The organism is Allomuricauda sp. d1 (assembly GCF_039592695.1).
Classification (GTDB): Bacteria; Bacteroidota; Bacteroidia; order Flavobacteriales; family Flavobacteriaceae; genus Flagellimonas_A.
Window position 1 is genome coordinate 979,808 of record NZ_JBBUTK010000002.1, and the last position, 56,086, is coordinate 1,035,893.

Here is a 56,086-nt window from a genome sequence, read left to right on the forward strand (position 1 = left end):
AAAGAGATTGCCTACACACAGCACAAAAGCTTGATTCCGTTGGGTGAGGCAAAAAAACCGTTACTGCACTACCTCATAAAAAACGCGAAAGACGCTGGGTACAATGATTGTTACATCATCACCAACACGGAAAACCAAGCTTTTAAAGATTTGGTCGGCGATAGCGATAGCGAGTATGAAGGCGTCAAGGTACATTTTGCGGTACAGCACGTGCCCAAAGGGCGCGAGAAACCCATGGGAACGGCCGATGCATTGCTGCAGTGCATGCAGCAACATCCTACATTGAAAAAAGAACGTTTTACCGTCTGTAACGGCGATAATCTTTATTCTGCTGGGGCCTTGGCAGATTTGCGAAAAGCGCGTGAGATTCCCCATGCGATCATCAGTTACAGTGGCTCGGGCCTCGGTTTTTCCAATGAGCGCCTGGCCGCTTTTGCCGTCATGGATATTTCTTCGGAGGGGTGTCTCAAAACGATTATCGAAAAACCAGGCTTGGAACAGATGGAGGCCTATCGCGATGCTTCGGGCGAACTACGAATCAGTATGAACATCTTTAATTTTACGGGGGCTTTGGTATTATCCTATCTTGAGAATTGCCCCATCAATCCGAAAAGGGATGAAAAAGAGTTGCCTGAAGCGGTACGAAATATCGTAGAGGATGACCCCAAAAGCACGATTTGCCTTCCACGGTCCGAGCGCATACCCGATCTGACGAACGCCGACGACATAAAAAACTTCAATTTGTATCTTTAAGGCCGTGGAGACTTATGCCAACGCCTTGTTGTACGCCATTCCCTTTTTTGTGGGATTGGTCTTGATTGAAATTCTGTACGGACATTTTGTAAAAGACCAAAAGCACAATGTGATGGATACCGTGAGCAGCCTGAGTTCAGGCCTCACCAACATCATCAAAGATTCGCTGGGTCTGGTCTTGGTACTTGTCAGCTATCCCTTTTTGGTAGAAAACCTGGCCCTTTTTGAAATAAAGGCAACATGGTTGGTATGGGTCATCGCTTTTATTGCAATCGATTTTGCCGGCTATTGGAACCATCGCCTGAGCCACCATGTCAATATTTTTTGGAACCAACACGTCATTCACCACAGTAGCGAAGAGTTTAACCTGGCCTGTGCATTGCGGCAGTCCATCTCAAATGTGGTGGGTTATTTCGCCTTGATGCTGATTCCAGCGGCAATTTTGGGTGTGCCCAACGAGATAATCGCCATTTTGGCACCTATCCACCTGTTCGCGCAGTTTTGGTACCATACCCAACATATCGGTAAAATGGGCTGGTTAGAATATGTGATTGTCACCCCATCGCAACACCGGGTGCACCATGCCATCAATCCAGAGTATATCGACAAAAATCTGGGGCAGATACTTTGTGTTTGGGATCGAATGTTCGGTACGTTTCAAGAAGAGCTTGACGAGGTACCGCCCCAATATGGAGTTTTGAAACCTGCCGCCACATGGAACCCCATTCTCATCAACTTTCAGCATGTATGGCGATTGATGGTAGATGCCTGGCGCACGAACAATTGGTGGGATAAGCTGCGTATCTGGTTCATGCCCACAGGTTGGCGCCCAAGCGATGTTGCCGAGAAATATCCCATCAAAAAAATTGAGAACGTCTACAACTTTAAAAAATATATGCCTGCTGCTTCAAACGCTTTGAAGGGCTATGCCATTTTTCAGCTGCTCTTCAATACCTTTTTGATGCTCTTCATGTTTTACAACTATTCTGAAATTGGGTTCAATGGTTTGTTATTGTTTGGGGCTTTTGTGTTCATGGGTATTTTTGGATATACCACATTAATGGACAAAAAAAGTTATGCTCTTTGGATTGAAATCCTAAGAGGCATAGCCGGGTTGTCATTGATTTTTGTGACAAAGGATTGGTTTGGGATCAATGCACATTTGTTCTGGGGCAGCTCTCTTGTGGCACTTTATTTTGTAATCACCATTTTCGGTAGTGTATACTTCACCTTTTTTGAAAATCAGAAATCATCGACTACAAATCTAGTCACCTGAGTTTTTGATTTCTTTTTCTACCAAGTCAATGTAATTCTTCATCGCTGTTTTGATATTCACATTTTTGGCCTGTATCAAAGCATTGGCCTTAAAGGCATTAATGAGCGGAGTGCGGCTGTTGGGGTGATCATAATTTTTGTTGGCAATCTTGAAATAGGCATAGAGTTTCAAGAGCAAGTCGGCGGGTAGTGGCTCACTGTAATTGTTTACATAATCTACTGCCTTTTTAAACCTTACTTTTAGTTTTTCATCAGCCATCGGTTTGCTTTAAAGCTGCTATTACGGTTTTGGCGCCTGTAACCTTTTGGTTCATTTTTACGCCAATGGCACAATCCAGCGGAAGAAAAAGATCTACCCGAGAACCGAACTTGATAAAGCCGGCATCGGTACCTTGGGTTACCTGCTCGCCCTCTTCTGCATAATTTACAATCCTACGTGCGACGGCACCAGCTATCTGTCGGTACATGACCTCACCAAATTTCGGGGTGTGGATCACCACGGTGGTCCGTTCATTTTTTGTGCTTGACTTTGGGTGCCATGCCACCAAATACTTTCCTGGGTGGTATTTTGAATAGGTTACCGTACCGCTTACCGCATAGCGGGTGACATGTACATTGAGTGGCGACATGAAAATGGATACCTGCTTTCTTTTATCCTTGAAATATTCTGGTTCTTCCACTTCGTCAATGATGACCACCTTGCCATCTACAGGCGCCAAGACTTCATCAAAATTGGGTGTGACCAACCGTCTTGGGTTTCTGAAAAATTGTAGAATGAGTATAAAAATTATTATTGCGCCAAGTTGTACGCCCCAACGTATCCAATTGTTGTCCAGAAAAAAGTGGGATAACAATACGGTGGCAACCACTAGAAAAAAAGCGGTCAATATAATTTTTTGTCCTTCTTTATGAAACATAAGAGAATAGTATCAATGTTAAATATGCAAACGGTGCGGCAAATATGAGACTATCAAGCCTATCGAGCATACCACCATGGCCCGGTAAAATCGCACCACTATCTTTTACACCTGCAGATCGTTTGAATTTTGACTCCAACAAATCCCCAAGACCACCGGTGACCACAATGACTATGGCAAGCACCATCCACTCTGATATGCTGAGCCTACTTTCATGCTTTGCTAAAAAAAAAGCCGCTACCAATGCAAAAATAAAACCTCCTATAAAACCTTCAAGTGTTTTCTTTGGAGAAACTGAAGGAAAAATTTTTGTTCTGCCCAGGCTTTTGCCCACCAAATAAGCAAATGAGTCGTTGACCCACACCAATATAAAAATGCCCAAAATCAAATGTTGTGCAAATTCATTGTCTTTGTATGGAATCATGGTCAAAAAAATACATCCCCCGCCGATATAAAAAAGGGCAATGATAAATTTTTGGATGTCATTGAACATTCTTTGCTTTTTTGAGAACAGAAAAAAAAGTAAGGCAATATCAACCGTAATGGTCAAAAACATCAATATGGTGATCAGCACATCATCCTGAACCAAATAAATATAGGCCCACCACAGTGCCAGATATGCGATAAAAATATAATATCCCTTGATTTTGGCAAGTCTTTTAAACTCATAGAGACAGGCAAGCCCGAAGACCATAAAAAGAAAGTCAAATGCATCTGAGCTCAAAAAAACGGCTGACAATAGTAAGATGATGTAAATGGCCCCGGTAATGGCCCTACGAAAAAGTTCTCTCATTGAACTTATTTATATCTTTTGATTGTTGCGAAAAATAGGGATTTTTTGCTCAGTGAAAGACTTTTTAGAATTGCATAGTGAGCTTCGAATGAAAAGTTCATGTATCAATAGTCTTCCATCAGCAGCAGATAGACATTTTTAGATGCACTGCCGTAGGATAGAAAATCGTCTTTGTTTTCAGTGGTTGGCTGAAAGTGTTTTAATGTGGTAATGTTGTCGGGAATGTTCTTGCCGTATTTCTCTTTAATGGTCTTTAAGGCCTCACTGATGGATTCTACCAATTGACTGGTCGTGGCAAAAATGATGAGGTTTGACGGTAGCTCGTCAAGTTTTTTTCCTTTGATTTGGTTAGAGCAGACAAGCACCGAACCGTTGTGGGCAATGAGATGTTCACAGGTCGTGAAAAAAATCTCACTTTCATTACGGTTGTCTGTAAACCCAATGTTTTCGGTGACAAAGCGTTCTTTTAGTCTCGGATCCAGTGTGTAGAAAAGGCGTTGTTGCCAATCATTTTCTGAAATGATGCTCTTTAATGCTTCAGAGACTTCGGTGAAATTTTCACAGTAGATGAACTTACCCCCATTTTTTTTAAAGTAGATGGTGAATTTTTCATCCACGGGAATTTTCAGGTCGGGTGCATGCTCTCCACGGGTCTCCAAAGTTTCCTTCGGAACTTTTTTACCGCCCCCGAAAAGTTTGTCAAATACCCCCATTAAGTTTCTGATTTTTCCTCTGCTTCTTTTTCTGCTTCAGTTTGTTTTCCTGTCGGATGTTCACCATTTACAGAGGGCGCCGGAATCTCTTCTTTTTCAAAAGGTCGTTTACCAAATATTTTTTCTAGATCGTCTTTAAAAATCACTTCTTTGTCAAGTAACCTGTCGGCAAGTTCAGTAAGCTTGTCTTTGTTCTTTTCGAGTAATTTGATGGCACGTTGGTACTGCTCTTCAATCATTTTTGAGATTTCCTCATCGATCTTTTGAGCCGTCTCTTCACTGTATGGCTTCGTAAAACCATATTCGTTTTGGCCTGAAGAATCGTAGTAGGTAATATTGCCCAGTTCATCATTCAGTCCATAAATGGTAACCATGGCACGGGCCTGTTTGGTCACTTTTTCCAAATCGCTGAGCGCACCGGTCGAGATTTTATTGAAAATTACCTTTTCGGCAGCCCGCCCACCCATGGTGGCGCACATTTCATCGAGCATTTGTTCTGGCCTGACAATCAATCGTTCTTCTGGAAGGTACCAAGCTGCACCCAGAGACTGGCCGCGTGGCACGATGGTCACTTTGACCAATGGTGCGGCATGTTCGAGCATCCAACTAACGGTGGCATGGCCCGCTTCATGATAGGCAATGGTTTTTTTCTCTTCTGGGGTGATGATCTTATTTTTCTTTTCAAGTCCGCCCACGATACGATCCACGGCATCTAAAAAGTCTTGTTTGGTGACCGCTTTCTTCTCTTTTCTTGCGGCAATCAGTGCAGCTTCGTTACATACGTTGGCAATATCTGCACCTGAAAACCCAGGAGTCTGTTTCGCAAGAAAATCGAGATCAAGTGTTTCAGCGGTCTTGATTGGCCTAAGGTGGACTTCAAAAATTTCTTTTCGTTCACGCAAATCGGGTAGGTCAACGTAAATCTGACGGTCAAAACGACCGGCACGCATCAACGCTTTATCCAGAACATCGGCACGGTTGGTTGCTGCCAATACGATTACATTGGTATTGGTGCCAAAACCATCCATTTCGGTCAATAACTGGTTCAGTGTGTTTTCACGCTCGTCGTTGGATCCTGTGAAATTATTTTTACCACGGGCGCGGCCAATGGCATCAATCTCATCGATAAAAATGATGGCCGGTGACTTGTCTTTAGCCTGTTTGAAGAGGTCGCGTACCCTAGAAGCACCAACGCCCACAAACATTTCCACAAAATCAGAACCTGACAGGGAGAAGAAAGGTACTTTGGCTTCTCCTGCTACGGCTTTGGCCAATAATGTTTTACCGGTTCCCGGAGGGCCGACCAATAAAGCTCCTTTCGGAATCTTTCCGCCCAGCGATGTATATTTATCGGGATTCTTTAAAAACTCCACAATTTCTTGTACCTCTTCCTTGGCACCTTCGAGTCCGGCAACATCCTTGAAAGAAGTTCTGGTATCGGTCTTTTCATCGAAAAGTTTCGCCTTTGACTTGCCGATGTTGAAAATCTGTCCCCCGGCGCCACCTCCGGCACCGCCTGACATCCTCCGCATCAGATAAATCCAAATACCGATTATCAATACAAACGGAATGATGGATACCAAAAGGTCGAGCAGATAATTGTTTTCGGTATCAAACTCTACAATGGTGTCGAGGCTGTTCTCGGTCTTGATTTCATTGATTTCGTTCTGAAATATCTGAAGGTCACCAAAATCAAGCACATACTGCGGTACGACCCCCGTAGAGGGAATCAAAGGTTTTTCGGCAACTGCTTTGTGTACATCTTTTTGAAGTGCTGCATCAGTAAGAAATACCTTGGCCTGGCCACGATTCTTAATGACTACGATTTTTTCAATATCCCCATTTCTAAGAAACTCTTGAAGCTCAGAGGTAGTGGTTGTTTCGGTACTTGAAAAGGCACCACTACCGAGAAATTGAAATCCGATAATAAGCGCAATAATGATACCGTACACCCACCAAGAACTGAAGCGGGGTTTTTTAGGGGTATTCTGATTGTTTTCTTTCGACATTTTTTTATTCGTTATAACTGCTCTCTACCATGGTCACCTTTGCATCGCCCCAGAGGCCTTCAATATCATAGAATTCCCTAATGTGCTTTTGAAAAACATGAACTACCACATTGACATAATCCATCAGTACCCATTCTGCATTGTCAGAACCCTCAACGTGCCAAGGTTTGTCTTTACTTGCTTTGCTGACTGTTTTTTGGATGGAGGACACTATCGCATTCACATGCGTGTTTGAAGTACCATTGCAGATTACGAAATAGTCACATACAGTATTTTCAATTTCCCTGAGGTCGAGTAGGTTGATGTCAAGTCCCTTAACTTCTTCTATTCCATTTATTATCAAGGCAATCAGCTCATCTGCATTCGCTTTCGATTTCTGCATTCAAAAGTTTTAGTTTCTACAAATTTAGGCTTTTTTTGTTTTTTTGGCCTTAGGTTTTAACATAACGTTCAACGCGCATTTTCATTGGAAGAACAATTCAACATAATCAAACTTGATGCCATTGGCTCGACCAATGACTACCTAAAAGATCTGTCAGGTAAAAACTCGCTCGATGACCTTACCGTAGTGGTAACTGGGCATCAATCAACGGGAAGGGGCCTGAGGGGCGCCATTTGGCAATCAGAGAAGGGTAAAAACCTTACTTTCAGTATCTTAAAATACTTTGATGCATTTACAATCGAGCATGCATTCGACTTGAACATGGTCGTGTCATTGGCCCTGCGGGATGTACTGCTGCGACATAATGTGCCAAATGTGTCTGTCAAATGGCCAAACGACATTCTGTCAGGCAATTCTAAAATTTGTGGTATCCTGATTGAAAATGTTTTGACCGTGAAAGCGATCCAACGCTCGATTATCGGTATTGGTCTTAATGTAAACCAGACAAAATTCACGAATCTTGAAAGAGCAGCATCACTTAAGACTGTAAGTGGAAAAACGTTTGATTTGGATGGATTGCTACTGGAAATCCTATTTAAAATCAAAGAAAACTTAGAAAATTATGAGCATGTGCCCCGCAATGAGCTATTCAAGAAGTATGAGGAAGCGCTATTCAGAAAAGAAAAAGTTTCGACTTTCAAGACTGAAAACAACATAAGTTTTAATGGCATTATCAAAGGTGTGACCAAAGAGGGCAGATTGAAGGTTCAAAGAGAAGACGATTCGATGACCGAATTTGGTTTCAAGGAAGTGATCTTGCTCTACTGAGGTATTTTGCCCATATTTTCAGAAAGGGTGCCCATAAAGTTTGTGATGGGCCCTTTGATCATCATGGCCATCATGGCATTGAACTCTCCTTCGAAATTTAAACCAACCTCACTCTCATGTTCATTCAAGGCGTTGATGACCGCCGTCAAGGTGAAGGGCAGCTTTTCACTGGCAGCGCCCAGCACAACGGTTTTGTACGGCTCTTGCTCTTTAAGTCTCAGAACAATCTCTGGCATTCCTTTGAGGGCAAATTTGAATGTTTTCTCATCCAACACCTCAAATTTTTCAATGTTGTCGGGCATCAAAAGTTCATAATTTTCGACCTTGTTCAAAAATTCAAAAACAGTTTTGTCGTTTCTTGCCAGTTTTCTATTGGGTGTTTCTATGTGCATGATAAATTTAGGGTTTCCATTGTGCAGGGTCAGTTCGCCACTGCAGTAGGGTATTGAGTTGTTCTTCTTTTATAAAGTGTTTTTCTGAAGCTAATCCGATCAAATGTTCATAATCTGAGAGCGTATTCAACGTGACATTGGCATCTTCAAAATTTTCTTCTGCTGTGGAAAAACCATACGTGAAAATGGCAATCATACCTTTGATGGTAGCCCCTGCGTTTTCTAGAGCTACGACGGCGTTGAGACTGCTTTTTCCGGTACTGATAAGGTCTTCAATAACGACCACATTCTGCCCAGCCTCTAGATGCCCCTCTATCTGATTTTGCCTGCCATGTGACTTTGGTTCAGGTCGAACATACACAAAGGGCAGCCCCATGGCTTCGGCAACCAAAATACCGATACCGATGGCACCGGTTGCCACACCTGCGATCACATCGGGTTTACCGTAGAGCAAATCAACATGTTTCGCCATTTCATCCCGAACATAATTACGGATTTTGGGGTAGGACAAAATGACTCTGTTATCACAATAAATCGGGGATTTCCATCCAGAGGCCCAAGTGAAGGGATTTTCTGGTCTCAACTTAATTGCATTAATTTGCAACAGAAGTTCTGCCGTTTTTTTGGCACTTTGCTCTTCTAAAACCATTGCGCAAATGTATGAAGTTTTTGTCAATGCATCTCCCCTGATTTTGACTACCCAACGACCTGAAAATGCCAACGGTAACCTCTTCGAAATGGAGGATGAAGCCATATTTGAGGCTATCGAAAAGTTGTCGAAAAAGAAGCTCAAAAAAGCCTATATCTACGACCCCGATGATACCATTCTAAAAAAGTTCAGTGCCAAGATTCCGATTGTGACGGCTGCAGGCGGACTCGTCAAGAACAAAAAGGGAAAAATACTCTTCATCTATCGCAATGATAAATGGGATTTGCCCAAGGGAAAGATTGACAAAGGGGAAACCATTGAGAACTGTGCCCTGCGGGAAGTTGAGGAAGAAACAGGCGTAAAAGGCCTTGTCGTCGATGACTACCTCAAGACTACGTATCATATTTTCAAGAGGAATGGTCAATTTCAGCTGAAACAGGTTTATTGGTTCACAATGCACACCAAGTATGACGGCAAGCTGAAGCCCCAAAAGAATGAGGGTATCACCAAAGTACGGTGGAAAGGCCCCAAGAAAACCAAAAAAGCCCTGAAAAAAGCATACCACAACATCAAATTGCTTTTTGAGGATTAAGACTCAATCTTTCGCAACGATGCCTGCCGCTTCAGTGTCTTTCAAAATTCGATATACGGGATATTGCAAATGCGCCTTTTCATAGTTTTCAGAATTTTTGTAGACCCAATCCAATTGGGCGTACCAACTTTTTGAGAACGGTTCATCCGTCTGTTTCCTGAGCAAAAAACTGTCTCGAAGATTTTTATTTTCTTTCAACAATTTCAGGGCAACATCCTCAAAAATATAGGGAGAAAATCCCTCTTTTTGCTGCAAAATGGAATCGAAGAAATTCCAGTTAAAAAAAGAGTCAACCGCAGCGGGTTCCAAAGTTTCCAAAAGATAACGCAACCCAGCTTGTTCTGCGGGTACCACGAAATCGCCCTCATGAAATGTCACTTCTTTTACTGTGGCATCGACCGAAGTGCCATAATGGGGATAGTGCCCTTCATACGCAGTATTTGTGGTCTGGTAATTTTTGATGCGATACGATTCTACCTGTAGGGTGGTATCAGCTTCCAATCTGTAAAAATCAATCTCGTTCTGTTCTAACCTTTTGATGACTTCATGCCAACCTTTTTTGATAAGGTACGCTGCTGGAACCTTAATGGTATCGGCGGGTACGTAGTGGTTGTAATACGTGACTTCTTTCGTGATGGGCTTTTTTCTGTCATACGTTAGTCGGTTCAGGCCCGTCACCTCACTGAGTACGGTGTCAGCTTCGTAGCCCAAAAATTGAAGTGTAGACGTTCTGGTAGAATCCAATTGCCAATTCAAATGGTATTGGTTGAGTTCTGATAGCTTTTGGTTACTTTCTTTACGTAGTTTTTTGATGTTCTCATGTCCAGCATCTGCAATCTGAACCATTGAGGCCATCAATTCATAGGTGCCTTCTACCCGTTCTTTGTACGGTTTGAGCATGTGGGTCTCGACCATCATCCCCAGCGTATTCCAAAGTGTGGTATAGCCAGTGGAGTACCGTGGCCAATCCATGAACTGCGAAAAACCTGTTTCGGGCGGCCTGTTGAACACATTGACATAAGGTGTCACAGGCCAATCTTTTTCTGAAAGTGATTGTTCAAGGGCAGGTTTCAAATTTAAATCGATGTATTCCCCTAAATCTCCTCCCAATTTATTGTGCTGCGTAAACAAATGGGTCAAGGTATATTGATAGTCGGCACCATTGCTCACATGGTTGTCGATAAAAATATCAGGTTTTACCAAATGGAAAATTTGCGCAAACGATGCCGCATTCTTGGTATCGGCTTTTATAAAATCGCGGTTGAGGTCATAATTCTGTGCGTTGCCCCTGAAACCATAGGACTCGGGCCCGTTTTGATTGGCCCTAGAGGTAGAGTTTCGGTTCAAAGCGCCCCCAATGTTATACACTGGAATGGTCACCAGAACCACATTTTCTGGAGATTTTAAATTGCCAGTGGCCAAATCACGGTACAAGAGCATGGTCGCATCAATGCCATCACTTTCCCCTGGATGGATGCCGTTGTTGATCAAGATGATGGTTTTACCTTGCCTGATTTTTTGAAAGTTAAAGCTGCCTTCGGCATTGAAAGTGACCATGTGGAGTGGCAACCCAATATCGGTCTGCCCGATGGACTGAATATTGATTTCAGGAAATTCTCTCGCCAAAGCAAGGTAAAAATCAATGGTTTCAGTGTAAGTGGCGGTCTGCTTTCCTCCAGATTCTTCAAAAATCGTGGGATATGATGATTTTTTGTCAACCGTTTCGGTCTTACAGGCAAAACACAAAATAATGGCGACTGATGCAGCAATTTTTTTCATCAAAGGTTACGGTTTTTGTTAAGGATGTAAAAAGTATAACCGATACCAAAATTAGCCAATAAAGATTTATGAGGCCTTGCTGATGTAATCTATATCTTGAGCGGTCAATTTAAAGATGGGTTTATTTTTGTAGTCGACAAAGTGCATGGATTTCTTTCTATAGTAGAGCCATCTTTCATGGTCAGCCGGATCTATCGACGATGTGACAATGTTGATTCTGATTGGTTTATTGATTTCCAATTTATGAAACTCCTCCATAAACGTCCAACCATCCATCACGGGCATATTGATGTCCAAAAAAATGATATCGGGTATTTCTTTGCCCTGTTCCAATTGTAGCAAAAGTGCATCCAATGCCTCTTTTCCATTTTCAAAAGAGGCCACATTATCACACTCCACCACATCATACAACACTTTTTTGATGCCGAATACAGTGATTGGATCATCATCTACAATATAAATTGAATCTATTCTAGTTTTCATTGAAATACACTTTAAAAATCGTGCCAATACCAACCTCGCTCTCGGCAGTTATGTTGCCGCCCATGGCCTCCATTTGATTTTTGGTGATGTAGAGGCCCATGCCCCTCGCATCTTTATTGTTGTGAAAGGTTTTGTACATACCGAACAGATTATTGCCATTCTTCTCTAAATCAATGCCCAGGCCATTGTCTTGTACCAATAGAATTGTGTGCGATGCACCTGTTTCTATGCGCAACGTGATTTCGGGCGTTCTATCTGGATGTTGATATTTCACCGCATTTGTCAAAAGATTCAAGAGCACACTTTCTAAATAGGCATGTACAGCAAAGACTTTTGTGCCTTTCGGAACTTTATTTATGATTTTGGCTCGGTTCTCATTCAAAAAAGTGGCCAGATCCTGTTTGACCTTTGCCAATTTTTCATTCAGGTCAATTTTTTCTTTGTCAAGATTAACATTGGCATTGACGTCGACAACCTCATTTAGGTCTTCAAGGGTGCTCATCAGGTTTTGGGAAGCATTCACAAGCATTTTGGTGATACGTTCTTTTTCTGATTCGTCTTTTTCATCGACCAAAAAATTCAAAAGCATGGCAAAGTTTGCAGAGTGCGACCTTAGATTGTGGGAAACAATATGGGCAAAGTTTGACAACTTCTTGTTCTGCAATGCGGTCACGTTGATCAAATCTTTCAGTTCTGCCTCTTTCTTCTTCAGCGTAGAAATATCCATACTGATGCCGATGATACCAATGGCATTGCCATAAATACCTGTCAAAGGGATTTTGGAGGTCAAAAAGGTGGTTTCGACCCCATCTTTTTTCACACTCTTTGTCTCACGGCCGATCACAGGCTTTTGGTGCTTTATCACCTCAACGTCTTCTTCTCGTGAAATTTGTGCTATTTCTTTTGGATAGATGTCAAAATCATCTTTGCCGATCAATTGGCTTTTGTGCTTTACCCCCAAGTATTCGCACTCTGATTTGTTAACCATTATTTTCTTAGAATCTTTGTCTTTTACATAGACGTTCAGGGGAAGGTTGTCGATGATGGATTCCAGCAGCTTTTCGTTTTCACGAATCTTCATTTCGCTGCGTACCTGTTCATCCACATCTTGAAAGGTGCCGATGATTTTTATCAATTTTCCATCTTTATAGATGGGTTTCCCGGCATTTCTTATCCAAAGCTCCCGGCCCTTGGCAGTCAATATCTGTAAGCGGTCACTGAAGGGCTCACCTTTGTCGAGCGCTTTTTGAAAACGCATGGAAACCGTGTTGCGGCTATGCCCTTCTTTATAGAAATTGATGGCCGTATTCACTTCGGGAGTGTAGTCTTCTGCAACCTCATGTATTTTTTTGGTCATTTTTGACCATGAGAGATTATTGGTTTCCAAATCAAACTCCCACATCCCGACTTTTGATATTTCTGCTGTCTCATCAAGAAGATGGTAGAGTTTTTTATTTTTTTCCTCAAGGGAAATTTGCTTTGAAATATCCTCAAGGTTCACCAGTATGCCAATTGGGTTCTCACTTTCATCGAACCATGGCTTTGAAATCAGTCTTATAAAAAGTTTATCTCTTAAGTTTAATTGAACAATGTGATGACACTCTTTTTGCTCGGCAATACAATGGTTCAACAGCTCTTTTAATTCAATTTCAGCGTTGCCGAAGATGTCATGTATTGATTTTGAACTAAAATCCTTGGGCTCAGAGCTGAAGAAATCGGCCCATTTATCCGATACGGCCACAAAGTTTGCTTCATTGTCAATAATGGCAGTGACGGTCGGCAACTGGCGAATCAAGTAACTCGTGGCCAATGAAACTTTGCTTTCGGGAAGTAGGTTAGACTTGGATTTCAAAAAAGTGCGTCTTTTCCTACGAAAGTATGATTGTGCCCCAGCACAGAAAATTTTATGTTGTGAATTTGAAGAAAACTGTTGTTACAGTGAGAAATTGTACCATTCTCTGGGCCTCAATATGAAAATTAGGGATGTTCATTGATCTGATACCACAACGGTATCGGGCACTAAACCAGTGTAATCGCCACCGTTTCTGATAACGTCGCGGACTATGGAGGAGCTGATATACGATTTGCCCGATGAGGTCAGCAAAAAGACAGTTTCGATTTCTGAAAGTTTTCGGTTGGTGTGCGCAATGGCCTTTTCGAACTCAAAATCAGCCGGATTTCGCAACCCCCTTAAAATAAACCCAGCATTGACTTCTTTACAAAAGTCTACGGTCAAGCCTTCATAGGTGAGTACCTTGATTTTGGGCTCATCGGCAAAGGCGGCTACAATGAATTTTTGACGTTCCTCCAGTGAGAACATGTATTTTTTTTCCGCATTGATTCCGATGGCAATGATCAGCTCATCAAAAAGGGTGATACCCCGCTTGATGATGTCGTAATGCCCTAACGTAATGGGATCAAAAGAACCGGGAAAAATGGCGCGTCTCATCAGTTTTGGTTTGTCGTAAAGGTACTAAATTAGGTTTTCAGGGCTTCTGTTATACTGCTTTCGAAGAGTTCTGGCAATGAAATGCCAGCTGCTTTGGCCTGCTTTGGCAAAATACTTTCTTCGGTAAGGCCCGGGGTGGTGTTGACCTCCAACAGATAGGGCTCATCACCCATAAAAATAAATTCGCTTCTTGAATAACCGGTCAGTTTCAAGATGTTGTAAATCTTTTTTGCCATTTCGGAAACCTTTTCTTCTTTATTTTTTGAAATGCGGGCCGGAGTGATTTCTTGGGATTTCCCCTCGTATTTCGCCTCAAAATCAAAAAAATCGTTTTCGCTCACGATCTCGGTAATCGGCAATACCTTCACCTTGCTTTGGTAGGTGATGACCCCTACGGAAACCTCAGTGCCATCCAAAAAAGATTCGATAATGATTTCATCATCTTCAGCAAAGGATTTCTCAATAGCGGAAGCCAAGTCTTCTTTCTTGTACACTTTTGAAATGCCATAGCTGCTACCGGCCTTGTTCGCTTTTACAAAGCAGGGGAGACCTACTTTTCTTACTATGGCGTCTTCGTCTATTTCATCCCCTTTGTCCAACAGGTATGACTCGGCACATCGTATTCCGTGGGGTTTCATCGTGCTGAGTAAATCTCTTTTATTGAAGGTCAGGGCAGCTTGGTAATGTCCGCAAGAAGTCTGCGGTATGCCCAACAGCTCAAAATAGGCCTGCATCAGGCCATCCTCGCCCGGGGTGCCGTGTATGGCGTTGAACACACATTCAAAAGTGATTTTGTTGCCGATTTCAACGCTAAAATTCGCTTTGTTTACCGGGTGTTCATTGCCATTCTCATCAAGACATACCCACCTATTTTTGGCAATGATGATACGGTACAGGTTGTATTTTGAAGCATCCAAATGGTTGAAGACCACATTGCCACTCTTGATTGAAATATCATATTCACTTGAATAGCCACCCATGATGATGGCGATGTTTCTTTTGTCCATCCTTAGAAAATCACACGTCCAAAGTAAACAAAAAAGCCTGTTTTTCTATATTTGCCTTTCAACAGTGGCCGATGAGAAATTTTATTGATTTTTTGCGTAGTAGGGTTTTCTTGATAAACCTGGGTTTGGCGTTACTGGCCATTATCTTGATTTGCTTTTTGGCACTACGGTGGCTGAATGGCACGACCAATCACGGCGAGTTTGTTGAAGTGCCCGATTTCTCAAAAATGTCAGTGCAGGAAATGCGCAAAGCTGCTGATGATGCCGGACTACGTTATGAGGTGTTGGATTCTACGAATTATAATCCCGAATATCCCCGTTTTTCGATTTTGGAACAAGATCCACCAGCCGGAAGCAAGGTCAAGACCAACCGAAAGATTTATTTTACCGTAAATCCGTCAGGTTATAAAAAAGTCACTGTACCGAATATCATCCAGGTGACCCGACGCAATGCTGCCTCAATGTTGAAAGCTGTTGGGCTTGATGTGCAGCGTGTCACCTATATTGATGAGTTGGGCAAAGACATGGTTTACAACATGAAGCATAAGGGCAAATATGTAAAGCCCGGCGATAAATTGCCCAAAACCTCAAAGATTGAGCTTATTTGTGGCAATGGTACCATACCCGGAAGTGCGGTCATACAGTCTGAATCAGATTCTGATTAACCATGGATTCTGACAGCAACGAGCCATCACAAGAGGAACTTTTTGAACACCATAAGTTTACAGCAGCCAAAGGCCAGGAGCCTTTGCGGGTAGATAAATTTCTGATGAACTTTATTGAGAACGCCACCCGTAATAAAATACAGCAAGCAGCAAAAAACGGACACATTTGGGTAAATGATGCCATTGTGAAGCAAAATTATAGGGTCAAAGCTGGTGACGAGGTAAAAGTGCTGTTCGAACACCCGCCGTATGAGTTTTTATTGACTCCCGAAGACATACCGTTGGATATTGTTTTTGAGGATGAGGTACTGCTTGTGGTCAACAAACCTGCGGGCATGGTCGTGCACCCCGGCCATGGCAATTATTCGGGTACGCTCATCAATGCGCTGGTACATCATTTTGAAAACTTGCCCAACAATAGTTCCAATCGCCCGGGGCTGGTACACCGTATCGATAAAGATACTTCGGGCCTTTTGGTCATTGCAAAGACCGAGGCTGCCATGACGAGTCTGGCCCAGCAATTTTTTGAGAAGACCAGCGAGCGTGAATACGTGGCCTTGGTCTGGGGTGATGTAAAGGAAGATGAGGGCACCATCGAGGGCCATATAGGCCGAAACCCCAAAAACCGATTGCAGATGCAGGTTTTTCCCAATGGGGAACAAGGAAAAGAAGCAATTACCCATTACAAAGTTTTGGAACGGTTCGGTTATGTAACACTAGTTTCCTGTAGACTGGAAACAGGCCGCACCCATCAAATACGTGCCCACATGAAATATTTGGGCCATACCCTGTTCAATGACGAGCGATATGGGGGCGACAAAATTCTGAAGGGTACCCATTTTACCAAATACAAGCAATTTGTTGAAAATGCCTTCAAGGTACTGCCGCGGCAGGCATTACATGCCAGAACATTGGGTTTCAGCCATCCGTTGACAGGTGAGGTGCTGCGGTTTGATTCCGATATTCCAAATGATATGGGGGCGTGCATTGAGAAATGGCGCAGTTATGCCAAGCACGCCTGACCCCTTATTTTTATCCAAACAATGGCTTGTATTTGCCCCAGTTATCTAAAAGGGCCCAAAGATTGATGGCAAAGACGACAATGCCAATAATAAGCCCCGCGGGTTCAATGGCCACATGGTGCAATAAAATGCCCGTTGATACCGGTAGCATCACCAAAGCGCCCAAAGCCCTGTATTTGGGAATCATCAGAAGAATTCCTCCAACAATTTCGGCAACGGCCACAAGAGGGAAAAGCCATTTAATGGCCATAAAATGACCAAACATTTCTATTTGCGCCTCGGTCAATTCGGGCATTGGCATATAGTTGAAGAGCTTGTTCAGGCCAGAATTCAACATGAACAATCCGAATAGGATAAAGACAACTAACTTTACAATTCTCATAAGGTTGGTTTTAAGTGGATTATGTGAATTAAATGTAATCAAAAAACCCATTATTTTTGTAGAGCCTGTTTGGAAATATCATGGTTATTTTCTTATGCCCTCTTTTTGCACCCAATGTCGTTTAAATTTTAAACCGTAGCACTGCTATGCTTTAAAATTTTGCTTAATTGCGTATCAAGAATAGGTACATAATAATTCTAACAATACATTTCCAAACAGGCTCTAAGCAAATTGCCACTCTATGAAAATCGTAATTTCACCAGCAAAATCGCTTGATTTTGAATCAGAGCTGCCTACCAATAAGTATTCTCAGCCCCAGTTTTTGGAACAGTCGGAAAAGCTGAACAAAGTCTTGGCCAAGAAGAAGCCGAAGGCACTATCAAAATTGATGTCGATTTCTGAAAATTTGGCGGAACTCAATTGGCAGCGAAACCAAGATTTTTCAGTGCCCTTCACCCCTGAGAATGCCCGCCCTGCGATGTACGCCTTCAATGGCGATGTGTACCAAGGACTGGATGCATACAGCATAGCCGAAGAAAAACTCGACCGTCTGCAAGACACTTTGCGGATTCTATCAGGATTGTACGGCATATTGCGGCCGTTGGATTTGATACAACCCTATCGTTTAGAGATGGGCACACAACTCAAGATTGGTCGAAAAAAGAACCTACACGAGTTCTGGCAGAAAGAATTGACCGAATCTTTGAACAATGAATTGTCTGACAATGAATTGTTTATCAATTTGGCAAGTAACGAATACTTTGGGGCCATTGATGAGAAAAAACTAAAAGTACCTGTCATCACGCCTGTTTTTAAAGACTGGAAGAACGACAAGCTGAAGGTCATCAGCTTCTTCGCCAAAAAGGCCCGGGGCTCAATGGTGCGCTATATTCTAGATACAGACGCTAAAACTTTAGACGACGTGAAAGGCTTTGATTATGACGACTATATTTTTAGCAAAGAACATACGGTGAAACCCAATCACCCTGTTTTTGTGCGATAGAATATTTTTTGGGATTCTACGTTCTTTTTAGAAAGGATGTTGATGAAAAAAGTACTGCTATCTTTTGGTGTGGTTCTGGTTTGCGCGCTTTGGGCCTGCGATGATAGGGATGATAATTTGATGGCACCAAACATTCGCATTCAAAACCTGAGCAATTTAAATTTCGCCCAAGTGCAGGTTCGCAATGACAGTATGGTGTATGAAAACGTTCCGTCTGGCGGGTTTTCTGACTATCTGGAATATGAGGTTGCGTATCAACAAGATGCACTGACGGTTCAAACCGATTCGACATTTTTGAATTTTCAGCCCGATTCGCTTTCTGACCCCTTGCCACTCGGCCTGTACACCTACCAAATCTACATCTCTGAAGAAGGTGAAATTGAATTGGTGTTCAAGGTAGACTGACCTATTTTGTTTTTGCAGGGTTTATCTTTTCTTCAATGGTTGTGCGTTTTTTTATTTTTCGCTTACGTCTAGCACCGTACGATTTGTTGGCAATCTTGCCGCGTTTTGTTTTGATATCTCCTTTTCCCATATTTTATTCTCTTTTGTTTGATTTCCTCGAAGGAGGAAATCTAAATTTATCCCTTTAAATTCAAAGAGTATTAAATTCAACTTTTTGCCATTCCCGCTCCCGATAACTATCGGGAGGCGGGGAATCTCTAAACTATTCATTCTTAATTTAAATAAAATGAACGATTTCCCAAAATGGTCGTTTAGTATCTTTATGGCCATGTTTCTGCATCGACATCCGTATCCTCCTTTTTTGTTCGAAGGCGTTGAAAAATTGATTGTGGGCACGCTGCCCCCGCCACGGTTCAGTACCCAAGAATTTAAAACTGGCGATGTTGATTTTTGCTACGGAAGTAGAGATGGCCAACTCTGGCCGATTTTGGATCGAATTTTTGAACTGGACCTTAAATTTGAGACCACCGAGGAAGCCATTGCACAGCGAAAAAACTTTTTGTTAGAACACAACATCGGTATCTGTGATATTGTCGAAAGTGCAGAACGCAAAAAAGTGGATGCTTCCGATTTGGGCATGCAGCATATTGTGCTCCGTGATATTTTGAAGTATCTGCAACGATTCACTTCCGTGCATACGCTTCTCTTCACAGGAGGAAATAGCAAGAACGGTCCTGAATATTTCTTCCGTAGACATTTGAAGGATCATGGTATGAAATTAGAGGTGGTTTCATCAGAAGTGCCACGCATCCATCAATTTGTGCATCCATCCACAGAGAAAACCATCAAAACAGTGTCATTGACCGCCCCGTCAGGTGCTGCCAATCGTGCTGTGGGCAGTCTGTCACTGTATAAAAAATTGAAGGATGAAAATGCAGATTTCACCACCTTTGATTTTCGGGTGATGCAGTACAGACCCTTTTTCAAAAGTTAATTTTTTGACACGCTTCTAAGAGCCTGTTTAAGTTTTTGTCAATTATTTTCTTATGACCCTTTTTCCACCCTTCTTCGTTAAAATTTTATACCGTAGCTTGGGCTATGCTCCAAAATTTTGCCTAAAAGGTCAAAAAAATGATCTGTAACAATTCTAATCACAAAAATTTAAACAGGCTCTAAACAAAATGTGATGTGGATAAAATAACTGGATTGCTATGGGTTTAATAACGATCTTTGACGTTTGTCAATAAAATTGCTGAAACCCAATGGATCACATGCAACAGGCCAAACGGCTGGAAGAATTCAAGAAGTCGGTCACCAACAGGTTCAACATCTACAACAGCCTCTTTTTGAGTTTGCCCTACACCGATATGGAAAATGTGGGCATGTTGGTGCCCCTGCTTTTCGAACAATGTGAAGAAGGATTGACAGCTGGCATGACACCCCAAGATATTTTGGAAAACTTTTTTGCAAATCTGGCCAACATTGACAACGAGCAAGAGCGTATTGATTTTATGTTCCGTATCATTCAGTATGTTGAGCGGCAGGTAGTACTTTTTGATAGTGTCGAAGATGCTGCTTTTCCCAAATTACAGGAATATACCAGTTCGCTGTCCATAAAGGATTATTTTGAATTGGTCGACCAGCACAAGAATTGGGACAAGATTGCAAAAAAACTGTCCACTTTCAGCGCTCGAATCGTATTGACGGCACACCCGACCCAATTTTATACCCCTGCCGTTTTGGATATTATCGCGGAGCTCAGGGCGTTGATCGATGAAAACAGGATTGATGATATTGATTTGACCTTGCAGCAGTTGGGCCTGACCTCGCTTATCAATGCCAAGAAGCCCACCCCGCTGGATGAGGCCAAGAACATCATCCATATTCTGCGACATACGTATTACCACGCCATCGGTGAATTGTTCGAATATGTGAAAAGCAACATCAGGGATGCCAATTTTGATAACTATGACATCATAAAACTGGGTTTCTGGCCCGGTGGCGATAGAGACGGCAATCCTTTTGTAACTGCAAAAATGACCAGAAAAGTGGCAGACGAGCTACGGCTGACACTGATGAAATGCTACTATAATGACCTAAAGGTATTGCGCAAAAAACTGACCTTCAAAGGTCTTCAAGAACCTCTGAACGACTTGAACATCAAGCTTTACAAAGCCATGTTTCAAGAGAATTTTTTGCTGTCGTATGATGAAATTGTGGAAAAGCTTTCCGAAATCAGACAGATACTTATCGAACAATACCATTCTTTGTATTTGGATGATTTGAACAAACTATTGAACCGTGTCCATATTTTCAAGACCCATTTCGCCACGTTGGATATCCGTCAAGACCACAGCAAGCATTATCTGGTAGTGGAAACCATTTTAAAGAAGCAAGGTGCCATCAAAGACAATTTAAACGAACTCTCAGAAAAGGAACTGGTTTCATGGTTGTTGAAGAAAGAGCTGTCATTGAACCCCAATGATTTTGACGAAGACATTGTGAGCGATACGATTGTCAATATATTCCAGCTTAAAGAAATTCAAGATAGAAATGGGGAAGGGGGCTGCAACCGGTACATCATCAGCAATTCAGAGGACATCTTTTCGGTACTCTTCGTATTTGGACTGTTCCGTTGGTGCGGTTGGAAGGCAGAGGAAATCACTTTTGATATCATCCCCCTATTTGAAACGATGAAGGGCATGGAAGCGTCAGAAGCTGTGATGCAAACGCTATTTGACACTCCAATGTACAGAAAACATCTAGAAAGGCGGGGCGATACCCATACCATTATGTTGGGCTTCTCTGATGGCACCAAAGATGGGGGCTATTTAAAGGCCAACTGGAGCATTTTGAAGACCAAAGAGACCTTGAGCAAAGTCTGCAAAAAGAATGACATCAAGGCGATTTTCTTTGATGGCAGAGGAGGGCCACCTGCACGCGGTGGCGGTAAAACGCACCGTTTTTACGCGGCCCAGACCAAAGATGTCGCCAATCATGAAATTCAATTGACCATACAGGGGCAGACCATTACAAGTACCTACGGAACGAAAGAACAGTTCATTCATAATGCCGAGCAGATGCTCACGGCAGGTTTGAGCAATAACCTGTTTGGTAAAGAGCATGTCATTTCAGGTGCCCAACGAAAGTTGATAGAAGAACTTTCTGAGTTAAGCTTTGAAAAGTATGAGAATCTCAAACAACACGAGAAGTTTATTCCATATTTGGAGCAGCGTAGTACGTTAAAATATTATTCCAATGCAAATATTGGCAGCCGACCTGGTAAACGGGGCAATAAAAAACAATTGACCCTTTCAGATTTACGTGCGATTTCTTTTGTGGGTTCATGGAGCCAATTGAAACAAAACGTACCGGGGTATTTTGGTCTGGGAACCGCCATTCAAAAGTTTAAGGATGAAGGCAGATTGAATGAGATAAAAAAGCTGTACAAAGAAGTTCCCTTTTTTAGGGCATTGATGCACAACAGTATGATGTCTTTGGCCAAGACCAATTTCAATTTGACCAGTTACATGAAAGAGGATGCCGAATTTGGAACATTCTGGACTATTCTGTATAATGAGTTTCAATTGTCAAAAAAGATGCTTTTACAGATTTCTGGCCATAAGATTTTGATGGAGGATGAGGCAGTTTCTAGGGAATCAGTAAAAATTCGCGAGAAAATTGTATTGCCCTTGTTGGTGATTCAACAGAACGCATTGTACCGTATCACCCAAAATTCTGAGTACAAACAGTTGTACGAGAAAATAGTGACCCGTTCACTTTACGGCAATATCAACGCAAGCCGCAATTCAGCATAAAAAAGCCCCGATTTTCGGGGCTTTTTTATAAGATTATCCAAGTCCTATTGCTTGTTCTGTTGATTTTTTATTGTTTTCTCATCAATATCGAATTTGTTGGTATCGATATTGGTGTTGCCAATAGGATTTGTTGGATCGTTTTGTTCTGTTTTTCTTCTAAACTTTCTTTTATCTTTTATAATTCCCATATTTTCTATTTGTGTTAGCTAGGAATATAACGGCTTAGCATTCCAATCTCCGTTAAGAGCCTTGTAAAACTTTGTTAGTGAGTGTTAATGTCTTTTTTTAAATTGATTGAGAGTCATTAGGGCGTGATGAAGACGCATAATCTGTAGTTTGTGTGTATTATTGTAATTCATATTAATATCAAATTATGCTATCTAAAAAGATGAAAACACTTGTTTTGATAATTTTAGCTGTTTCTTTTGCCATGCCTTTATTTTCACAAAAAAAGGGCGGAAAACTAAATGTTACGGGAACAGTCACGAATTTTGAAAATCACCCAATACGAGGGGTTACTATTTATGTTGATTCGGTCAAAACAAAAGGAAAAACCAATAAGAAGGGGAGCTTTAAATTAAAGCTTGATAAAACTCCATCTACATTATCTTTTTATTCACCCACACACGGAATCGGGAATGTGCCTTATAGGGGCAAGGCAGTCATTGACTTTTCATTTTCAAAAGACAGTAAATTCTTAAGCATAGATGATCTTGCTGATATGGGTTATCGTGAACCCTTTAAAAAAGTTTATGGATCGGGTGAAATCAATTTTGAGAATGATCCAAGTGTTTTAAACTATACAGATATATTTCAATTGATCGGAGTAAGGTTTGCCGGTGTTACCGTTGTTGATGACACTATCAGTATTAGGGGTTCAGCAAATGCTTCTATGACCGAAAATGTTAACAGAGAACCTCTTTATTTAGTCAACGGATCACCGGTTTCTAGTATAGCGGCTATTGCCCCCGATCAAGTCAAATCAATTAAAATCATGAAAAGCTCTGAGTCTGGCCGATATGGCATGAGGGGAGCGAATGGGGTAGTGTCCATAACTCTGAAAAATTGAAATCGCATAGAATTAATTCTCAGCTTTCTACTTTTTCTTGACACTATTCAATTTTAGGATTTGTTTGATTACATGAAAAGCAGTTTTGTCATTTTATGACTTCTTCTTCCCTGTCTAGAAATAATAACAATCTATCGAATTTCCTGAATGAAGTCAGCAATTTTATGAACGCCATTTTGAGTCAAATGTTTGATAAAGGTTGAACCAATAATGGCTCCTTTTGCTTTGGCTGTAGCTGCTTGAAAGGTTTCTGCATTGCTAATGCCAAAACCAACAATTTGAGGATTTGCGAGCGATAGTGAAGCAATCCGTTGAAAATATTCCATTTGCTCCTTTCCAAAACCACTTTTTGCTCCTGTCGTGCTTGCAGAACTGACCATATAGATAAATCCGTCAGAAGCGTTATCGATGGCGCGGATACGTTTCTCGCTGGTCTGCGGCGTGATCAAAAACACATTGATCAATCCATATTTTTTATAAATGGATTCGTATTTTTCCAGATAGACATCCAATGGTAGGTCGGGAAGAATCAATCCATCAATACCGATTTCAGCACATTTTTTACAGAATTTTTCAACTCCATACTGCAACACAGGATTAAAGTATCCCATAATAATCAGAGGAATGGTAACCGAACTCCTTACATCCTTCAATTGTTCGAATAGCAGTTCTGTGGTCATTCCATTTCTTAACGCCGTGGTTGAACTTTCTTGAATAGTGGGGCCATCAGCCAAGGGGTCACTGAACGGAAGGCCTATTTCAACCATGTCCACCCCCGCTTTTTCCAGCTCATGGATGATGGGCACCGTATCTTCTAGATTGGGGTAGCCCGCCGTAAAATAGATGGAGAGAAGTTTTCCTGCCTTGCCGGCAGGCAGGATATCTTCTTGGAGTTTATTCTTTATCCTATTTTCTTTCATCATTTCGGTATTTATTCCCCTTTTGAAGGGAGCAATCCCGAATTTATTCGGGATGGGGGATGTTAACACCCCTGCTAGCAAAGTGAAACTTTGCTGCGCTGTCCCCTCAAGGGGACAATTTACAGTTTGAAATATCTGATATACGTGTCCAAATCCTTATCCCCACGACCGGAAAGGTTGACAACCACAATAGCATCTTTTTCGAATTTTTTATAATCAAATATGGCGAAGGCATGGCTTGTTTCAATAGCTGGAATTATTCCTTCGAGCTGGGACATTTCCAGTCCAGCTGTCATGGCCTCATCATCGGTGATGGAAATAAATTCTCCCCTGCCACTTTTGAACAAATGGGCATGCATGGGTCCAACACCAGGGTAATCTAATCCAGCCGAGATGGAGTATGGTTCGGTAATCTGTCCGTCATCGGTCTGCATTAATAAAGTTTTACTACCGTGGATGATGCCCACTTTCCCTAAAGCAGAAGTTGCGGCACTTTCACCAGAATTGACACCTTTCCCAGCGGCTTCTACAGCAATGATTCCAACTTTCGGGTTATCCAAATAGTGGTAGTATATGCCTGCAGCATTGCTGCCACCACCCACACAGGCAACCACATAATCGGGATTTTCACGTCCTTCTTTTTCTAGTAACTGCCATTTTACCTCTTCGGATATCACCGATTGAAATCGCGCTACCATATCTGGGTAGGGGTGTGGCCCAACCACGGAACCAATAATATAATGTGTGTCAACGGGATTATTGATCCAGTCGCGAATGGCCTCATTGGTGGCGTCCTTTAAAGTTCTGCTTCCTGACTTTGCAGCTCGCACTTCAGCGCCCAACATTTTCATTCGGGCCACATTCGGGGCTTGTCTGGCAATGTCAATTTCACCCATGTACACCACACATTCAATGCCCATGAGCGCACAGACCGTGGCAGTGGCCACGCCATGTTGACCAGCACCTGTTTCAGCGATGATACGGTTTTTGCCCAATTTTTTTGCCATCAAAATCTGACCGATGGTATTATTGACCTTATGGGCACCCGTATGGCACAGATCCTCACGCTTGAGGTAGATTTTGGTTTGGTGTTTTTCCGATAGCCGCTCGGCAAAATAGAGCGGGCTGGGCCGACCCACATAGTCTTTTAGCAACTGATGGAACTCTTTTTGAAATTCCTCAGTTTCCATAATCTGGATATAGTTCTGTCGCAACTCCTCACAGTTGGGGTATAACATTTCGGGAATGTACGCCCCTCCAAATTCTCCGTAATAGCCACGTTCGTCAGCGTGATAACTCATCTTCCAATCTTTTTTTAAACTCTTTTAGTCTTTCAATATCCTTTAAACCGGGTTTGGTCTCAAACTTACTGTTCACATCAATGGCGTGGCAGTATTTTGATTCAGGTCGGTAGAGAAAAGTGAGGACATCATCAATATTTTCCAATCCAATTCCCCCACTTAGAAAGAACGGTTTTGTAGAGGGGTAATTTTCCAAAACTTCCCAATCAAATGCATAGCCGTTGCCACCTGGCAGTTTTCCCTTGGTGTCAAATAAGTAGTAATCACATGCATCTTCGTAGGGTTCTAAAAGCGAAAAGTCAAAAGTATCTCCTACATAAAAAACCTTAACGACCCCAATACCAAGATTTTTGAGTTGATTACATACTTGAGGGGATTCTTGCCCATGAAGTTGCACCAACTGCAAACCATATTTGGTCACTTTTTGCAAAATTTCTTCGACCGAAGCATCTACAAAAACACCAACCCTTTTGATTTTTCTTGATATGCTTGGAAGTACCCCATCAAGATAGCGAGGTGATTTTTTCCAAAAAATGAAACCCATATAATCGGGTTGCAAAGTTTCAACCTCTACCGGGTTGAATTTCATACCGCAGACTTTTAACTTCATAATTTTTGTCATTCCCGCCTCCCGATAGCTATCGGGAGGCGGGAATCTCATCATTTTTTGTTAACAATGTCCTCCGTCTTCCACTTTTACTTCGACTATGCCCAGTGTGACACGCTCAGGATGAGGGGATAGGAGCAGGCTTTTAAATATTTAATTTGCTTTCAGTTTTCCAACAAACTTTTTCGCACTCTCACCAGGATTGTCCGTTTTCATAAAATTCTCTCCAATCAAAAAACCTTGATAGCCATATTGTCTTAATTCTTTGATGGCTTCCACACTGCTCATGCCGCTTTCAGAAACCTTGACAAACTCGCTTGGAATCTTATCTGAGAGTGACTTGCTCGTTTCTAAACTGACTTCAAAAGTCTTTAGGTCACGATTATTGACCCCAAGCATATCCAAACTCGGCATGATTGATTTTTGCAGTTCTTCTTCGTTGTGTACTTCCAACAGTACCTCCATATCTAAACTTTTTGCCAATTCAGAAAGGGTTTTGATTTTGTCTTTGGATAGCACGGCAGCAATCAGCAAGATCACATCGGCTCCATGCGCCTTGGCTTCCAGTATTTGGTATTCATCAATGATAAATTCTTTGCGAAGCAACGGCATATTCACTACCACCCTTGCCAAGAGTAAATCTTCTAGCGAGCCACCAAAATATTTAATATCTGTCAAAACACTCATACCACATACGCCCGCTCTTTCATAGCCTTTTGCCACTTGAGCCACATTGGTGTTTTGGTTAATGGTCTGTTTGGAAGGAGAACGCCGCTTATGCTCGGCAATGATGCCCGTTTCACTATTGCGTAAAGCTTTGGACAGTGATGGACATTGTCGTTCAAAAAGCACGGACGCTTCCAATTGTGATATTGGAAGTATTGACTTTTTCAAAGCAACCTCTTTACGTTTGTCAACGATTATTTTGTCGAGTATGTTCATTTTTTAATCATTAATTCCGAGCGAAGCGAAGGAATCCGTTGCCCCCTTTCCCAAAGCTCAATTGCGAAACGAAGGAATCTGTTTTCATGAATGAAACAGTTTGCTTAGTACCTCGCAAATACGTCTCAATTTTTACTCAATTCCTGCAATTTTTTTAAAGCCCCTAACCCTTTACCGCCCAGCAATGATTCTTTTGCTTTTTCAAACCCCTGTTTTGGTGATACGTTTTCAATAGTAGCTATTGCCACTCCAGCATTGGCACAGACGACATTATTCTGTGCCTCAGAGCCCCTTCCTTGTAAAATATCCATAAAGATTTTGGCGGAATCGGCCACATCATCTCCACCAACAATTTCTTCGGAGGAAATAGCATCCACCCCAAAATCCAATGGATTCAACACGGCTTCGGTACCGTTGGAAATGGTTTTTGTAGGCCCTGTGAGGCTGATTTCATCATAACCATCCAAGGCATGAAGTACAGTGAAGTTTTTATCCGTGTTTTGATAGAGATAACCATACATTCGTGCCAACTCTAAATTAAAAACCCCGACCATTTGGTTTTTTGGGAAAGCAGGATTCACCATTGGACCCAACATATTGAAAAACGTCTTTACCGCGAGTTCCCGTCGGATGGGAGCCACATTTTTCATGGCAGGGTGAAACAAGGGCGCATGTAGCACACAGATTCCCGCTTCCTCTATGGATTTTTTTAAAAAATCTGCCTTGTTACTGAATTTGATGCCCAAAAACTCCATCACATTACTGCTACCACATTTTGAGGACACCCCGTAGTTACCATGTTTGGTAACCTTGATTCCCGCTCCTGCCGTCACAAAAGAAGCCAATGTTGAAATATTAAAAGTGTCTTTGCCATCACCTCCTGTTCCGCATAAATCGATTGGATTATAGTCACTCAAATCTATTGCCAAACACAATTCCAACAGCGCATCACGAAAGCCCTCCAACTCTTCAATGGTAATGCTCCGCATCATGTACACCGTTAGAAAAGCGGCAATCTGACTGGTGTTGTAATCGCCCTTGGCGATGTTCACCAAAATCATCTTGGCATCTTCCTTTTCAAGGATTTCGTGATTGATGAGTCTGTTCAGTGTTTCTTTCATCAGTTTACCCTTTTCTTGTCATTCTCGCCTCCGATAGCTATCGGGAGGCGGGAATCTTAATTTTTAAGACTTACAAGGTTCTGGAAACCTTGCAGGTCATTCACTTTTAATCTTTTAACCAGTTTCTTAAAATTTGTTTTCCATGCGGGGTCAGTACCGATTCGGGATGGAACTGCACTGCACGCACATCGTATTCTTTATGTCGCAATGACATAATTTGTCCGTTTTCATCAAAAGAGGTTGCTTCAAGTTCCTGAGGCAAATCGGTATTCACGACCCATGAGTGGTAACGGCCCACTTCGATTTCCTCTGGAATTCCTTCAAAAATATAATCGGCACCCATGATTTTGATGGGTGTGGCAATGCCATGATACACTTCATCAAGATTGACCAAATCGCCACCGTATACCTCACCGATGGCCTGCTGCCCCAAACACACCCCAAAGATTTTTTTCGTCGGGCCATATTTCTCGATAATAGGTTTTAACAATCCCGCTTCATCCGGAATTCCGGGGCCTGGTGAGAGCACGATGTATTCAAAATCGGCCACTTCTTCGAGCGTTAGCTGGTCGTTTCGCTTTACGACGACCTCACAATCCAAATCCTCGAGATAATGCACCAAATTATAGGTGAAACTGTCGTAATTGTCTAGCATTAATATCCTTCGTCCCATGTTAAATCGATTCAGCAATTTTCAATGCTTTGTTCAAAGCCCCCAATTTGTTGTATGTTTCCTGCAATTCGGCCTCTGGGTCTGAAGCAGCCACCAGACCGGCACCTGCCTGAAAATGCAGTTCATGGTTTTTGCTCAAAAAAGTGCGGATCATGATGGCATGGTTGAAATTGCCCTTAAAATCCATAAATCCGATGGCACCACCGTAATATCCTCGGCTCGTTTTCTCATATTGTTCAATGAGCTGCATGGCCCTATGTTTTGGGGCTCCGCTCAATGTACCTGCCGGAAAGGTATCGGCCACTATTTTGAGCGTTGACACCTCAGGCTTTTTTATTCCCGTGACCTTGGAGACCAAGTGAATGACATGTGAAAAGTATTGTACCTCTCGATAGGTCTCCACATTCACGGCGTTGCCATTTCGGCTGAGGTCGTTGCGGGCCAAATCGACCAGCATGACATGCTCACTGTTCTCTTTGTCATCTGCCGCCAGTTTTTTGGCAAGCTCGGCATCTTGCTCATCGTTTCCGGTACGTTTGTAGGTGCCAGCGATGGGATGAATCTCTGCTTTGCCATCTTTGACCACCAACTGGGCCTCGGGCGAGCTTCCGAATATTTTAAAATTCCCATAATCAAAGAAAAACAAGTAGGGGGAAGGGTTGATGGAGCGCAGCGCGCGGTAAACATTGAATTCATCGCCCTTGAATTTTTGAGAAAAACGTCTTGAAAGCACCAATTGAAATACGTCACCACGTTTGCAATGCTTTTTTGCAAGCTCTACATGTTCGCGATAATCAGAATCCTCAAGATTTGAGGCCACTTCACCTTCACGATTGAAATTGTAGGTCGCAAAATTGCGTACGTTCAAAAGTTGGGCCAATGCCGGGGTATTGTCAGTACCATCCGCAGAATGGCAAAAAATGTAAGCCTCATTCTTAAAATGGTTGATGGCGATGATATTTTGGTAGACGGCATAGTAAATATCGGGGATGGCCACAGAATTTTGCTTTTTGGCGATTTCGACAGTCTCGAAATAACGAACGGCATCATAGGCCATATAGCCGAACAGTCCGTTTGTGGCGAACTTGAAATTGAGGTTTTCAGCCTCGAAGGTTTTTGCAAAAGCATCCAACTCTGATGGAACATCAGTTTTTTTAGTGATTTCTTGGATGGTTTCGCTGCCATCAGGAAAAACCTTGGTCAACGATTCGCCTTCAATCTTTATTGAAGCGATGGGGTTGCAGCAGATGTAGGAGAAGCTGTTGTCGTTGGCGTGATAGTCGCTGCTTTCCAATAGAATACTGTTCGGAAAGCGATCGCGAATCTTTAGATAGACACTGACGGGAGTTATTGTATCTGCGAGTATTTGCTTGTATGTGGTTTTGAGCTTAAAAGTCACTTTTCTAGATTTATTTTACACATCCAGTCTGCCAAAGGCGGACACCCCTCTCAAGAGGGGAGAATTAAAAAAGGCCTGTCGTGATGACAAGCCTCATATATGGTTACAGTAGGGACTAGCTCACGATGTTCGACGTAAGTTTATCCACCACCAAGTTTTGTTACTGATTTTCATTTGTTCAAATATAGAACGAAAATTGGTTTTGGCAAATCGAAAACAATAATCAATCGAATAAAAAAAGCAACTACTTGGTTGCGTTTAAAAAATTATGCTATATTTGCAACCAATAAGTTGCATATTAATCAAAAGCTATCAGTCATGAAAGACACTATCACGAAAGAGTATTTTTTTAACCATTCCATAGATAAAGTATGGAACGCCATTTCTAGAGAAGAAGAAATTTCTTCTTGGTTCATCAAAGCGAATTTTAAGGCAGAAAAAGGGTACAGATACACTTTTAAAGCCGATGAAGAACATGGCTGTACACAGATCACAGGGGAAGTCAAAGAGGCGAATCCGTACACTTTGATTTATACTTGGGTAGTTGAAGGAACAAAAGCTGTAACCACAGTAACATGGAGGTTAGAGCAAATTGATGGAAAGACAAAATTGAACCTACAACATTCAGGCATATCAAACTATGCAGGTGAAACCGCCGTAAGCATGTTCAACAGCTTTAGTGCCGGTTGGGACAATTGTGCCGAAGAGCTCACCAAATTCTTAAATAGAGAAGTACATGCATGATAGCATAACTAAAATCTTAAAAGCCATTGCGGACCCAACGAGACGTGAAATTTTTCATGCACTGATTGTTACAGCAACCGCTATGCCCATCACCCAGATTTCAGGTCAGTTTGAGATAACCCGCCAGGGAGTCACAAAACATTTAAAGACTTTAGAGCAGGCAGGATTGGTACAGATTCAAGTCAAGGGTAGGGAACGGTACTGTATTGCCGATGCCGCTCCCCTCAAAGAATTGAACAAGTGGCTGAATTTTTACGAACAGTTTTGGGATAATGCCTTGGGTAACCTTGATTCTTATCTAGAATCAAAGTCCTGAAAAATGTTTGGATAAAAAAATCCCGCTCTGGGGGAACCAACGAGCGGGATTTTCAAACACTAAACCAAATTTTCGATGAGTCGAAAATCAGTATTTTAAAATTCTAGGTCTGCCACCAATTCAAAATCGTCATAGATGGTCTTGTCGCCCAAATTGTCAAAGAAGCTGCCTGAACCATAGCGCACATCATACTTTGAACGGTCAACGGTCAGCGTTGCCGTAGCTTTGCTGCCATACACCGATACGTCGAAGGTTACAGGTTTTGTGATGCCTTTGATGGTCAAGTCTCCGGTCACCTTGTAAGAGTTTTTCCCATCTGCATTTACATCGGTAAAGACCAATTTTGAGGTTGGGTGACTTTGTACACCGAAGAAATCATCAGATTTCAAATGGCCTTCCAATTTACCCTTGTAATCACCTTCTAGGTCATTGTTCGTTAGTGTTGACATATCTACAACAAACTCTCCGCCTATCAATTTTTCGCCGTCAAACTCCAATGCTCCAGATTTTAGTGCTATGGTACCGTGGTGAGAGCCAGTAACTTTATAACCTTTCCATGTTACCGTACTTTTTTCAGTGTTCACTTCTTTCTTTTCACCGTCAATTGGGTTGTCCATTGCTGTCGCAGCGAATACGGTGGTCAATGCTAAACTTAATAGTGTCTTTTTCATGATTTTAATTACTTGTTTACGATTTATATGTATGTGAATAGTTCTTCTTTTGTTTTTCTGACTTTCGGATAGTGCTGGGTCTCGTCTTCTTGTGATCGGTAGCCGATAGGAAGCACCACAGAAACGCTCAAGTTATCGTTCAGGCCCAAAATCTGGTTGTATTTCTCGACTTCAAAACCTTCCATGGGGCAGGTGTCGATTTTTAGCTCTGCCGCCGCCTGCATTAAATTGCCGAGGGCGATGCAAACCTGACGGGCTGTCCAGTTGTTTTTGGAATGCTGCGGCAAATCCATCAACTTTGATTTCATGAAATCACTGTACGTTTTGAGCTGTGCTTCGGGTACACCCCTGATTTCCTCAACTTTTTCGATGTATTCATCAATCAGTTCTTCACCAAAATTACGTTCGTTGACAAAAATGATGAGGTGCGAAGCATCTTCAACTTGTGATTGGTTCCACGAAACAGGGCGAAGTTTCTTTTTTAGTTCAAGGTCAGAGACCACGAATATTTTATAGGGTTGCAGCCCATACGATGAGGCACTGAGCCTGGTGGCTTCCAATAAGGTATCTAAGTCGCCTTGGGAGACTATTTTGTTGGGGTCGAATTTTTTGGTCGCATAGCGCCAATTTCTGGTTTCCAGTACGTTGTTCATTGCTAAAATTTGTCCAATAATCTGTTCAATTCTTTCAGTTCATTTTCAGAAAAAGCCTGTATCGCCTCAGATTCAGCTTGTTTTACAGCCATGTTCATTGACTCAAGAGCTTCTAAACCTTGATTGGTGATAAAAATTTCAATCTTTCGGCGATTGTCTCTGCACACGTTTCTTTTGACGTATCCTTTGGCCAAAAGTTTATCCACCAGTCGTGTTGTGTTGCTCATTTTGGTCACCATGCGCTCGTTCAGGGTAGAAAGGTTGGCCGGATTGCCACGTTGCCCCTTTAAAATGCGCAATACATTGAATTGTTGAAGCGATACATCAAATGGCTTTAGGGCAGTTGCTATCATTTCATTGACCTTATTCTGTACCAATGTCAGGTGAATAATGGTGCGCCTTTCGAGGGGCAGCTTTGATGATGTCTTTATGATTTCCTCGACATTCATGTTATTACAATAGTTGTATATACAAATATATGCTTATTGATTGTTCATTTCCAAAGGATGAACAGATAAATTTTTGTTAAATGAATATTGAAGGGGGGTACTTTGGTTAATTTTAATCAACAATTTGCATGTAATGAATCGATTAGTCACGCTTTTGATAAGCGCATTGTTCTTGTTGATAGGCTGTAAGTCAAACACAAATGAAGACGTGAAAGCTGTAGCTTTAGATGGGTCCAAAGACAATACCGAGTTGATAGAAGAACAGGATGAAGTAAAATTCCCAATATATGATTTTGAGTCTTTCAAGCCATTGCTGAATAAGGAAGATGATAAAACCTACATCGTCAATTTTTGGGCTACATGGTGCAAACCCTGTATTGAAGAGATGCCCTATTTTGAAAAGACCTATGCAGAACAAAAACAAAATGGGGTTGAGCTGGTCTTGGTCAGCCTTGACATGCCCGCGATGTGGAAGACCCGATTGGAGCCCTTTGTAGAAAAAAGGGGGCTGCAAGGCAAAGTAGTCATCCTTGATGACCCCAAAATGAACGATTGGATTCCGAAAGTGGATGAGAATTGGGGCGGAGGCATTCCCGCGACCTTAATATATAACAAAGAGAAACGTGCTTTCTTTGAGCGTGGTTTTACGTATGAAGAACTGAACGAAGAACTAAAAAAATTCCTGTAAGATGAAAATGCTTAAAATTTTTCCAGCGCTGTTGCTAATTTTTGTGCTTGGCGCCTTTTCGACAATTGAAAACGCTATTTATGATGGGTATGACATTGGTGACACCGCCACTGATTTTTCCTTAAAAAATATTGATGGGCAAATGGTCTCGCTATCCAATTATGAAAATGTCAAAGGCTTTTTGGTCATTTTTACCTGTAATACCTGCCCTTATGCTGTTGCTTATGAAGACCGTATTGTTGCGTTGGACAAAAAATACAAGTCAAAAGGCGTGCCCGTCATCGCCATCATGCCCAATAACCCCGACACCAAACCTGGTGATAATTTTGAGAATATGAAGAAACGGGCGAAGGAAAAGGGCTTTACATTTCCGTATCTTTTGGATGAGGGCCAAGAAATCTATCCGCAATACGGTGCGACCCGCACCCCCCATGTCTATTTATTGGAAAAGACCGACGCCGGAAATATTGTCCGTTATATTGGTGCGATCGACGATAATTACAAGAATGCTTCCGCTGTTGAAGAAAAATATGTTGAAAATGCGGTTGATTCGATGCTCGCTGGTGAAGAAATCGAGGTGCAGACCACCAAGGCCATTGGTTGCTCTATCAAGGTCTGATGCAATTGTGGCGAAAAATAAAACGATTTAAATCCGGGGCTATGCTTCGGATTTTTATTTTTGACAAACTTAAACGGATTAAAATGGCAGATTTAGCACAAGACGAATGGGCAGAACAACTCGCTACAGATGACAATGCCTTTATTTTAGACGTTCGCACCCCTGAAGAAGTTGACGAAGGCTATATTCCCGGTGCGACCAATATTGACATTTATCTGGGGCAAGAATTTCTGGATGAACTTGAAAAGCTTGACAAATCAAAAAACTACTACGTGTATTGCCGTTCGGGCAACCGTAGTGGGCAGGCTTGTGCCTTGATGAACCAAGCAGGTTTTGCCAATGCCTATAACTTGATGGGTGGTTTCAATGAATGGGAAGGTGAGGTAAAAGAACCCTGATGCTACTCCCAGAAATCATATCAGAATTTCAGCGCAACAAGCTCACTTTTGAAAATCTTTTGGGCGAGCTCTCCAATGAAATTATCAGATGGAGGGCAAGTGCTAAAAGATGGTGCCTTTTAGAGATCGTTTGTCATTTGTTGGATGAAGAAGTGGAAGATTTCAGGGCGCGGACAAAACATGCGCTCGAATCACCAGAATTGCCATTGAAATCGATAAATCCGGTAGGGTGGTTGCAAGAAAGGAACTATCTGGAGCAAAATTTTGAAGAGACCCTCAAAAAGTTTTTGTTTGAACGGCAAGTTTCGATTGAATGGTTGAAATCATTGGAAAATCCCAATTGGGAAAATGCCATAGAAAATGCGGACTTGGGAAAAATTTCTGCAAAATCATTTCTGTTCAACTGGCTTGCCCACGATTACCACCACATTCGGCAGATCAATGCCATCAAGCGTGATTATTTAAAGTTTACCTCTGGCGATGACCTGGCCTATGCAGGGAATTGGTAAATTTTTCTTAAAGTTTTACCTTAAAATAGGTTTTAGTGTAAAAAGGTTTTCCTTCTCGGTCTATTCCTTCTAAAATTGCTAAATAATAACCTGGTTCTCGAGGAACTTTAACAATCACATCAGATGTGCCACTTTCGACTGCCAAAGCTGGGTTTTGATAGGCGAAATTATTTTCAAACCCTTTTTGATTTATGCCAACGGGTATCCCCGGATGCGTAAAACTGATTTGATAGCTTTTAGCTTCAGAAGAACTATCACTACCTTTTTTTCCAGTTTTGGTATAGACCGCAATAATACCACCGCTAGCCCTAGAACCGTAAATGGCAGCTTTTGGCCCCTTAATGATATCAATAAAGTCCACGTCATCAAAAGGTATATCACTACCGCTTATGGCCACTCCTGTTTCTAAATCTACTGGCATTCCGTCCAATAAAATTAGTGGTTCAGAGTTTTCGGCATTAAGCGAATTGATACCACGTAAAAAAATCTGACCGTTGTAAGTAATAACCCCTGGAACTCGCCCTACCAAAGCCTGCAATGGGTTAATCGTAATATTTGTTGGCAATTCTGCGAAATCTATAGTATGCGAAGGATTTTTATAGAGTATTCGTCTACTCTTGAATATTTCTTCGCGGACATCTTTCTTTTCGGCATCAACATCTACATTTGAAAGGGCAATAAGATTTCTCGAAGCCAAGTACATCATATCCAACTTCTCTTTATCAGTTTTTGAAATATTTAAATCTTTCAATTCCGAAGCTTCTGTCTTTTGACTGAAATTATTTTTGTGATTTTGGTAAAAGGTTTTTACAGAATCTAATTCAATCATAAAATCACTAGGTTCGAAGCCTGATTTCTTGTCTTTTTCAGAATTTTTTAATTGTAGAAGTACAAAAGTATTTTCAGAAAAATCAAGCTGAGTGAAAGAGAATCTACCATCAGCATCTGTTTTGGCTTCATCCATACCCACTACATCTTTATTTTTAAAGTATAACCCTACATATACATTACTTAATGGTTTATCTGTAAAAATATTTTTTACCAAACCCGCTATAGTGACGTAACTTTCTTTTTTTAGAATACTGCCACATCCATCTAAGAGGTCATCTGGTTTTTTGATGGAAGCCAACATTAAAATATCAAGATGATTGGCTCTCTCTGTATCGGTAAGACGGTCATCAAAAATTTCCGTTTCATTTTCCTCGGATGCCAGTGCTAGAAAAATATTGAATTTGTTTAGTTTTTGAATCGAAAAGCAGGTATTGGATAGTGGTTGATTTTTTGAATTGTTAAAAGAGATTTCTAAAGAAAGAGAATCTTGGTTTGTCTCTAAGGACTCAAGCGCCGACACGTGCATTTTTAAAAAATCATCATCAGGTTGTTTAAAAGCCATTCTCCTAGCAATTATTGAATCTTTTTTGTCAGAGAGTGTGAAATCAAACACACCTTTTGCTAAAAGTTTATTTGGAATTTTAATGATAGATTCTTTAGTTTCTTTTACTATATCTCCTTTTAAGACCAAGCCGTTGTTTTGCTCAATGGTATATGAAAAGCCCTTCAGATTTGTGTGTAGGCTAGATTTAAGGTTTACACGATAGTGGTCGTCATAGGGCACCATTTGCAATGACAATCCCTTTTTAAGTACTGTTGGGAGCTTAAAGCGTTGGTGCTGGTCGTTGCCTTTTGATTCAATGACCACGAAATAATTTTTTGGATATTCAGGTATGAACTTTAATTCTCCCAATCCGAGTGTAGAGATATTGAACTCCAAAAGTCTTTTTTCACTATCATCCACTAAAAATGCCTTTAGAGGTAGTGGTGATTCCTCAATATTATCAATGGTGACCGCCACACGATTCACATAGCCACTAACTAGGTTTCCTCCTTCAGGATGAAAAGATAACTTGAAAGCAGAATTGTATATTTTTGGATTTGAAGCTTTCCATTCAATTGCAGCAAGCTCCCCCTTTTTACCGTAGTTGACTATACTCAAAAACAAACAAAATGAAAGAAAGAACGACAGACTTAAATTTATGATGGTGCTTGAAGACATTATTGAAAATGACACATCTTTGAACAAACTTAGTGACATCAACTGCTAACGCTTCATAAATCAGTGTTAAATGCGAGAAGATTTGCTACATTTTGCCTGGAAACATCATAAACTGCCCTCAAACTCGCTGTTGACCTCTAAAGGAAACCCCATTCATGTTGAGAATACCGGTCAGCACAACCTTTTGGCGGGCCCAGATTTTTTCAATGCCAAATTGCGTATCGACGGCCAGCTTTGGGCGGGCAACGTTGAAATGCACATCAAGGCCTCAGATTGGTATGTACACGGCCATGAGAAAGATTCGAATTACGATAATGTCATCTTGCACGTCGTTTGGGAAGACGATGTGTCGGTTTTTCGAAAAGACGGTACTGAAATCCCAACGCTTGAGCTCAAAAACTATATTCCTGCAACGCTTCTACAGGGTTATAGAAAGTTGCTTGAAAATTCCAGCACAAAATTCGTCAATTGTGAAAATGATTTGAAGGATGTCAATGATTTCCTTTGGGATAGTTGGCTTGAACGGCTCTTTTTCGAACGGTTGGAGCAAAAATCCGTGTTGATTTATGGACTGTTGGAATCCTCCCAAAACGATTGGGAAAAAGTGCTATTCTGCTTGCTGATGAAAAACTTCGGACTCAACGTGAACGGCCCCCTATTTCTTGAAATTGCCAAGGCGTTGGATTTTTCCGTGCTCCGAAAAGTTCAAAATGATGCCCTACAAACGGAAGTACTGTTGTTGGGTACCGCAGGTTTGTTGGATGATGAAAGTTCTGACTCCTATTTTTTGAAGTTAAAGGAAGAATACAACTACCTCGAGCATAAATTCCAACTTGTGAAACTTTACCAAAAACCCCAGTTCTTTGGTTTGCGGCCCAATAATTTTCCAACCATACGATTATCCCAAATAGCACAACTCTATCATACCTATCAGAATCTTTTCACCCGACTCATTGAAATCAGGGACCTCAATGAGTATTACGATTTGTTCGATATTTCCACAAGTGCCTATTGGCAAAACCATTATACTTTTGGTAAAGTGTCTAAAAAGAGCACAAAAAAACTCACCAAAAACTTTGTGGATTTGCTGCTCATCAACACCATTGTTCCCCTAAAATTTTGCTATTCCCGATATCTGGGCAAAGAGATAAATAATGAATTAATCGACCTATTGACTAAGATCAGACCTGAAAAGAACACCATTGTTGAACAGTTTGATTTACATGGCGCAAAGACACAAAGTGCAATGCACAGTCAGGCGAAAATTCAACTCTATAATGAATATTGTACTAAAAACAGATGTTTGCATTGTGCGGTGGGCACACATTTATTAAAGGGAAATAATTAGTTTTGGGCATGCGTTGGTTTTATGACATTCTATACTATTTTCAAAAACGCGGTTTCGAAGTGTGTCGCCGCATTGCCGAACGATTGGGCATTAGGGCGAGGGTCGTAAGAACCACGTTCATCTACCTGACTTTTGTGACCTTGGGTTTTGGCTTCGCCCTTTATCTTTTTATGGCTTTTTGGCTCAGGATAAAAGATTTGGTGTACACAAAAAGAACCTCTGTATTTGACCTCTGATTATGCTCAAACTGTTCCGTTCAAAAATAGTCGTTGCTCTCATATTGATGGTTTTTGTACTCTTTTGTGGGGTATTGGGGTACAAGCTGATTTCTGATTACACTTGGGTAGAGGCTATCTACATGACCATTATTACGGTCACGACTGTAGGTTTTGCAGAGGTAAAACCATTGGATACCGAAGCAAAGATTTTTACCGTATTTTTAATCGTCACCAGTGTTTTTATTTTTGGCTTTGCCATTTCAGTAATCACTGAATACATTTTGAGCCGAAACTCACTACAAATCTTAAAAAAGAAAAGAGTTAGAAATATGATTAAGAACCTTTCTGATCATGTGGTTATTTGTGGATATGGCAGAAACGGCATGCAAGCAGCCGATAAGTTGAAGGCCTATAAAATGCCTTTCGTTGTCATAGAAAAAGATAAGAACATCATTGAGAAACATGAAGAGGAAATCCTTTTTGTTGAAGGTGATGCCAATGAAGATGAAATATTGCTCGAGGCAGGCGTAGATCGGGCAAAGTACCTGATTACCGCTGTGCCTGATGATGCGACAAATCTATTTGTGGTACTCTCGGCTAGGCAGTTGAACCAAAACCTTTTTATCATAAGTAGGGCCTCACAGGTAACCTCATTAAAAAAATTGGAATTCGCTGGTGCCAATAAGGTCATCATGCCCGACAAGATAGGGGGGGATCACATGGCATCATTGGTGGTCATGCCTGACCTTATCACTTTTATGGATAAACTTTCTGTGGAAGGTGAGCATACCACAAACCTAGAAGAAGTTGAAATAAAGGATTTTACAGACCAGATGGATTGTAAATCGCTTCGAGATCTTGATTTGAGAAAAAAGACGGGCTGCACGATCATTGGCTATATAGAACCAGACGGAAAGTACATCATCAATCCCGAAGCAGATCTAGAATTGGAACCCAAGGGAAAAGTCATTGTTTTGGGGCGCCCCGAGCAGATTCAGAAGCTGAACCAGATGTTTCAAATCGGCTAGTTTAACAATCTTTGAATTTGATGGCATCGATTTTTTTTAGGATATTGCCGACCTTACATTAATTTAACATAACCAAGCCGGCCAATTTACTTAGTGTTGGCCATTTAACATTAAGTATGAAAAAATCAATCCTATCTTTATTTCTGTTGGTCTCCCTTTCCATGTTTTCCCAAGAACTTATTATTAGGGAGTCCATCATGAATCCTTCGAACAATATCAATGACGGGGCCATAGATTTACAGGTTCTTGGGGGTGAACCACCCTACACCTATAAATGGAGCAATCAATCAACACCGTTGACCTCAAAAAAGGCGGTTGGCTTGGTTGAGGGCATACCCTATACAGTAACGGTAACTGATGCCAACGGAAAGTCGATTACCAAAGAATATACCGTAGAGGCCCATGCGATAACCGAGGTTTTGAACAGTGTGATGACACCTGCGGTAAGCGGGTTGGGCAGTGTACTTTTTTGGGATCCTTTTGCTGCAGTCGGTATTTATGATCCTATTGCTTACGCTGATGTAAAGAAAATTGGAATTCCAGATTGGTCGTATGACGTTCAAGGCAAGTTCATTTTAAAAAAATGGCTCAAGAAAGATGGTGAAAATGTTAAGAAGGGTGCTGAGATCGCTATTGTCTCTTCAGGTAATGAGCCCGATAAAACCGTGCTTGCAACTGCCAATGGAACTTTGGACCACTTGGTGAAGGAAGGCGGTGTCATCTATAACTCTGACAACAAAGAACATGTCATAGAACAGGGCGCACAATATTTGGCCGATATTGAATATGACGAACCCGTTTCGTTGAAACACCCGAACGGAGACCCAGTAACCAAGGGAATACCTTTTATTGTCATCTGGTTGGTGTTGGGCGCCTTGTTTTTTACCATTAGAATGGGCTTTATCAACATTAGGGGGTTCAGACATTCCCTTTCCTTGGCAAAGGGTAAGTACGATGACCCTAATGCCCCAGGTCAAGTGACCCATTTTCAGGCATTGGCCACTGCAGTCTCTGGCACAGTAGGATTGGGCAATATCGCAGGTGTTGCCGTTGCGGTATCGCTCGGTGGCGCAGGGGCTACTTTTTGGATGATTGTCTGTGGACTATTGGGGATGTCATCAAAGTTTGTGGAATGTACATTGGGCGTAAAATATCGTGATATCCTACCAGATGGACGGGTTTTTGGCGGCCCCATGAACTATTTGCGTTACGGTCTTGAAAAACGCAATTTGAAAGGTCTGGGCAAGGTATTGGCAGGACTTTTTGCTGTTTTGGCCATCGGTGCCTCATTCGGCGGCGGCAATATGTTTCAGGCAAACCAGTCCTTCGAACAGCTTGCGGGCCAGTTTACGGTTCTTCAGGGCAACGGTTTTTGGTTTGGTGTGGTTACCGCCATATTGGTCGGGGTGGTCATCATCGGAGGGATAAAGAGTATCGCCAAGGTTACGGGCAGAGTGGTGCCTTTTATGGCTTCAATATATGTCTTGGCTGCTCTGGCGGTCATCATCATGAACATACAGAACATTGCGCCTGCTTTTTCTGCCATTATTGAAGGTGCTTTCAGCCCAAGTGCCTTAAAAGGTGGTATTATTGGGGTGTTGGTTGTCGGTTTTCAAAGGGCAGCATTCTCTAACGAGGCTGGTGTGGGCTCGGCAGCGATTGCACACAGCACGGCGAAAACGAACCATCCGCCTTCTGAGGGTTTTGTGGCGCTTTTAGAACCCTTCATTGATACTGTTGTGGTATGTACATTGACAGCATTGGTGTTGATTTTTACGGGCATGCATGAAGTGGAAGGCATGGCTGGTGCACAATTGACATCAGATGCCTTTGGCAGTCAAATATCTTGGTTTCCCTATGTTTTGGGAATCGCTGTTTTTCTTTTTGCCTTTTCTACGATGATATCATGGTCGTACTATGGAATGCGGGCTTGGACTTATCTATTTGGAAAAAGCAAGCGTTCAGAAATGATCTACAAACTTTTGTTCTTGGTCTTCGTGGTCGTTGGGGCATCGGTCAGTCTGGGCGCCGTATTGGATTTTTCTGATATGATGATTTTGGCCATGTCATTCCCCAATATCATAGGCCTGTATATCATGTCAGGTGAGGTGAAGGCAGATTTGGGAGAGTATTGGAAAAAATTAAAGTCAAACCAATTGTTCAAAAAACAACAAGTGGCGGAATAAGAGAACAGCAATGATGAAAAGAAAATCCCACTTCAAGTTCACCAAGCAAGAACGAAGAGGGATTTTCTTTTTACTGCTCATCATAGTTCTTCTTCAGGGCGCTTATTTTTTTGTAAAATGGAATGCCATCGATAAAGATGATTCCAGTTTCGAAATTGATGAAGCCCAACAAGCAGCTATTGACAGTTTAAAAGCTATCGCCTCAAAGAAAAAGGCTGTTAAAACCTATCCCTTCAACCCGAATTTTATAACCGATTACAAAGGATATGCTTTGGGAATGTCTCCCGAAGAAATTGATAGGCTTCACAAGTTTCGCGAGAAAAATCTATATGTAAATTCTGCGGCAGAGTTTCAGCAGGTGACCCACGTTTCAGATTCATTGCTCAACGCAATTTCGCCCTACTTCAAATTCCCCGATTGGGTTGTGAAGCGTAAAAAGTCCACAATAAACAACAAACAGAAATTAAGCTCCCCTACTTTGGTGGGGCTGGGGGAAACTGTTACCGATTTAAATTCAGCAACGGCCGAACAGCTAAGATCAATACATGGTATTGGTGAAAAACTTTCTGCCCGAATTGTAAAGTTCAGAAATCGATTGGGAGGCTTTATGGTCAACGAACAGCTGTATGATGTCTACGGATTGGAACCCGAAGTCGTTGAACGGGCATTGGAGCATTTTCAGGTGCTGCATCCTCCAGAAATCAAAAAAATAGATGTGAACACCGCTTCTATTGATGAACTGGCATCACTGGCCTATATCAGGTACGGCCTTGCCGAACGCATCATTGATTATCGGCAACAAAACGGTAGAATCGATTCTCTTGACGAATTGGCTGCTGTTGAGGGCTTTCCAAAAGAAAAGATTGCCAGAATTGGGCTATATTTGTTGTTCTAAAAAGTTGCAATGAATTCCACATATTTCACCGAAGAACACCAACTGTTTCGCGAAAGCCTCAAGGTTTTTTTGCAAAAAGAAGTGGTGCCCCATGTTGATACATGGGAAGAAACAGGAAAAATAGACCCATCGATCTGGCAGAAAATTGGCGAGATGGGCTATTTTGGATTGGCAACCCACGAAGACTTCGGTGGCTTGGAGCTTGACCTTTTTTACACCGCAATCTTTTTAGAAGAGCTTCAGAAAATCAACTCTGGCGGTTTTGCGGCAGCTATGTGGGCCCACGCATATCTGGCCATGACCCATTTGAACAAGAATGCCAATGACGACCAAAAGAAAAGATATCTTGAGCCAAGCGTATCTGGCGAAAAAATAGGCTGCCTTGGCGTAACCGAACCTTTTGGGGGCAGTGATGTGGCCGGTATGCGAACCACGGCTGTGTTAAAAGGAGATTCGTACATCATCAACGGCTCAAAGACGTTTATTACCAACGGGGTCTATGGCGACTATATCATTTTGGCGGCCAAAACCGACCCCAGTGCTGCCCATAAGGGGATGAGCCTTTTTATAGTTGACCGCCATAGTGACGGTGTTTCGGCGAATAAGCTCAACAAATTGGGTTGGAGGGCCTCAGACACCGCCGAGCTGGCCTTTGACAATGTGAAGGTTCCTGTGGAGAATTTGATTGGTGAAGAGGGACAAGGATTTTCTTTTATCATGGAAGCATTTGCATTGGAACGTTTGGTAATGGCCATCAATGCGCACGCGAGGGCTGAATATGCATTGGAATATGCCATTCAGTACATGTCAGAGCGAGAGGCCTTTGGCAAGACCATTGATCAATTTCAAGCGCTAAGGCACAAAGTGGCTGACCTACATGCCGATATTGAAATCTGCAAACAATACAATTACGCTGTCACCGCTATGCTTGATAAAGGAACCTATGCGGTCAAAGAAGCCACGATCTCTAAATTGAAATCCACCAAAATGGCAGATGAGGTCATTTATAGCTGTTTGCAATTCTTGGGGGGGTACGGCTACATAGAAGATTACCCTATGGCCAGATTGTTGCGAGATAGCCGACTTGGGCCCATCGGTGGTGGTACTTCTGAGATTTTAAGGGAGATTATAGCGAAAATCGTAATTGACAAAAAAGAATATAAGCCTCCTAAAAAAGAAATTGGGAAAAAAGATTTTAAGGTAAGTGTTTCTTAGAACGGATACATTTGTATATTTGCACTTCGAAATTTTAAAGAAAGGAGGTTGTAGCCAATGTTGATAATACCAGTAAAAGAAGGCGAAAATATAGATAGGGCCCTGAAAAGGTTCAAGCGAAAATTTGACAAGACCGGCAGAATGCGCCAGTTGCGCAAGCGACAGCAATACACCAAGCCTTCGGTAAAACGTAGAGCCGAAATTCAAAAGGCACAGTATATTCAAGGTCTCAAGGATAGCGAAGAACTTTAGCATCCTTTCTTCCAAAATATATTCCAATCCCGTTCAAAACAGAGCGGGATTTTTTCGTTAATGAAGTTCTTCATCAATTTTCTTAAGCCATTTCCCACTTTAAAAAGGGCTGAAGAAGATGGAATATTTTTTATTGGCCCATTTTGAATTGGGTAATGGTATTATCTTTGGTTGATGTCTTTGGATGCCTTTCTTTCATATCTATCGCTTGAAAAAAATTACTCAAGCCACACCCTGAGTGCCTACAAAAGAGATCTAGAAGATTTTACGGCTTACCATGAGGAAGCATTTTTGACACCAGACATAGATAAGACAGATTACGGAAGCATTCGAAGCTGGATCGTAGAACTGGTCGGTAAAGGTCTCAAGAACCAGTCTGTCAATCGTAAAGTTGCTTCCTTGAAGGCCTACTACAACTTTTTGGTCAAAATAGGAGAAATCAAAACCTCACCACTGAAAAAGCATAAAGCACTGAAGACCGAGAAGAAAATGGGGGTGCCTTTTTCAGAATTGGAAATGCAGCAGGTGTTGGTGCAGATTCCCTTTGAAAATGATTTTGAGGGAATTCGAGATAAACTCATCATTGAACTGCTGTACGCAACAGGTATGCGCAGGGCTGAACTGGTCAATATAAGAATGCAAGATGTTGACCTTCACCAAAGCACGCTTCGGGTCATCGGCAAACGAAATAAAGAACGAATCCTACCCATGCTTGCCTCGATTGTTGAGTCCATAAATACATATATGATAGAAAGAAACAAACTCGAATCCGTTGAAAATAACGAGTATCTTTTTTTAACCCCTCCCGGTCATAAAATTTATGAAACCCTTGTTTATCGTGTTATAAATAAGTACCTTAGTATGGTATCGCCAAAGGTGAAAAAGAGCCCACACGTACTGAGGCACACCTTTGCGACCCACTTGCTGAACAAAGGCGCAGATTTGAATGCCGTCAAAGAGCTACTGGGCCACTCTAGCTTGGCATCAACGCAAGTGTATACGCATAACAGCATAGCTGAACTCAAAAAAGCGCATTTAAAGGCCCATCCTAGAAATAAAAAATAACCCAGTCTTGGGCATTGTCTAACCCGCTCACCGATTTCTTTATCTGTGGGCACTAAAAACTGACACATGGAAGTAAATGCACAATCCGTAAATTTTGTTGCCGACCAAAAATTGCTTGATTTCATCAAGAACAGAATGAACAAACTGAACATTTTCTATGACAAGGTCATCAGTTCAGATGTGTATTTAAAAGTTGAAAATACCAGTGCGAAAGAGAACAAAATCGTCGAGATAAAAATCAATGTGCCACGCGATAAATTCATGGTCAAAAAACAATGTAAATCTTTTGAAGAAGCGGTCGATTCTGCCTGCCATTCTTTAGAACGGCAACTTAAGAAAAAGAAAGAAAAACTGCGGGCGCACGCCTAGCCAAAATTTTTGGAAATTTGTTTTGAATCCTAAAATAAATATATACATTTGCAGTCCGTTAGAAATAACGGGCTTTTTTTGTGTTAAAAAATGCTGAAAAGGCCGATATAGCTCAGCTGGCTAGAGCAGCTGATTTGTAATCAGCAGGTCGTGGGTTCGAGTCCCTCTATCGGCTCGTAAGTTACTGAAAATCAAAAGAGGGGAGATACTCAAGCGGCCAACGAGGACAGACTGTAAATCTGTTGGTTTTCACCTTCGCAGGTTCGAATCCTGCTCTCCCCACTACAAGAAGAGCTAAAAGTTCAGATTCCAAGTCAACAATGTGAGATTGGAATTTTTGATGTGAAATTTTGAAGTTGTTAACGAATGCGGGAGTAGCTCAGTTGGTAGAGCGTCAGCCTTCCAAGCTGAATGTCGCCGGTTCGAACCCGGTCTCCCGCTCAAAAACCAAGGTAGCGTTCACGGTTTCTGACCTGAAAACCAACACCTTGAACCTGAAACCCATTAAGCCGACGTAGCTCAGGGGTAGAGCGTTTCCTTGGTAAGGAAGAGGTCACGGGTTCAATTCCCGTCGTTGGCTCAAAGAAAACGATTTGTACACTAATATAAACTAAGATTAAAATTATTTAACATGGCAAAGGAAACTTTTGATCGTTCCAAACCGCACTTGAACATCGGTACCATTGGGCACGTAGATCATGGTAAAACCACATTGACCGCTGCGATTACAACCGTATTGGCAAACGCAGGTTTATCTGAGCTTAGAAGCTTCGATTCAATCGATAATGCTCCAGAAGAAAAAGAGAGAGGTATTACCATCAATACATCTCACGTTGAATATCAGACAGAGAACCGTCACTACGCACACGTTGATTGTCCTGGTCACGCCGATTACGTAAAGAACATGGTAACGGGTGCTGCCCAGATGGACGGTGCCATTTTGGTGGTTGCCGCAACTGATGGTCCTATGCCGCAAACTCGTGAGCACATTCTCTTGGGTCGCCAAGTAGGTATTCCAAGAATTGTTGTGTTCTTGAACAAAGTTGACATGGTTGACGACGACGAGCTTTTAGAGCTTGTTGAGATGGAAGTACGTGAGTTACTATCTTTCTATGAATATGATGGTGACAACGGACCTGTTATCTCTGGATCTGCACTTGGTGCATTGAACGGTGAGCAAAAATGGGTCGATACCGTAATGGAGTTGATGAAAGCGGTTGACGAGTGGATCGAGCTTCCTAAAAGGGATGTTGATAAAGATTTCTTGATGCCCGTTGAAGATGTATTTACCATTACAGGTCGTGGTACAGTTGCGACCGGTCGTATTGAAACTGGTGTGGCAAATACAGGTGATGCTGTTGATATCATCGGTATGGGTGCCGAAAAATTAGGTTCTACCATTACTGGTGTCGAGATGTTCCGTAAGATTTTGGATCGTGGTGAGGCTGGTGACAACGTAGGTATCCTTTTGAGAGGTATTGAAAAGACTGATATCAAAAGAGGTATGGTTATCTGTAAGCCAGGCTCTGTAAAGCCACACGCCAAGTTCGAGGCTGAGGTCTATATCCTTAAGAAAGAAGAAGGTGGCCGTCACACGCCATTCCACAACAACTACCGTCCTCAGTTTTACGTACGTACCACTGACGTTACAGGAAACATTAACCTTCCTGACGGAGTTGAAATGGTAATGCCCGGTGACAACTTGACCATTACTGTTGATTTGATCCAGCCCATCGCATTGAGCGTAGGTCTACGATTTGCTATCCGTGAAGGTGGTAGAACCGTAGGTGCGGGTCAGGTTACCAAGATTTTAGATTAATTCATTTAGAAATAGATTACACTTAAGGGTGTCCCGCGTGGCGGGATACCTTTCGGTGTAATTATAAACGGGTGTAGCTCAGTTGGTAGAGCACTGGTCTCCAAAACCAGGTGTCGGGAGTTCGAGCCTCTCCTCCCGTGCCAGATAAGAGAAAAATATATGTTGACTTACGTAAAGGAATCTTGGGAAGAGCTTAAGAACAACGTTACTTGGCTCAATTGGGAGCAAGCTTCGAACCTGATGGTCATAGTGGCGGTCTTTTCCATTCTGTTTGCTTTGGCAACATGGGGCGTCGATACACTTTTCAGTAAGTTGATCGCATTGTATTTTGAAAGATTAATAGGATAAATGATGTCGGAGGTTCTGGAGAAAAAATGGTATGTGGTTCGCGCTGTCAGTGGCCAAGAGAATAAAATCAAGGGCTATATTGAGAGCGAGGTTGAAAGAGCCGGCTTTGGTGATTATCTTGAAGAGGTCTTGGTGCCTACAGAAAAGGTAGTGCAAATCCGTAACGGAAAGAAAATCAACAAAGAGCGTACCTACTTTCCCGGTTACATCATGATCAAGGCCAATTTGGCAGGTGAGATGATCCACATCATCCGTTCGATTACCAATGTCATCGGTTTTTTGGGCGAGACCAAAGGTGGTGACCCCGTTCCTTTGCGAAAAGCTGAGGTGAACCGAATGCTTGGTAAGGTCGATGAGTTGGCAGTGAACACCGATAATGTGGCCATACCATTCATATTGGGCGAAACGGTCAAGGTAATCGATGGCCCATTCAACGGTTTTAATGGTACTGTTGAAAAAATCAATGAAGAAAAACGCAAGCTTGAGGTAATGGTGAAGATTTTTGGCAGAAAGACACCTTTAGAGCTGAGTTACATGCAAGTAGAAAAAGTATAAATTTTTAGAGCTGTTACATATAAAAATTGTGTTGCTTCCAAAATTTGACACAATTCATTTTAATTAAAAACAATGGCAAAAGAAGTAGATAAGGTTGTAAAACTACAAGTTAGGGGAGGTGCTGCGAATCCATCGCCACCGGTCGGACCCGCCTTAGGTGCTGCCGGTGTTAACATTATGGAGTTCTGCAAGCAGTTCAATGCGCGTACGCAGGACAAACAGGGCAAGGTTTTGCCCGTGGTTATCACCGTATTCAAAGACAAGTCTTTTGACTTTGTCGTAAAGACACCACCGGCGGCAGTTCAACTGATGGAAGCAGCTAAGATTAAAAAAGGATCTGGCGAACCTAACAGAGTAAGGTCGGGGTCGGTTACTTGGGATCAAGTAAAGACCATCGCAGAAGACAAAATGGCCGATTTGAATGCATTTACCGTAGAATCTGCAATGAACATGGTTGCAGGTACGGCACGTTCAATGGGCCTGAAGGTCGCTGGCAAAAGACCTTTTTAAAATCTTAAAAGCAATTTATAATGGCTAGATTAAGTAAAAAGCAAAAAGAGGCACATGCCAAAATTGATAGAAATAAACTCTATTCTTTGGAAGAAGCTTCAGCTTTGGTAAAAGAAATCACCAACGTAAAATTTGACGCATCCATTGATTTGGCAATTCGCCTGGGCGTTGACCCACGAAAGGCCAACCAAATGGTACGCGGTGTCGTCACCTTACCACACGGTACGGGTAAAGACGTGAAAGTTTTGGCGTTGGTCACCCCGGATAAGGAAGCGGAAGCAAAAGAAGCTGGTGCAGACTATGTAGGGTTGGATGAGTATTTGGATAAAATCAAAGGCGGTTGGACGGATGTTGACGTTATCGTCACCATGCCAAGCGTCATGGGCAAATTAGGTCCTTTGGGAAGAATTTTAGGCCCAAGGGGATTGATGCCCAATCCGAAAACGGGTACCGTGACCATGGATGTGGGCAAAGCGGTTTCTGATGTAAAAGGCGGTAAAATCGATTTTAAGGTCGATAAAACCGGTATCGTTCATGCAGCCATCGGCAAGTCATCGTTCACGGCCGACAAGATTGCAGGCAATGCCAAAGAATTGATTGACACCTTGGTAAAAATGAAGCCGACTGCGGCAAAGGGCGTTTACATGAAGAGTATCTACATGTCAAGCACCATGAGCCCCAGCGTTCAATTAGACCCTAAAGCAGTTTAACCAACGGTAGTTTAAAGATTTTACAATGACAAGAGAAGAAAAAGCAACTGTAATTGAAGACTTGACTGCCCAGTTGGCCGAGAATACCACCATTTATTTGGCAGACATCTCGGGTCTTGATGCCATGACCACTTCAGATTTGAGAAGGGCATGTTTCAAGGCGAACGTTAAACTGGCCGTGGTCAAGAACACCTTGCTTGCAAAAGCAATGGAAGCATCTGAAAAAGAGTTTGGCGAGCTTCCTGAAGTATTGAAGGGCAATACCTCTTTGATGTTTTCAGAAACAGGCAATGTGCCTGCAAAACTCATCAAAAATTTCAGAAAAAAATCAGATAGGCCCCTTTTGAAGGGTGCATTTATTGAAGAGGCGATTTTCGTTGGCGACGACAAACTCGATACTTTGGTGAGCATCAAATCCAAAGAAGAGATCATCGGCGACATCATTGGCTTACTGCAGTCACCTGCCAAGAATGTTATTTCTGGCTTGAAATCAGGTGGTGGCAAATTGGCCGGTATCCTCAAGACACTATCTGAACGATAATTTGTACGCACTAAAACAACATATTTAAAATTTTATTTAAACGATAGAAAAATGGCAGATTTAAAAGATTTTGCAGAACAGTTGGTAAACCTTACCGTAAAAGAGGTGAATGAGTTGGCCGACATTTTAAAAGAAGAATACGGTATTGAGCCTGCAGCTGCAGCTGTGGCCGTTGCTGGTGGCGGTGCCGCTGGTGGTGGTGAAGCTGAGGCCGCTGAAGAAAAGTCAGAATTTGATGTAATTCTTACGGCTGCCGGTGGTTCTAAATTGGCTGTTGTCAAATTGGTGAAAGAATTGACAGGTCTTGGTCTTAAAGACGCTAAAGAGATTGTTGATAGCGCGCCAAAAGCAGTTAAGGAAGGAGTTGCCAAAGATGAGGCAGAAGGTATCAAAAAATCATTGGAAGAAGCAGGAGCAGAAGTTGAGCTTAAATAATAGCAGCTACCATATTGATTTGGTTAAGGTCTTTTTTTCGCCTCTGGCGGAGTTAAGACCTTAGCCTGTTTTTAGATAGGCGTATAAAGTAGTACGCTACCCACTATAATATTCACGTTCTAAAATTGTCCATCGATGTCCAAACAACAGACAGAAAGATTAAATTTTGCATCCGCTAAGAACATACCGGAATATCCGGATTTCTTGGACATTCAGATAAAATCCTTCCAGGATTTTTTCCAGTTGGAGACAAAGTCGGATCAAAGAGCAGATGAGGGTCTTTACAATACCTTCATGGAGAACTTTCCGATTACAGATACCAGAAACCAGTTTGTACTGGAGTTTCTGGATTACTTCATCGATCCCCCACGATATTCCATTCAAGAGTGTATCGAGCGCGGCTTGACCTATAGTGTGCCCTTAAAGGCGCGTCTAAAATTGTACTGTACCGATCCAGAGCACGAAGATTTTGAGACCATTGTGCAAGATGTGTATTTGGGTACCATTCCGTACATGACACCAAGTGGCACTTTTGTAATCAATGGCGCCGAACGTGTCGTGGTTTCACAATTGCACCGTTCGCCGGGCGTTTTCTTTGGCCAGTCTTTCCATGCCAATGGTACGAAGCTGTACTCTGCCAGGGTCATTCCGTTCAAAGGATCATGGATTGAGTTTGCTACAGATATCAATGCGGTGATGTACGCGTACATTGACCGAAAGAAAAAATTACCGGTGACCACCTTGTTCAGAGCGATTGGTTTTGAGCGCGACAAGGATATTTTGGAAATCTTTGACCTTTCTGAAGAAATCAAGGTGTCAAAGGCCGGATTGAAAAAAGTATTGGGCCGCAAGTTGGCTGCCCGTGTCTTGAACACATGGCATGAAGATTTTGTTGATGAGGATACCGGCGAAGTGGTTTCCATCGAGCGAAACGAAATCATCTTAGACCGTGATACTGTTCTTGAAAAAGAGCATATCGATGAAATCATCGATGCTGACGTAAAAACCATCCTCTTGCACAAAGAGAATAATGCGCAATCAGATTATGCCATCATTCACAATACCCTGCAGAAGGATCCCACAAATTCAGAAAAAGAGGCCGTAGAGCACATTTACCGTCAGTTGCGTAATGCTGAGCCGCCTGATGAAGAAACAGCCCGCGGTATCATCGATAAGTTGTTCTTCTCAGATCAACGCTACAATCTGGGCGAGGTAGGACGTTACCGAATGAACAAGAAATTGGGTCTTGATATTGGTATGGACAAGCAGGTCTTGACCAAAGAAGATATCATCACCATAATCAAATACTTGATTGAGCTCATCAACTCAAAAGCTGAGATTGATGATATCGATCACTTGTCCAATCGTCGAGTACGAACTGTCGGTGAACAATTGTCACAGCAGTTTGGCGTCGGTTTGGCGCGTATGGCAAGAACCATTCGTGAGCGAATGAATGTTCGTGACAATGAGGTGTTTACCCCGATTGACTTGATTAATGCGAAGACACTTTCTTCAGTAATCAATTCATTCTTTGGTACAAACCAGTTGTCACAGTTTATGGACCAGACCAACCCGTTGGCTGAGATTACGCACAAACGTCGTCTCTCAGCGCTGGGGCCAGGTGGCCTTTCACGTGAACGGGCAGGTTTTGAGGTTCGTGACGTTCATTATACCCACTACGGTAGGCTATGTCCGATTGAAACTCCTGAAGGTCCGAATATTGGTTTGATTTCTTCGCTTTCCGTTTTTGCGAAAGTGAACAGCATGGGCTTTTTGGAAACTCCGTATCGAAAAGTTGAAGAGGGAAAAGTTGATGTGAAGAACCACATTTACTTGAGTGCTGAGGAAGAGGAAGAAAAGAAAATTGCCCAGGCCAACATCCCTTTAAAGGGAGACGGAACCATTGAAAATGACAAGGTAATTGCCCGAGAAGAGGGTGATTTTCCTGTGGTTGATCCCAAAGAGGTCAATTATACCGATGTGGCACCAAACCAGATTGCATCCATTTCAGCGTCATTGATTCCGTTTTTGGAGCATGATGATGCGAACCGTGCCTTGATGGGCTCGAACATGATGCGACAGGCAGTGCCATTGTTGCGCCCTGAATCCCCGATTGTAGGTACGGGCCTTGAAAGACAGGTGGCCACAGATTCTAGGGTATTGATCAATGCCGAAGGAGACGGAGTTGTTGACTATGTGGATTCGCATAAAATTGTCATCAAGTACAACCGCTCTGATGAGGATAAACTGGTAAGCTTCGATGAAGATTCAAAGACCTACGAACTCATCAAGTTCAGAAAAACAAACCAAGGTACCTCCATCAACTTGAAGCCTATCGTAAGAAAGGGCGACAAAGTGAAGAAAGGTCAGGTACTTTGTGAGGGTTATGCGACCCAAGAAGGTGAATTGGCCCTTGGTCGTAACCTTAAAGTGGCGTTCATGCCATGGAAAGGGTATAACTTTGAGGATGCCATCGTGATTTCTGAAAAAGTGGTTCGTGAGGATATTTTTACCTCCATACACATTGATGAATATGCGCTTGAAGTCCGTGATACCAAATTGGGTGCTGAAGAATTGACCCATGATATTCCGAATGTTTCTGAGGAAGCGACCAAAGACTTGGATGAGCACGGTATGATTCGTATTGGTGCCGAGGTGAAGCCAGGCGATATCTTGATTGGTAAGATTACCCCGAAAGGAGAATCAGACCCAACACCTGAAGAAAAACTGCTTCGTGCAATTTTTGGAGACAAGGCGGGTGATGTAAAAGATGCTTCTTTGAAAGCATCGCCTTCATTGCGTGGTGTGGTCATTGACAAGAAATTGTTCTCTCGTTCCATCAAAGACAAGCGTAAGCGTTCAGAAGATAAAGAGGCCATCTCTAAACTTGAGATGGAATATGAAGTGAAATTCCAGCAGTTGAAAGATGTGTTGGTTGAAAAACTTTTTGGTCTTGTCGGCGGTAAAACCTCACAAGGTGTTCAGAACGACTTGGGTGAAGAAGTGCTTCCAAAAGGCAAAAAGTACACCATCAAGATGTTGAATTCTGTGGATGACTTTGCCCATTTGGTAAGCGGTACTTGGACGACAGATGACAAGACCAATGCTTTGGTGAACGATTTGTTGCACAACTATAAAATCAAGTTGAACGACCTTCAAGGTAACTTGAGAAGAGACAAATTCACAATTTCAGTGGGTGATGAACTGCCTGCCGGAATCATGAAGTTGGCCAAGGTCTACATCGCCAAAAAGCGTAAGCTGAAAGTGGGCGATAAGATGGCGGGCCGTCACGGTAACAAAGGTATCGTGGCACGTATCGTACGTCAAGAAGACATGCCTTTCTTAGAAGATGGCACCCCTGTGGACATCGTATTGAACCCACTGGGTGTACCGTCGCGTATGAACATCGGTCAGATTTATGAGACCGTTTTGGGCTGGGCCGGTCAGAAATTAGGGAAGAAATTCGCGACCCCAATTTTCGATGGTGCCACTCTGGACGAGATCAACGAACTTACCGATGAGGCTGGTGTACCAAGATTTGGCCACACCTATCTTTATGATGGGGGCACAGGTCAACGTTTTGATCAACCTGCAACCGTGGGTGTGATTTATATGCTCAAATTGGGCCACATGGTCGACGACAAAATGCACGCACGTTCCATCGGACCGTACTCATTGATCACGCAGCAGCCGTTGGGTGGTAAAGCCCAGTTTGGTGGCCAGCGTTTTGGTGAGATGGAAGTTTGGGCACTTGAGGCCTACGGAGCTTCATCGACCTTGCGCGAAATCTTGACGGTCAAATCTGATGACGTTATCGGTCGTGCAAAAACGTATGAGTCCATCGTCAAGGGTGAAACCATGCCAGAACCTGGCTTGCCAGAATCTTTCAACGTATTGATGCACGAGCTCAAGGGCTTGGGCCTTGATATCCGTTTGGAAGAATAACATAGAACACAATAAAAATTTAGTACCATACTATAATGGCTAGAAATAGAGATAACAACACACCAAAAAGGTTCGACAAGATTTCAATCGGCTTGGCATCGCCAGAATCAATTCTGGCAGAGTCACGGGGCGAGGTCTTGAAACCTGAGACGATTAACTACAGAACGCACAAACCAGAACGTGACGGACTTTTCTGTGAGCGGATCTTTGGCCCCGTCAAAGATTACGAATGTGCCTGTGGTAAGTACAAACGTATCCGTTATCGCGGTATCGTTTGCGACCGATGTGGTGTAGAGGTCACCGAAAAGAAAGTACGACGTGATAGGGTAGGGCACATCAATTTGGTAGTGCCGGTGGCCCATATCTGGTACTTTAGGTCATTGCCGAACAAAATAGGATATCTTTTGGGATTGCCTTCCAAAAAGTTGGATATGATCATCTACTACGAAAGGTATGTGGTCATTCAACCCGGTATTGCCAAAGGTCCTGAAGGGGAGGAAATCAACAAAATGGATTTCCTTACTGAGGAAGAGTACCTGAACATATTGGAGTCCATTCCTGTGGAAAACCAATATTTGGAAGACTCAGACCCCAACAAGTTCATTGCCAAGATGGGTGCGGAGTGTTTGATCGATCTTTTGTCTCGAATTGATTTGAAACAATTGTCGTATGACCTACGCCACAAAGCGAACACTGAAACTTCAAAACAGCGTAAGACCGAGGCCTTAAAAAGACTTCAGGTGGTGGAAGCTTTTCGTGAGTCGCAAGACAATCGTGAGAACAATCCAGAATGGATGATCATGAAGGTGGTGCCTGTGATTCCACCTGAATTGCGTCCGTTGGTGCCGTTGGATGGTGGTCGTTTTGCCACCTCTGACCTGAACGATCTGTACCGCAGGGTCATCATCCGTAACAATCGTTTGAAGCGTTTGATGGAAATCAAAGCCCCAGAGGTCATCCTCCGTAATGAAAAAAGGATGCTTCAGGAAGCTGTGGATTCCCTTTTCGACAATACGAGAAAGGCGTCTGCCGTAAAAACAGAGTCAAACCGCCCGTTGAAATCACTTTCAGATTCGTTGAAAGGTAAGCAGGGACGTTTCCGCCAAAACCTTCTCGGTAAGCGTGTAGATTACTCTGCACGTTCTGTGATTGTTGTCGGTCCTGAAATGAAACTCTACGAATGCGGTCTACCAAAAGAT

General features: G+C 42.3%; 62 protein-coding genes and 5 tRNA genes (2 of these 67 cut by a window edge). 40 read left to right on the forward strand and 27 right to left on the reverse strand.

Translation table 11 applies throughout. The annotated features are described in order from the left end of the window. Together AAAH86_RS11515 and AAAH86_RS11520 are read left to right on the forward strand one after the other, a co-directional pair. Positions 1–753: the 3' portion of a sugar phosphate nucleotidyltransferase gene (locus AAAH86_RS11515; RefSeq protein ID WP_343487777.1), read on the forward strand. The gene continues 90 nt to the left of window position 1, outside the view; the window shows 753 of its 843 coding nt (coding positions 91–843); its start codon lies beyond the left edge, outside the window; it ends in the stop codon at positions 751–753. Positions 754–757: 4 nt separating this feature from the next. After that, a complete protein-coding gene (locus AAAH86_RS11520; RefSeq protein ID WP_343487778.1) occupies positions 758–2,029 on the forward strand; it encodes a sterol desaturase family protein in 1,272 nt (423 codons plus the stop codon). Here AAAH86_RS11520 and AAAH86_RS11525 read toward each other — a convergent pair. The 6 genes from AAAH86_RS11525 to rsfS form a co-directional block, all read right to left on the reverse strand. After that, entirely contained in the window at positions 2,018–2,287 is a 270-nt protein-coding gene (locus tag AAAH86_RS11525) for an acyl-CoA-binding protein (RefSeq protein WP_343487780.1), read from the reverse strand. The genes AAAH86_RS11520 and AAAH86_RS11525 overlap by 12 nt on opposite strands. Beyond that, a complete protein-coding gene (locus AAAH86_RS11530; protein ID WP_343487781.1) occupies positions 2,280–2,945 on the reverse strand; it encodes a phosphatidylserine decarboxylase family protein in 666 nt (221 codons plus the stop codon). The genes AAAH86_RS11525 and AAAH86_RS11530 overlap by 8 nt, the downstream gene beginning before the upstream one ends. Next, complete coding sequence (locus AAAH86_RS11535; RefSeq protein ID WP_343487782.1) at positions 2,935–3,738, reverse strand: phosphatidate cytidylyltransferase; 804 nt, start codon at positions 3,736–3,738, stop codon at positions 2,935–2,937. The genes AAAH86_RS11530 and AAAH86_RS11535 overlap by 11 nt, the downstream gene beginning before the upstream one ends. Before the next feature lie 104 nt (positions 3,739–3,842). Further along, positions 3,843–4,451 (reverse strand): LUD domain-containing protein, encoded by a 609-nt coding sequence (locus AAAH86_RS11540; RefSeq protein ID WP_343487784.1) that lies wholly within the window; start codon positions 4,449–4,451, stop codon positions 3,843–3,845. Then, complete coding sequence (ftsH, locus tag AAAH86_RS11545; protein ID WP_343487785.1) at positions 4,451–6,460, reverse strand: ATP-dependent zinc metalloprotease FtsH; 2,010 nt, start codon at positions 6,458–6,460, stop codon at positions 4,451–4,453. Before ftsH ends, AAAH86_RS11540 begins: the two co-directional genes overlap by 1 nt. A gap of 4 nt (positions 6,461–6,464) precedes the next feature. After that, a complete protein-coding gene (gene rsfS, locus AAAH86_RS11550) occupies positions 6,465–6,842 on the reverse strand; it encodes a ribosome silencing factor (protein ID WP_343487787.1) in 378 nt (125 codons plus the stop codon). A gap of 84 nt (positions 6,843–6,926) precedes the next feature. Between rsfS and AAAH86_RS11555 the strand changes: the two genes are divergently transcribed. After that, positions 6,927–7,670 carry a biotin--[acetyl-CoA-carboxylase] ligase gene (locus AAAH86_RS11555; protein WP_343487788.1) on the forward strand — a complete coding sequence of 248 codons (744 nt, stop codon included), beginning with the start codon at positions 6,927–6,929 and terminating at the stop codon, positions 7,668–7,670. Here AAAH86_RS11555 and AAAH86_RS11560 read toward each other — a convergent pair. Together AAAH86_RS11560 and pyrE are read right to left on the reverse strand one after the other, a co-directional pair. Continuing rightward, the gene (locus tag AAAH86_RS11560; protein ID WP_343487789.1) at positions 7,664–8,062 is read right to left on the reverse strand and encodes an SRPBCC family protein; all 399 of its coding nucleotides are present in this window, start codon (positions 8,060–8,062) and stop codon (positions 7,664–7,666) included. The two genes, AAAH86_RS11555 and AAAH86_RS11560, sit on opposite strands and share 7 nt — an antisense overlap. 7 nt (positions 8,063–8,069) lie before the next feature. Next, positions 8,070–8,711 carry an orotate phosphoribosyltransferase gene (gene pyrE, locus AAAH86_RS11565; protein WP_343487790.1) on the reverse strand — a complete coding sequence of 214 codons (642 nt, stop codon included), beginning with the start codon at positions 8,709–8,711 and terminating at the stop codon, positions 8,070–8,072. 7 nt (positions 8,712–8,718) lie between these two features. Between pyrE and AAAH86_RS11570 the strand changes: the two genes are divergently transcribed. Further along, positions 8,719–9,303: an NUDIX domain-containing protein gene (locus AAAH86_RS11570; protein ID WP_343487791.1), complete on the forward strand. Its 585-nt coding sequence runs from the start codon at positions 8,719–8,721 to the stop codon at positions 9,301–9,303. Between the two features lie 3 nt (positions 9,304–9,306). On the opposite strand, the gene AAAH86_RS11575 is transcribed toward AAAH86_RS11570, so the two are convergent. From AAAH86_RS11575 to AAAH86_RS11595, 5 genes are all read right to left on the reverse strand, one after another. Next, positions 9,307–11,082, reverse strand: a complete 1,776-nt coding sequence (locus tag AAAH86_RS11575; RefSeq protein ID WP_343487793.1) for a M14 family metallopeptidase — start codon at positions 11,080–11,082, stop codon at positions 9,307–9,309. A gap of 66 nt (positions 11,083–11,148) precedes the next feature. Beyond that, complete coding sequence (locus AAAH86_RS11580; RefSeq protein WP_343487794.1) at positions 11,149–11,565, reverse strand: response regulator; 417 nt, start codon at positions 11,563–11,565, stop codon at positions 11,149–11,151. Then, positions 11,555–13,375: a PAS domain S-box protein gene (locus tag AAAH86_RS11585; protein WP_343487795.1), complete on the reverse strand. Its 1,821-nt coding sequence runs from the start codon at positions 13,373–13,375 to the stop codon at positions 11,555–11,557. Before AAAH86_RS11585 ends, AAAH86_RS11580 begins: the two co-directional genes overlap by 11 nt. A 177-nt stretch (positions 13,376–13,552) precedes the next feature. Beyond that, positions 13,553–14,014 (reverse strand): pantetheine-phosphate adenylyltransferase, encoded by a 462-nt coding sequence (gene coaD / locus AAAH86_RS11590; RefSeq protein WP_343487796.1) that lies wholly within the window; start codon positions 14,012–14,014, stop codon positions 13,553–13,555. A 29-nt stretch (positions 14,015–14,043) separates the two neighbouring features. Further along, the gene (locus AAAH86_RS11595) at positions 14,044–15,021 is read right to left on the reverse strand and encodes a D-alanine--D-alanine ligase (protein ID WP_343487797.1); all 978 of its coding nucleotides are present in this window, start codon (positions 15,019–15,021) and stop codon (positions 14,044–14,046) included. A 71-nt stretch (positions 15,022–15,092) separates the two neighbouring features. Here AAAH86_RS11595 and AAAH86_RS11600 point away from each other — a divergent pair, with 71 nt between their 5' ends. Together AAAH86_RS11600 and AAAH86_RS11605 are read left to right on the forward strand one after the other, a co-directional pair. Further along, entirely contained in the window at positions 15,093–15,686 is a 594-nt protein-coding gene (locus AAAH86_RS11600) for a PASTA domain-containing protein (protein WP_343487798.1), read from the forward strand. 2 nt (positions 15,687–15,688) lie between these two features. After that, positions 15,689–16,708 (forward strand): RluA family pseudouridine synthase, encoded by a 1,020-nt coding sequence (locus tag AAAH86_RS11605; RefSeq protein WP_343487799.1) that lies wholly within the window; start codon positions 15,689–15,691, stop codon positions 16,706–16,708. Between the two features lie 10 nt (positions 16,709–16,718). Here the strand turns inward: AAAH86_RS11605 and AAAH86_RS11610 are convergent, their stop codons facing one another. Further along, complete coding sequence (locus tag AAAH86_RS11610; protein WP_343487800.1) at positions 16,719–17,090, reverse strand: DoxX family membrane protein; 372 nt, start codon at positions 17,088–17,090, stop codon at positions 16,719–16,721. 241 nt (positions 17,091–17,331) lie between these two features. Between AAAH86_RS11610 and yaaA the strand changes: the two genes are divergently transcribed. Together yaaA and AAAH86_RS11620 are read left to right on the forward strand one after the other, a co-directional pair. Further along, positions 17,332–18,093 carry a peroxide stress protein YaaA gene (gene yaaA / locus AAAH86_RS11615; protein ID WP_343487801.1) on the forward strand — a complete coding sequence of 254 codons (762 nt, stop codon included), beginning with the start codon at positions 17,332–17,334 and terminating at the stop codon, positions 18,091–18,093. A gap of 42 nt (positions 18,094–18,135) precedes the next feature. Further along, a complete protein-coding gene (locus tag AAAH86_RS11620) occupies positions 18,136–18,498 on the forward strand; it encodes a hypothetical protein (protein WP_343487802.1) in 363 nt (120 codons plus the stop codon). Position 18,499: 1 nt separating this feature from the next. Here the strand turns inward: AAAH86_RS11620 and AAAH86_RS11625 are convergent, their stop codons facing one another. Then, positions 18,500–18,628: a 30S ribosomal protein THX gene (locus tag AAAH86_RS11625; protein WP_343487803.1), complete on the reverse strand. Its 129-nt coding sequence runs from the start codon at positions 18,626–18,628 to the stop codon at positions 18,500–18,502. Positions 18,629–18,826: 198 nt separating this feature from the next. Between AAAH86_RS11625 and AAAH86_RS11630 the strand changes: the two genes are divergently transcribed. Together AAAH86_RS11630 and AAAH86_RS11635 are read left to right on the forward strand one after the other, a co-directional pair. Beyond that, positions 18,827–19,492: a uracil-DNA glycosylase family protein gene (locus AAAH86_RS11630; RefSeq protein WP_343487859.1), complete on the forward strand. Its 666-nt coding sequence runs from the start codon at positions 18,827–18,829 to the stop codon at positions 19,490–19,492. 277 nt (positions 19,493–19,769) lie between these two features. Then, a complete protein-coding gene (locus AAAH86_RS11635; RefSeq protein WP_343487860.1) occupies positions 19,770–22,316 on the forward strand; it encodes a phosphoenolpyruvate carboxylase in 2,547 nt (848 codons plus the stop codon). Positions 22,317–22,360: 44 nt separating this feature from the next. Here the strand turns inward: AAAH86_RS11635 and AAAH86_RS11640 are convergent, their stop codons facing one another. Next, positions 22,361–22,504, reverse strand: a complete 144-nt coding sequence (locus tag AAAH86_RS11640; RefSeq protein ID WP_343487804.1) for a hypothetical protein — start codon at positions 22,502–22,504, stop codon at positions 22,361–22,363. A gap of 200 nt (positions 22,505–22,704) precedes the next feature. Here AAAH86_RS11640 and AAAH86_RS11645 point away from each other — a divergent pair, with 200 nt between their 5' ends. Beyond that, complete coding sequence (locus AAAH86_RS11645; protein ID WP_343487805.1) at positions 22,705–23,385, forward strand: TonB-dependent receptor plug domain-containing protein; 681 nt, start codon at positions 22,705–22,707, stop codon at positions 23,383–23,385. A 131-nt stretch (positions 23,386–23,516) separates the two neighbouring features. On the opposite strand, the gene trpA is transcribed toward AAAH86_RS11645, so the two are convergent. The 7 genes from trpA to AAAH86_RS11680 form a co-directional block, all read right to left on the reverse strand. Further along, a complete protein-coding gene (gene trpA, locus AAAH86_RS11650) occupies positions 23,517–24,308 on the reverse strand; it encodes a tryptophan synthase subunit alpha (protein ID WP_343487806.1) in 792 nt (263 codons plus the stop codon). 116 nt (positions 24,309–24,424) lie between these two features. Then, the gene (trpB, locus tag AAAH86_RS11655) at positions 24,425–25,606 is read right to left on the reverse strand and encodes a tryptophan synthase subunit beta (RefSeq protein WP_343487807.1); all 1,182 of its coding nucleotides are present in this window, start codon (positions 25,604–25,606) and stop codon (positions 24,425–24,427) included. Next, positions 25,590–26,216 (reverse strand): phosphoribosylanthranilate isomerase, encoded by a 627-nt coding sequence (locus tag AAAH86_RS11660; RefSeq protein WP_343487861.1) that lies wholly within the window; start codon positions 26,214–26,216, stop codon positions 25,590–25,592. The genes trpB and AAAH86_RS11660 overlap by 17 nt, the downstream gene beginning before the upstream one ends. 150 nt (positions 26,217–26,366) lie before the next feature. Continuing rightward, a complete protein-coding gene (gene trpC / locus AAAH86_RS11665; protein WP_343487808.1) occupies positions 26,367–27,155 on the reverse strand; it encodes an indole-3-glycerol phosphate synthase TrpC in 789 nt (262 codons plus the stop codon). Between the two features lie 125 nt (positions 27,156–27,280). Continuing rightward, positions 27,281–28,276 carry an anthranilate phosphoribosyltransferase gene (gene trpD / locus AAAH86_RS11670; protein WP_343487809.1) on the reverse strand — a complete coding sequence of 332 codons (996 nt, stop codon included), beginning with the start codon at positions 28,274–28,276 and terminating at the stop codon, positions 27,281–27,283. A 106-nt stretch (positions 28,277–28,382) separates the two neighbouring features. After that, complete coding sequence (locus AAAH86_RS11675) at positions 28,383–28,949, reverse strand: aminodeoxychorismate/anthranilate synthase component II (protein WP_343487810.1); 567 nt, start codon at positions 28,947–28,949, stop codon at positions 28,383–28,385. Position 28,950: 1 nt separating this feature from the next. Beyond that, positions 28,951–30,348, reverse strand: coding sequence for an anthranilate synthase component I family protein (locus AAAH86_RS11680; RefSeq protein WP_343487811.1), 1,398 nt, complete (start codon positions 30,346–30,348; stop codon positions 28,951–28,953). Positions 30,349–30,666: 318 nt separating this feature from the next. On the opposite strand from AAAH86_RS11680, the gene AAAH86_RS11685 reads away from it, so the two are divergent. After that, a complete protein-coding gene (locus AAAH86_RS11685) occupies positions 30,667–31,092 on the forward strand; it encodes an SRPBCC domain-containing protein (RefSeq protein WP_343487812.1) in 426 nt (141 codons plus the stop codon). Continuing rightward, complete coding sequence (locus AAAH86_RS11690) at positions 31,085–31,408, forward strand: metalloregulator ArsR/SmtB family transcription factor (protein ID WP_343487813.1); 324 nt, start codon at positions 31,085–31,087, stop codon at positions 31,406–31,408. Before AAAH86_RS11685 ends, AAAH86_RS11690 begins: the two co-directional genes overlap by 8 nt. A 95-nt stretch (positions 31,409–31,503) precedes the next feature. Here the strand turns inward: AAAH86_RS11690 and AAAH86_RS11695 are convergent, their stop codons facing one another. The 3 genes from AAAH86_RS11695 to AAAH86_RS11705 are packed head-to-tail and all read right to left on the reverse strand — an operon-like array spanning position 31,504 to position 33,181. Then, complete coding sequence (locus tag AAAH86_RS11695; protein WP_343487814.1) at positions 31,504–32,079, reverse strand: YceI family protein; 576 nt, start codon at positions 32,077–32,079, stop codon at positions 31,504–31,506. A 23-nt stretch (positions 32,080–32,102) separates the two neighbouring features. Continuing rightward, positions 32,103–32,732, reverse strand: a complete 630-nt coding sequence (locus tag AAAH86_RS11700) for an NAD(P)H-dependent oxidoreductase (RefSeq protein ID WP_343487815.1) — start codon at positions 32,730–32,732, stop codon at positions 32,103–32,105. A 2-nt stretch (positions 32,733–32,734) separates the two neighbouring features. After that, on the reverse strand, positions 32,735–33,181 hold the full coding sequence (locus tag AAAH86_RS11705; protein WP_343487816.1) for a MarR family transcriptional regulator: 447 nt from the start codon (positions 33,179–33,181) through the stop codon (positions 32,735–32,737). Between the two features lie 133 nt (positions 33,182–33,314). Between AAAH86_RS11705 and AAAH86_RS11710 the strand changes: the two genes are divergently transcribed. The 4 genes from AAAH86_RS11710 (at position 33,315) to AAAH86_RS11725 (ending at position 35,395) form a co-directional block, all read left to right on the forward strand. Further along, positions 33,315–33,869 carry a TlpA family protein disulfide reductase gene (locus tag AAAH86_RS11710; protein ID WP_343487817.1) on the forward strand — a complete coding sequence of 185 codons (555 nt, stop codon included), beginning with the start codon at positions 33,315–33,317 and terminating at the stop codon, positions 33,867–33,869. 1 nt (position 33,870) lies between these two features. Continuing rightward, entirely contained in the window at positions 33,871–34,488 is a 618-nt protein-coding gene (locus AAAH86_RS11715; protein ID WP_343487818.1) for a thioredoxin family protein, read from the forward strand. Between the two features lie 83 nt (positions 34,489–34,571). Further along, on the forward strand, positions 34,572–34,886 hold the full coding sequence (locus AAAH86_RS11720; protein ID WP_343487819.1) for a rhodanese-like domain-containing protein: 315 nt from the start codon (positions 34,572–34,574) through the stop codon (positions 34,884–34,886). Further along, entirely contained in the window at positions 34,886–35,395 is a 510-nt protein-coding gene (locus tag AAAH86_RS11725; RefSeq protein ID WP_343487820.1) for a DinB family protein, read from the forward strand. The genes AAAH86_RS11720 and AAAH86_RS11725 overlap by 1 nt, the downstream gene beginning before the upstream one ends. A gap of 7 nt (positions 35,396–35,402) precedes the next feature. Here AAAH86_RS11725 and AAAH86_RS11730 read toward each other — a convergent pair whose 3' ends face one another. Beyond that, positions 35,403–37,388: a TonB-dependent receptor plug domain-containing protein gene (locus AAAH86_RS11730; protein ID WP_343487821.1), complete on the reverse strand. Its 1,986-nt coding sequence runs from the start codon at positions 37,386–37,388 to the stop codon at positions 35,403–35,405. Between the two features lie 130 nt (positions 37,389–37,518). Between AAAH86_RS11730 and AAAH86_RS11735 the strand changes: the two genes are divergently transcribed. From AAAH86_RS11735 to rpoC, 23 genes are all read left to right on the forward strand, one after another. Further along, complete coding sequence (locus AAAH86_RS11735) at positions 37,519–38,796, forward strand: DUF2851 family protein (protein WP_343487822.1); 1,278 nt, start codon at positions 37,519–37,521, stop codon at positions 38,794–38,796. Positions 38,797–38,804: 8 nt separating this feature from the next. Then, positions 38,805–39,032, forward strand: coding sequence for a PspC domain-containing protein (locus AAAH86_RS11740; protein WP_343487823.1), 228 nt, complete (start codon positions 38,805–38,807; stop codon positions 39,030–39,032). Between the two features lie 2 nt (positions 39,033–39,034). Then, complete coding sequence (locus AAAH86_RS11745; protein ID WP_343487824.1) at positions 39,035–40,042, forward strand: NAD-binding protein; 1,008 nt, start codon at positions 39,035–39,037, stop codon at positions 40,040–40,042. A 116-nt stretch (positions 40,043–40,158) separates the two neighbouring features. Next, positions 40,159–42,228 (forward strand): amino acid carrier protein, encoded by a 2,070-nt coding sequence (locus tag AAAH86_RS11750; protein ID WP_343487825.1) that lies wholly within the window; start codon positions 40,159–40,161, stop codon positions 42,226–42,228. A 10-nt stretch (positions 42,229–42,238) separates the two neighbouring features. After that, on the forward strand, positions 42,239–43,123 hold the full coding sequence (locus AAAH86_RS11755; protein ID WP_343487826.1) for a helix-hairpin-helix domain-containing protein: 885 nt from the start codon (positions 42,239–42,241) through the stop codon (positions 43,121–43,123). Between the two features lie 9 nt (positions 43,124–43,132). Continuing rightward, entirely contained in the window at positions 43,133–44,338 is a 1,206-nt protein-coding gene (locus AAAH86_RS11760; RefSeq protein ID WP_343487827.1) for an acyl-CoA dehydrogenase family protein, read from the forward strand. Between the two features lie 57 nt (positions 44,339–44,395). Beyond that, entirely contained in the window at positions 44,396–44,590 is a 195-nt protein-coding gene (gene rpsU, locus AAAH86_RS11765) for a 30S ribosomal protein S21 (RefSeq protein ID WP_343487828.1), read from the forward strand. A gap of 174 nt (positions 44,591–44,764) precedes the next feature. Then, positions 44,765–45,655 carry a tyrosine-type recombinase/integrase gene (locus AAAH86_RS11770; RefSeq protein WP_343487829.1) on the forward strand — a complete coding sequence of 297 codons (891 nt, stop codon included), beginning with the start codon at positions 44,765–44,767 and terminating at the stop codon, positions 45,653–45,655. A 66-nt stretch (positions 45,656–45,721) separates the two neighbouring features. After that, entirely contained in the window at positions 45,722–46,024 is a 303-nt protein-coding gene (gene raiA, locus AAAH86_RS11775) for a ribosome-associated translation inhibitor RaiA (protein WP_343487830.1), read from the forward strand. 101 nt (positions 46,025–46,125) lie between these two features. Further along, positions 46,126–46,199 (forward strand) — tRNA-Thr (locus AAAH86_RS11780). 24 nt (positions 46,200–46,223) lie between these two features. Beyond that, a tRNA-Tyr gene (locus tag AAAH86_RS11785) sits at positions 46,224–46,306 on the forward strand. Positions 46,307–46,392: 86 nt separating this feature from the next. Beyond that, positions 46,393–46,465: transfer RNA gene (locus tag AAAH86_RS11790), tRNA-Gly, on the forward strand. Between the two features lie 67 nt (positions 46,466–46,532). Next, positions 46,533–46,604 (forward strand) — tRNA-Thr (locus tag AAAH86_RS11795). A 51-nt stretch (positions 46,605–46,655) separates the two neighbouring features. Beyond that, the gene (gene tuf, locus AAAH86_RS11800; RefSeq protein WP_343487831.1) at positions 46,656–47,843 is read left to right on the forward strand and encodes an elongation factor Tu; all 1,188 of its coding nucleotides are present in this window, start codon (positions 46,656–46,658) and stop codon (positions 47,841–47,843) included. A gap of 67 nt (positions 47,844–47,910) precedes the next feature. After that, positions 47,911–47,986 (forward strand) — tRNA-Trp (locus tag AAAH86_RS11805). 16 nt (positions 47,987–48,002) lie between these two features. Continuing rightward, the gene (secE, locus tag AAAH86_RS11810; RefSeq protein WP_343487832.1) at positions 48,003–48,191 is read left to right on the forward strand and encodes a preprotein translocase subunit SecE; all 189 of its coding nucleotides are present in this window, start codon (positions 48,003–48,005) and stop codon (positions 48,189–48,191) included. A 3-nt stretch (positions 48,192–48,194) separates the two neighbouring features. Then, on the forward strand, positions 48,195–48,746 hold the full coding sequence (gene nusG / locus AAAH86_RS11815; RefSeq protein ID WP_343487862.1) for a transcription termination/antitermination protein NusG: 552 nt from the start codon (positions 48,195–48,197) through the stop codon (positions 48,744–48,746). Positions 48,747–48,818: 72 nt separating this feature from the next. Beyond that, positions 48,819–49,256 (forward strand): 50S ribosomal protein L11, encoded by a 438-nt coding sequence (rplK, locus tag AAAH86_RS11820; protein ID WP_343487833.1) that lies wholly within the window; start codon positions 48,819–48,821, stop codon positions 49,254–49,256. Between the two features lie 20 nt (positions 49,257–49,276). Further along, on the forward strand, positions 49,277–49,966 hold the full coding sequence (rplA, locus tag AAAH86_RS11825) for a 50S ribosomal protein L1 (RefSeq protein ID WP_343487834.1): 690 nt from the start codon (positions 49,277–49,279) through the stop codon (positions 49,964–49,966). Between the two features lie 25 nt (positions 49,967–49,991). Further along, positions 49,992–50,507: a 50S ribosomal protein L10 gene (gene rplJ / locus AAAH86_RS11830; RefSeq protein ID WP_343487835.1), complete on the forward strand. Its 516-nt coding sequence runs from the start codon at positions 49,992–49,994 to the stop codon at positions 50,505–50,507. Positions 50,508–50,558: 51 nt separating this feature from the next. After that, positions 50,559–50,942 (forward strand): 50S ribosomal protein L7/L12, encoded by a 384-nt coding sequence (gene rplL, locus AAAH86_RS11835; protein ID WP_343487836.1) that lies wholly within the window; start codon positions 50,559–50,561, stop codon positions 50,940–50,942. 135 nt (positions 50,943–51,077) lie between these two features. Beyond that, positions 51,078–54,887 carry a DNA-directed RNA polymerase subunit beta gene (rpoB, locus tag AAAH86_RS11840; RefSeq protein WP_343487837.1) on the forward strand — a complete coding sequence of 1,270 codons (3,810 nt, stop codon included), beginning with the start codon at positions 51,078–51,080 and terminating at the stop codon, positions 54,885–54,887. Between the two features lie 35 nt (positions 54,888–54,922). After that, positions 54,923–56,086, forward strand: the 5' portion of a protein-coding gene (gene rpoC, locus AAAH86_RS11845; protein WP_343487838.1) for a DNA-directed RNA polymerase subunit beta'. The gene runs 3,135 nt beyond the window's last position; 1,164 of the gene's 4,299 nt are visible here — the first part of the coding sequence; the start codon lies at positions 54,923–54,925; its stop codon lies beyond the right edge, outside the window.

Bases quoted from the DNA above. Each gene is read 5' to 3' on its own strand.
- AAAH86_RS11525 (WP_343487780.1), bottom strand. From the start codon at position 2,287: ATGGCTGATGAAAAACTAAAAGTAAGGTTTAAAAAGGCAGTAGATTAT.
- AAAH86_RS11530 (WP_343487781.1), bottom strand. From the start codon at position 2,945: ATGTTTCATAAAGAAGGACAAAAAATTATATTGACCGCTTTTTTTCTA.
- AAAH86_RS11535 (WP_343487782.1), bottom strand. From the start codon at position 3,738: ATGAGAGAACTTTTTCGTAGGGCCATTACCGGGGCCATTTACATCATC.
- AAAH86_RS11540 (WP_343487784.1), bottom strand. From the start codon at position 4,451: ATGGGGGTATTTGACAAACTTTTCGGGGGCGGTAAAAAAGTTCCGAAG.
- ftsH (WP_343487785.1), bottom strand. From the start codon at position 6,460: ATGTCGAAAGAAAACAATCAGAATACCCCTAAAAAACCCCGCTTCAGT.
- rsfS (WP_343487787.1), bottom strand. From the start codon at position 6,842: ATGCAGAAATCGAAAGCGAATGCAGATGAGCTGATTGCCTTGATAATA.
- AAAH86_RS11560 (WP_343487789.1), bottom strand. From the start codon at position 8,062: ATGCACATAGAAACACCCAATAGAAAACTGGCAAGAAACGACAAAACT.
- pyrE (WP_343487790.1), bottom strand. From the start codon at position 8,711: ATGGTTTTAGAAGAGCAAAGTGCCAAAAAAACGGCAGAACTTCTGTTG.
- AAAH86_RS11570 (WP_343487791.1), top strand. From the start codon at position 8,719: ATGTATGAAGTTTTTGTCAATGCATCTCCCCTGATTTTGACTACCCAA.
- AAAH86_RS11575 (WP_343487793.1), bottom strand. From the start codon at position 11,082: ATGAAAAAAATTGCTGCATCAGTCGCCATTATTTTGTGTTTTGCCTGT.
- AAAH86_RS11580 (WP_343487794.1), bottom strand. From the start codon at position 11,565: ATGAAAACTAGAATAGATTCAATTTATATTGTAGATGATGATCCAATC.
- coaD (WP_343487796.1), bottom strand. From the start codon at position 14,014: ATGAGACGCGCCATTTTTCCCGGTTCTTTTGATCCCATTACGTTAGGG.
- AAAH86_RS11595 (WP_343487797.1), bottom strand. From the start codon at position 15,021: ATGGACAAAAGAAACATCGCCATCATCATGGGTGGCTATTCAAGTGAA.
- AAAH86_RS11600 (WP_343487798.1), top strand. From the start codon at position 15,093: ATGAGAAATTTTATTGATTTTTTGCGTAGTAGGGTTTTCTTGATAAAC.
- AAAH86_RS11605 (WP_343487799.1), top strand. From the start codon at position 15,689: ATGGATTCTGACAGCAACGAGCCATCACAAGAGGAACTTTTTGAACAC.
- AAAH86_RS11610 (WP_343487800.1), bottom strand. From the start codon at position 17,090: ATGAGAATTGTAAAGTTAGTTGTCTTTATCCTATTCGGATTGTTCATG.
- yaaA (WP_343487801.1), top strand. From the start codon at position 17,332: ATGAAAATCGTAATTTCACCAGCAAAATCGCTTGATTTTGAATCAGAG.
- AAAH86_RS11620 (WP_343487802.1), top strand. From the start codon at position 18,136: ATGAAAAAAGTACTGCTATCTTTTGGTGTGGTTCTGGTTTGCGCGCTT.
- AAAH86_RS11625 (WP_343487803.1), bottom strand. From the start codon at position 18,628: ATGGGAAAAGGAGATATCAAAACAAAACGCGGCAAGATTGCCAACAAA.
- AAAH86_RS11630 (WP_343487859.1), top strand. From the start codon at position 18,827: ATGTTTCTGCATCGACATCCGTATCCTCCTTTTTTGTTCGAAGGCGTT.
- AAAH86_RS11635 (WP_343487860.1), top strand. From the start codon at position 19,770: ATGCAACAGGCCAAACGGCTGGAAGAATTCAAGAAGTCGGTCACCAAC.
- AAAH86_RS11640 (WP_343487804.1), bottom strand. From the start codon at position 22,504: ATGGGAATTATAAAAGATAAAAGAAAGTTTAGAAGAAAAACAGAACAA.
- AAAH86_RS11645 (WP_343487805.1), top strand. From the start codon at position 22,705: ATGAAAACACTTGTTTTGATAATTTTAGCTGTTTCTTTTGCCATGCCT.
- trpA (WP_343487806.1), bottom strand. From the start codon at position 24,308: ATGATGAAAGAAAATAGGATAAAGAATAAACTCCAAGAAGATATCCTG.
- trpB (WP_343487807.1), bottom strand. From the start codon at position 25,606: ATGAGTTATCACGCTGACGAACGTGGCTATTACGGAGAATTTGGAGGG.
- AAAH86_RS11660 (WP_343487861.1), bottom strand. From the start codon at position 26,216: ATGAAGTTAAAAGTCTGCGGTATGAAATTCAACCCGGTAGAGGTTGAA.
- trpC (WP_343487808.1), bottom strand. From the start codon at position 27,155: ATGAACATACTCGACAAAATAATCGTTGACAAACGTAAAGAGGTTGCT.
- trpD (WP_343487809.1), bottom strand. From the start codon at position 28,276: ATGAAAGAAACACTGAACAGACTCATCAATCACGAAATCCTTGAAAAG.
- AAAH86_RS11675 (WP_343487810.1), bottom strand. From the start codon at position 28,949: ATGGGACGAAGGATATTAATGCTAGACAATTACGACAGTTTCACCTAT.
- AAAH86_RS11685 (WP_343487812.1), top strand. From the start codon at position 30,667: ATGAAAGACACTATCACGAAAGAGTATTTTTTTAACCATTCCATAGAT.
- AAAH86_RS11690 (WP_343487813.1), top strand. From the start codon at position 31,085: ATGCATGATAGCATAACTAAAATCTTAAAAGCCATTGCGGACCCAACG.
- AAAH86_RS11695 (WP_343487814.1), bottom strand. From the start codon at position 32,079: ATGAAAAAGACACTATTAAGTTTAGCATTGACCACCGTATTCGCTGCG.
- AAAH86_RS11700 (WP_343487815.1), bottom strand. From the start codon at position 32,732: ATGAACAACGTACTGGAAACCAGAAATTGGCGCTATGCGACCAAAAAA.
- AAAH86_RS11705 (WP_343487816.1), bottom strand. From the start codon at position 33,181: ATGAATGTCGAGGAAATCATAAAGACATCATCAAAGCTGCCCCTCGAA.
- AAAH86_RS11710 (WP_343487817.1), top strand. From the start codon at position 33,315: ATGAATCGATTAGTCACGCTTTTGATAAGCGCATTGTTCTTGTTGATA.
- AAAH86_RS11715 (WP_343487818.1), top strand. From the start codon at position 33,871: ATGAAAATGCTTAAAATTTTTCCAGCGCTGTTGCTAATTTTTGTGCTT.
- AAAH86_RS11720 (WP_343487819.1), top strand. From the start codon at position 34,572: ATGGCAGATTTAGCACAAGACGAATGGGCAGAACAACTCGCTACAGAT.
- AAAH86_RS11725 (WP_343487820.1), top strand. From the start codon at position 34,886: ATGCTACTCCCAGAAATCATATCAGAATTTCAGCGCAACAAGCTCACT.
- AAAH86_RS11735 (WP_343487822.1), top strand. From the start codon at position 37,519: ATGCGAGAAGATTTGCTACATTTTGCCTGGAAACATCATAAACTGCCC.
- AAAH86_RS11740 (WP_343487823.1), top strand. From the start codon at position 38,805: ATGCGTTGGTTTTATGACATTCTATACTATTTTCAAAAACGCGGTTTC.
- AAAH86_RS11745 (WP_343487824.1), top strand. From the start codon at position 39,035: ATGCTCAAACTGTTCCGTTCAAAAATAGTCGTTGCTCTCATATTGATG.
- AAAH86_RS11750 (WP_343487825.1), top strand. From the start codon at position 40,159: ATGAAAAAATCAATCCTATCTTTATTTCTGTTGGTCTCCCTTTCCATG.
- AAAH86_RS11755 (WP_343487826.1), top strand. From the start codon at position 42,239: ATGATGAAAAGAAAATCCCACTTCAAGTTCACCAAGCAAGAACGAAGA.
- AAAH86_RS11760 (WP_343487827.1), top strand. From the start codon at position 43,133: ATGAATTCCACATATTTCACCGAAGAACACCAACTGTTTCGCGAAAGC.
- rpsU (WP_343487828.1), top strand. From the start codon at position 44,396: ATGTTGATAATACCAGTAAAAGAAGGCGAAAATATAGATAGGGCCCTG.
- AAAH86_RS11770 (WP_343487829.1), top strand. From the start codon at position 44,765: ATGTCTTTGGATGCCTTTCTTTCATATCTATCGCTTGAAAAAAATTAC.
- raiA (WP_343487830.1), top strand. From the start codon at position 45,722: ATGGAAGTAAATGCACAATCCGTAAATTTTGTTGCCGACCAAAAATTG.
- tuf (WP_343487831.1), top strand. From the start codon at position 46,656: ATGGCAAAGGAAACTTTTGATCGTTCCAAACCGCACTTGAACATCGGT.
- secE (WP_343487832.1), top strand. From the start codon at position 48,003: ATGTTGACTTACGTAAAGGAATCTTGGGAAGAGCTTAAGAACAACGTT.
- nusG (WP_343487862.1), top strand. From the start codon at position 48,195: ATGTCGGAGGTTCTGGAGAAAAAATGGTATGTGGTTCGCGCTGTCAGT.
- rplK (WP_343487833.1), top strand. From the start codon at position 48,819: ATGGCAAAAGAAGTAGATAAGGTTGTAAAACTACAAGTTAGGGGAGGT.
- rplA (WP_343487834.1), top strand. From the start codon at position 49,277: ATGGCTAGATTAAGTAAAAAGCAAAAAGAGGCACATGCCAAAATTGAT.
- rplJ (WP_343487835.1), top strand. From the start codon at position 49,992: ATGACAAGAGAAGAAAAAGCAACTGTAATTGAAGACTTGACTGCCCAG.
- rplL (WP_343487836.1), top strand. From the start codon at position 50,559: ATGGCAGATTTAAAAGATTTTGCAGAACAGTTGGTAAACCTTACCGTA.
- rpoB (WP_343487837.1), top strand. From the start codon at position 51,078: ATGTCCAAACAACAGACAGAAAGATTAAATTTTGCATCCGCTAAGAAC.